44 protein-coding genes and 1 riboswitch (1 of these 45 cut by a window edge) are annotated in these 57671 nt (G+C 68.0%); of the genes, 8 read left to right on the forward strand and 36 right to left on the reverse strand.

The window, feature by feature from the left end:
- Positions 1 to 93: 93 nt before the first annotated feature.
- Positions 94 to 504 carry a hypothetical protein gene (locus AC2A1N_RS00510; protein WP_484371224.1) on the forward strand — a complete coding sequence of 137 codons (411 nt, stop codon included), beginning with the start codon at positions 94 to 96 and terminating at the stop codon, positions 502 to 504.
- Positions 505 to 693: 189 nt separating this feature from the next.
- Here the strand turns inward: AC2A1N_RS00510 and thiL are convergent, their stop codons facing one another.
- The 5 genes from thiL to AC2A1N_RS00535 form a co-directional block, all read right to left on the reverse strand.
- Positions 694 to 1656, reverse strand: coding sequence for a thiamine-phosphate kinase (thiL, locus tag AC2A1N_RS00515; RefSeq protein ID WP_061478410.1), 963 nt, complete (start codon positions 1654 to 1656; stop codon positions 694 to 696).
- A gap of 125 nt (positions 1657 to 1781) precedes the next feature.
- Positions 1782 to 2261 (reverse strand): transcription antitermination factor NusB, encoded by a 480-nt coding sequence (nusB, locus tag AC2A1N_RS00520; protein WP_005415268.1) that lies wholly within the window; start codon positions 2259 to 2261, stop codon positions 1782 to 1784.
- Positions 2258 to 2725, reverse strand: coding sequence for a 6,7-dimethyl-8-ribityllumazine synthase (gene ribH, locus AC2A1N_RS00525; protein WP_010481977.1), 468 nt, complete (start codon positions 2723 to 2725; stop codon positions 2258 to 2260). The genes nusB and ribH overlap by 4 nt, the downstream gene beginning before the upstream one ends.
- Before the next feature lie 162 nt (positions 2726 to 2887).
- Positions 2888 to 3988, reverse strand: a complete 1101-nt coding sequence (gene ribB, locus AC2A1N_RS00530; RefSeq protein WP_242891070.1) for a 3,4-dihydroxy-2-butanone-4-phosphate synthase — start codon at positions 3986 to 3988, stop codon at positions 2888 to 2890.
- Positions 3985 to 4611 carry a riboflavin synthase gene (locus tag AC2A1N_RS00535; protein ID WP_061478412.1) on the reverse strand — a complete coding sequence of 209 codons (627 nt, stop codon included), beginning with the start codon at positions 4609 to 4611 and terminating at the stop codon, positions 3985 to 3987. The genes ribB and AC2A1N_RS00535 overlap by 4 nt, the downstream gene beginning before the upstream one ends.
- Positions 4612 to 4688: 77 nt before the next feature.
- A riboswitch (FMN riboswitch) is annotated at positions 4689 to 4834 on the reverse strand.
- Positions 4835 to 5021: 187 nt separating this feature from the next.
- Between AC2A1N_RS00535 and AC2A1N_RS00540 the strand changes: the two genes are divergently transcribed.
- From AC2A1N_RS00540 to AC2A1N_RS00550, 3 genes are all read left to right on the forward strand, one after another.
- The gene (locus tag AC2A1N_RS00540; RefSeq protein WP_061478413.1) at positions 5022 to 5645 is read left to right on the forward strand and encodes an outer membrane beta-barrel protein; all 624 of its coding nucleotides are present in this window, start codon (positions 5022 to 5024) and stop codon (positions 5643 to 5645) included.
- A gap of 151 nt (positions 5646 to 5796) precedes the next feature.
- Entirely contained in the window at positions 5797 to 6696 is a 900-nt protein-coding gene (locus AC2A1N_RS00545; protein ID WP_484371228.1) for a hypothetical protein, read from the forward strand.
- Positions 6697 to 6831: 135 nt separating this feature from the next.
- Positions 6832 to 7221: a hypothetical protein gene (locus tag AC2A1N_RS00550; protein WP_484371230.1), complete on the forward strand. Its 390-nt coding sequence runs from the start codon at positions 6832 to 6834 to the stop codon at positions 7219 to 7221.
- Between the two features lie 35 nt (positions 7222 to 7256).
- On the opposite strand, the gene ribD is transcribed toward AC2A1N_RS00550, so the two are convergent.
- The 6 genes from ribD to AC2A1N_RS00580 all read right to left on the reverse strand — a co-directional run bounded on the left by ribD (position 7257) and on the right by AC2A1N_RS00580 (position 11997).
- A complete protein-coding gene (ribD, locus tag AC2A1N_RS00555) occupies positions 7257 to 8342 on the reverse strand; it encodes a bifunctional diaminohydroxyphosphoribosylaminopyrimidine deaminase/5-amino-6-(5-phosphoribosylamino)uracil reductase RibD (RefSeq protein WP_484371232.1) in 1086 nt (361 codons plus the stop codon).
- A gap of 121 nt (positions 8343 to 8463) precedes the next feature.
- Positions 8464 to 8985: a transcriptional regulator NrdR gene (gene nrdR, locus AC2A1N_RS00560; protein WP_005415256.1), complete on the reverse strand. Its 522-nt coding sequence runs from the start codon at positions 8983 to 8985 to the stop codon at positions 8464 to 8466.
- A gap of 149 nt (positions 8986 to 9134) precedes the next feature.
- Positions 9135 to 9584, reverse strand: a complete 450-nt coding sequence (locus AC2A1N_RS00565) for a hypothetical protein (RefSeq protein ID WP_061478416.1) — start codon at positions 9582 to 9584, stop codon at positions 9135 to 9137.
- A 27-nt stretch (positions 9585 to 9611) separates the two neighbouring features.
- A complete protein-coding gene (locus AC2A1N_RS00570; protein WP_484371234.1) occupies positions 9612 to 10031 on the reverse strand; it encodes a hypothetical protein in 420 nt (139 codons plus the stop codon).
- 67 nt (positions 10032 to 10098) lie between these two features.
- A complete protein-coding gene (glyA, locus tag AC2A1N_RS00575; RefSeq protein ID WP_049439806.1) occupies positions 10099 to 11352 on the reverse strand; it encodes a serine hydroxymethyltransferase in 1254 nt (417 codons plus the stop codon).
- Positions 11353 to 11538: 186 nt separating this feature from the next.
- Complete coding sequence (locus AC2A1N_RS00580; protein ID WP_484371236.1) at positions 11539 to 11997, reverse strand: RcnB family protein; 459 nt, start codon at positions 11995 to 11997, stop codon at positions 11539 to 11541.
- Between the two features lie 252 nt (positions 11998 to 12249).
- Here AC2A1N_RS00580 and ettA point away from each other — a divergent pair, with 252 nt between their 5' ends.
- The 3 genes from ettA to AC2A1N_RS00595 all read left to right on the forward strand — a co-directional run bounded on the left by ettA (position 12250) and on the right by AC2A1N_RS00595 (position 16502).
- Complete coding sequence (gene ettA / locus AC2A1N_RS00585) at positions 12250 to 13914, forward strand: energy-dependent translational throttle protein EttA (protein ID WP_005415249.1); 1665 nt, start codon at positions 12250 to 12252, stop codon at positions 13912 to 13914.
- Positions 13915 to 14097: 183 nt separating this feature from the next.
- Positions 14098 to 15414, forward strand: a complete 1317-nt coding sequence (locus AC2A1N_RS00590; protein ID WP_061478420.1) for an NCS2 family permease — start codon at positions 14098 to 14100, stop codon at positions 15412 to 15414.
- A gap of 83 nt (positions 15415 to 15497) precedes the next feature.
- On the forward strand, positions 15498 to 16502 hold the full coding sequence (locus AC2A1N_RS00595) for a DUF4434 domain-containing protein (protein WP_061478421.1): 1005 nt from the start codon (positions 15498 to 15500) through the stop codon (positions 16500 to 16502).
- Here the strand turns inward: AC2A1N_RS00595 and AC2A1N_RS00600 are convergent.
- The 8 genes from AC2A1N_RS00600 to AC2A1N_RS00635 form a co-directional block, all read right to left on the reverse strand.
- The gene (locus AC2A1N_RS00600; protein WP_484371239.1) at positions 16496 to 19330 is read right to left on the reverse strand and encodes an NfrA family protein; all 2835 of its coding nucleotides are present in this window, start codon (positions 19328 to 19330) and stop codon (positions 16496 to 16498) included. The two genes, AC2A1N_RS00595 and AC2A1N_RS00600, sit on opposite strands and share 7 nt — an antisense overlap.
- Positions 19327 to 21474: a glycosyl transferase family protein gene (locus AC2A1N_RS00605; RefSeq protein ID WP_484371241.1), complete on the reverse strand. Its 2148-nt coding sequence runs from the start codon at positions 21472 to 21474 to the stop codon at positions 19327 to 19329. Before AC2A1N_RS00605 ends, AC2A1N_RS00600 begins: the two co-directional genes overlap by 4 nt.
- A gap of 6 nt (positions 21475 to 21480) precedes the next feature.
- Positions 21481 to 23682 (reverse strand): hypothetical protein, encoded by a 2202-nt coding sequence (locus AC2A1N_RS00610; protein WP_484371243.1) that lies wholly within the window; start codon positions 23680 to 23682, stop codon positions 21481 to 21483.
- Entirely contained in the window at positions 23679 to 24863 is a 1185-nt protein-coding gene (gene wecB / locus AC2A1N_RS00615; RefSeq protein WP_061478425.1) for a non-hydrolyzing UDP-N-acetylglucosamine 2-epimerase, read from the reverse strand. The genes AC2A1N_RS00610 and wecB overlap by 4 nt, the downstream gene beginning before the upstream one ends.
- Positions 24864 to 25129: 266 nt before the next feature.
- Positions 25130 to 26164, reverse strand: coding sequence for a fimbrial protein (locus tag AC2A1N_RS00620; RefSeq protein ID WP_061478426.1), 1035 nt, complete (start codon positions 26162 to 26164; stop codon positions 25130 to 25132).
- On the reverse strand, positions 26155 to 28719 hold the full coding sequence (locus tag AC2A1N_RS00625; RefSeq protein WP_061478427.1) for a fimbria/pilus outer membrane usher protein: 2565 nt from the start codon (positions 28717 to 28719) through the stop codon (positions 26155 to 26157). The genes AC2A1N_RS00620 and AC2A1N_RS00625 overlap by 10 nt, the downstream gene beginning before the upstream one ends.
- 92 nt (positions 28720 to 28811) lie before the next feature.
- On the reverse strand, positions 28812 to 29540 hold the full coding sequence (locus AC2A1N_RS00630) for a fimbrial biogenesis chaperone (protein ID WP_061478428.1): 729 nt from the start codon (positions 29538 to 29540) through the stop codon (positions 28812 to 28814).
- Positions 29541 to 29625: 85 nt separating this feature from the next.
- Positions 29626 to 30165 carry a fimbrial protein gene (locus AC2A1N_RS00635; protein WP_005415238.1) on the reverse strand — a complete coding sequence of 180 codons (540 nt, stop codon included), beginning with the start codon at positions 30163 to 30165 and terminating at the stop codon, positions 29626 to 29628.
- Positions 30166 to 30624: 459 nt separating this feature from the next.
- On the opposite strand from AC2A1N_RS00635, the gene AC2A1N_RS00640 reads away from it, so the two are divergent.
- The gene (locus AC2A1N_RS00640) at positions 30625 to 30990 is read left to right on the forward strand and encodes a hypothetical protein (protein WP_049414538.1); all 366 of its coding nucleotides are present in this window, start codon (positions 30625 to 30627) and stop codon (positions 30988 to 30990) included.
- Positions 30991 to 31000: 10 nt separating this feature from the next.
- Here AC2A1N_RS00640 and pncB read toward each other — a convergent pair whose 3' ends face one another.
- The 17 genes from pncB to purL form a co-directional block, all read right to left on the reverse strand.
- Positions 31001 to 32179 (reverse strand): nicotinate phosphoribosyltransferase, encoded by a 1179-nt coding sequence (pncB, locus tag AC2A1N_RS00645; RefSeq protein WP_005415236.1) that lies wholly within the window; start codon positions 32177 to 32179, stop codon positions 31001 to 31003.
- A gap of 105 nt (positions 32180 to 32284) precedes the next feature.
- Entirely contained in the window at positions 32285 to 33124 is an 840-nt protein-coding gene (locus tag AC2A1N_RS00650; RefSeq protein WP_484371246.1) for a glycosyltransferase family 2 protein, read from the reverse strand.
- Positions 33121 to 33972: a glycosyltransferase family 2 protein gene (locus AC2A1N_RS00655; RefSeq protein ID WP_061478430.1), complete on the reverse strand. Its 852-nt coding sequence runs from the start codon at positions 33970 to 33972 to the stop codon at positions 33121 to 33123. The genes AC2A1N_RS00650 and AC2A1N_RS00655 overlap by 4 nt, the downstream gene beginning before the upstream one ends.
- Before the next feature lie 604 nt (positions 33973 to 34576).
- A complete protein-coding gene (gspD, locus tag AC2A1N_RS00660) occupies positions 34577 to 36778 on the reverse strand; it encodes a type II secretion system secretin GspD (RefSeq protein WP_484371249.1) in 2202 nt (733 codons plus the stop codon).
- A gap of 9 nt (positions 36779 to 36787) precedes the next feature.
- Complete coding sequence (locus tag AC2A1N_RS00665; protein WP_072168888.1) at positions 36788 to 37576, reverse strand: general secretion pathway protein GspN; 789 nt, start codon at positions 37574 to 37576, stop codon at positions 36788 to 36790.
- A complete protein-coding gene (gene gspM, locus AC2A1N_RS00670; RefSeq protein ID WP_061478433.1) occupies positions 37566 to 38279 on the reverse strand; it encodes a type II secretion system protein GspM in 714 nt (237 codons plus the stop codon). The genes AC2A1N_RS00665 and gspM overlap by 11 nt, the downstream gene beginning before the upstream one ends.
- Positions 38254 to 39399 (reverse strand): PilN domain-containing protein, encoded by a 1146-nt coding sequence (locus AC2A1N_RS00675; protein ID WP_049438311.1) that lies wholly within the window; start codon positions 39397 to 39399, stop codon positions 38254 to 38256. The genes gspM and AC2A1N_RS00675 overlap by 26 nt, the downstream gene beginning before the upstream one ends.
- Positions 39396 to 40259 (reverse strand): type II secretion system minor pseudopilin, encoded by an 864-nt coding sequence (locus AC2A1N_RS00680; protein ID WP_484371251.1) that lies wholly within the window; start codon positions 40257 to 40259, stop codon positions 39396 to 39398. The genes AC2A1N_RS00675 and AC2A1N_RS00680 overlap by 4 nt, the downstream gene beginning before the upstream one ends.
- Positions 40256 to 40888, reverse strand: a complete 633-nt coding sequence (locus tag AC2A1N_RS00685) for a type II secretion system protein J (protein WP_180866655.1) — start codon at positions 40886 to 40888, stop codon at positions 40256 to 40258. Before AC2A1N_RS00685 ends, AC2A1N_RS00680 begins: the two co-directional genes overlap by 4 nt.
- Positions 40885 to 41304: a type II secretion system protein XpsI gene (xpsI, locus tag AC2A1N_RS00690; protein ID WP_061478437.1), complete on the reverse strand. Its 420-nt coding sequence runs from the start codon at positions 41302 to 41304 to the stop codon at positions 40885 to 40887. Before xpsI ends, AC2A1N_RS00685 begins: the two co-directional genes overlap by 4 nt.
- Positions 41301 to 41795 carry a type II secretion system protein XpsH gene (xpsH, locus tag AC2A1N_RS00695; protein ID WP_049417201.1) on the reverse strand — a complete coding sequence of 165 codons (495 nt, stop codon included), beginning with the start codon at positions 41793 to 41795 and terminating at the stop codon, positions 41301 to 41303. Before xpsH ends, xpsI begins: the two co-directional genes overlap by 4 nt.
- 6 nt (positions 41796 to 41801) lie before the next feature.
- The gene (gene gspG / locus AC2A1N_RS00700; RefSeq protein WP_005415225.1) at positions 41802 to 42245 is read right to left on the reverse strand and encodes a type II secretion system major pseudopilin GspG; all 444 of its coding nucleotides are present in this window, start codon (positions 42243 to 42245) and stop codon (positions 41802 to 41804) included.
- Between the two features lie 49 nt (positions 42246 to 42294).
- The gene (gene xpsF, locus AC2A1N_RS00705) at positions 42295 to 43515 is read right to left on the reverse strand and encodes a type II secretion system protein XpsF (RefSeq protein ID WP_061478439.1); all 1221 of its coding nucleotides are present in this window, start codon (positions 43513 to 43515) and stop codon (positions 42295 to 42297) included.
- A gap of 24 nt (positions 43516 to 43539) precedes the next feature.
- Positions 43540 to 45261, reverse strand: coding sequence for a type II secretion system ATPase GspE (gene gspE, locus AC2A1N_RS00710; protein WP_242891096.1), 1722 nt, complete (start codon positions 45259 to 45261; stop codon positions 43540 to 43542).
- Between the two features lie 136 nt (positions 45262 to 45397).
- On the reverse strand, positions 45398 to 47251 hold the full coding sequence (locus tag AC2A1N_RS00715) for a S8 family peptidase (protein WP_242891106.1): 1854 nt from the start codon (positions 47249 to 47251) through the stop codon (positions 45398 to 45400).
- Positions 47252 to 47409: 158 nt separating this feature from the next.
- Positions 47410 to 55317 (reverse strand): ESPR-type extended signal peptide-containing protein, encoded by a 7908-nt coding sequence (locus tag AC2A1N_RS00720; RefSeq protein ID WP_242891098.1) that lies wholly within the window; start codon positions 55315 to 55317, stop codon positions 47410 to 47412.
- A 439-nt stretch (positions 55318 to 55756) separates the two neighbouring features.
- Positions 55757 to 57671 carry the 3' end of a phosphoribosylformylglycinamidine synthase gene (gene purL / locus AC2A1N_RS00725; RefSeq protein ID WP_242891100.1) on the reverse strand. 1970 nt of this gene lie beyond the right edge of the window, so the window shows 1915 of its 3885 coding nt (coding positions 1971-3885); its start codon lies beyond the right edge, outside the window; it ends in the stop codon at positions 55757 to 55759.

Below are 57671 nucleotides of genomic sequence, written 5' to 3' on the forward strand. Positions count from 1 at the left end.
TCTACATCGACCTCCGGTATTGGAACCATGCACCGTCCGCCACCCTCGCTGTTAAGCGGGGTGGCCCCTTGCCGCTTGCACAAGGACGCCGCCATGACCGCTTCCCCCTACCCGCACCTGTTCGCCACCCTGGGCGAGGCCGCCACGCGCCTGCCCGATGACCTGGCCCGCACGCTGGAAGACACCTTCGTTGCGCTGCAGACCGGTAACAGCCCTGGCGCCATCACCCTGCAGGCCTGCCTGCAGCATATCCGCCAGGGCGATGCCGCCGATGGCCAGCCGTGGCCCGGCAGCCACCGCACACCCGGGCAGCGCCTGGCCTTGGCGCGCATCGACCGCGCCAATGCGGGGCTGAGTTTCCTGCTGGAACTGCTGCACGCCACCGAACGCGTGCGCGTGGACGGGGATATCGACCAGCACATGGATGACGGCGCGCGCGAAGGGCTGTTGCTGGCCTGCCGTGGGCTGGCCGAGTATGTGGATGTGCAGTTGCGGGCGGTGTAATGGCATCTGTAGAGCCGAGCCCACGCTCGGCTGCAATCCGATTGAATCGTGATGAGCCAAGCGTGGGCTCGGCTCTACAAATGCCACGTCAACCAGAATAGTGCGCACTTGGGGTCAGAGCTCTTTGCGGCGCAAAGGGATCTGACCCCACACCGAAGCTTGGCACCCAGCAGTGCAGTACCGCTGCGGCTACGCGAAGTGCTGGTAACCGCCGTCGGCGGCTTCGCCGTCCACGTGCACGCCCTGCCCTTCGGCGATGCGGCCGATGCGGGTGAGCGGCACGTCCAGCGATTCGGCGAGGTAGTGCAGCGCGTCGCGCTGGTCGGCGGCGGCGGTGAAGCACAGCTCGTAGTCGTCGCCCCCGCGCAGTGCGCAGTCGCGTGCAGCGTCGCGGCCGAGCAGTTCACGCAGCGCGTGCGAGATCGGCAGCGAATCGGCATCCACATGCGCGGCCACGTTGCTGCGCGTGGCGATATGACCGAGGTCGGCCAGCAGCCCGTCGGACACATCCACCGCCGCGTGCGCGAAGGCCCGCAGGCGCAGGCCCAGAGTCACGCGCGGCGTCGGCCGCAGCAGGCGCAGGCGCAGGCTTTCGTAGTCGGCCAGCAGCGTGGCGGTGGCGATGCTCAACGCACCTTGTTGCCACAGGCGCAGCGCGCCGGCGGCATCGCCCAGCGTGCCACTGACCCAGATGTCATCGCCTGCCTGTGCGCGGTCGCGCCGCAGGGCCTGGCCGCGGCCGACCTGGCCCATCGCGGTGACCGACAGCGAGAGCGGGCCGCGCGTGGTGTCACCACCGATCAGCGCGATGTCGTGCTGGTCGGCCAGGGCGAAGAAGCCATCGGCGAAGGCCTCGATCCAGTCTTCAGAGGCCTCCGGCAATGACAGGGCCAGCGTGCACCACGCCGGGCGCGCGCCCATCGCGGCCAGGTCCGACAGGTTGACCGCCAGGGTCTTCCAGCCGATGTCGAAGGCCGGGGTTTCCACCGGGAAGTGCACGCCGCTGTTGAGCGTGTCGGCGGTGACCACCAGCTGTTCGTTGGCGCGCGGCTGCAACAGCGCGGCGTCGTCACCGATGCCGAGCAGGATGTCGTCGCGCTCGAGGGTACGGGCGCGGATGCGGTCGATGAGGGCGAATTCGGCCAGGGACATGAGGCGTTCTGCTTTCTTGTAGAGCCGAGCCATGCTCGGCTGCATTTCGATCACGCGCCGCACCGCCGGACGCAACCGTGCGCTGCACGGTGAGCCGAGCATGGCTCGGCTCTACAGGAATCGGATCAGTGTCCCGATTCGACCTTGCGCCATTCCACGGCGGCACGATCCAGCACGCCGTTGACGTAGGTGTGGCCGTGCTCGGAACCGAAGCGCTTGGCCGATTCGATGGCTTCGTTGATCACCACGCGATACGGCACGTCCAGGCGGTAGCGCAGTTCGTAGGCGGCCAGGCGCAGCACCGCGCGTTCGATCGCATCCACTTCCTCGATGCCACGGTCCAGGTACGGCCCGAGCGCTTCGTCGATGTCGCGACGGTTGTCGAGCACGCCGTGCACCAGCGCCTCGAAGTACGCCAGGTCGGCAATTTCGCGGGCCTGCTCGTGGGCGAACTGGGCGATCAGCGACTGTGCGTTGCCGCCGGAGATCTGCCAGGCGTAGATGGCCTGCACGGCACGACGGCGGGCGCGCGAGCGCAGCACCGGATCGACGCCATCGCGGCGGACGGGTTTACCGGAGGGCTTGCCCTGGGTGTTCTTGTTCATGGCAGTTGCTCCAGCAGATTGACCATTTCCAGTGCGGCGAGTGCGACTTCCTCGCCCTTGTTGCCGTGGCTGCCGCCTGCACGGGCCTCGGCGTCTTCAACGCGTTCCACCGCCAGCACGCCGTTCAGTACCGGCACGCCGAAATCCAGCTGCACGCGCATCAGGCCCTCGGCGCAGCGGTCGGCCACGTGCTCGTAATGACGGGTATCGCCACGGATCACGCAACCCAGGGTGAGGATGGCGGCGTGTTCGTGGGCGGCGGCCAGGCGTGCGGCCACCAGCGGCAGTTCCCAGGCTCCCGGCACGCGGATCACGTCGATGTTGGCTTCGGTGATGCCGTTGCCTGCCAAGCTCTGGCGGGCGCCAGCGACCAGCGTGTCGGTGATGCGGGCATTCCAACGGCTGGCCAGGATGGCGAAGCGCGCCGATTCGGGAGTGCGAAGATCGCCTTCGTAGTGGCTCATATGCGGCTTGGGGGACTCGATAAGGGGGTAATTCTAGCGTGGATGGGCCCCGGCCGTGGCTGGCGGGGCCCAGGGCTGTGCCGACCAACGGTCGGCACCCACCACGGGCAGGGCATGGTCGGCACCCACCACGGGCAGGGCATGGTCGGCACGCCAAGCGGCTTACAGAGTGACCGTCTCCACCACTTCCAGGCCGTACCCGGCCAGGCCGATCTGGCGGCGCGGGGTGCCCAGCACGCGCAGCTTGCCCAGCCCCAGGTCGGACAGGATCTGCGCGCCGGCACCGTTGCGCCGCCACTGGCCCACGTCCTTATCCTTGCCCGGCACCACCGGCGCCGGCTGCTGGCGCAGGCGGGCCAGCAGGGCTTCGCCATCGCGCGGGGCCGACAGCACCACCATCACGCCAGCGCCCTCGGCATCGATCGCCCGCAGGGCGTCGGTGGCGGCCACGCCGAAGTCGTCACGGCGCCAGTGCAGCAGATCGGCCAGCGGGTTTTCCACCTGCACGCGCACCAAAGTCGGGGTCTGCGCATCCGGGGCACCCCGGACCAGCGCGAAATGCAGGTCGTGGGCGATGCGGTCGCGGTAGGTCACCAGCTTGAACGGGCCGAATTCGGTGTCGATGTCGCGCTCGTCGACGCGCTCAACGGTCTTTTCGGTGGCCAGGCGGTAGGCGATCAGATCGGCGATGGAACCCATCTTCAGGCCGTGCTCGCGGGCGAACACTTCCAGCTCCGGGCGACGCGCCATGCTGCCATCCGGGTTCAGGATCTCCACCAGCACACCGGCCGGTTCCAATCCGGCCAGCATGGCCAGGTCCACGCCGGCTTCGGTGTGGCCGGCGCGGGTCAGCACGCCGCCCGGCTGGGCGATCAGCGGGAAGATGTGGCCCGGCTGGTGCAGGTCCGACGGCTTGGCATTGGGCTTGACCGCGGTGCGGATGGTGTGGGCGCGGTCGTGGGCCGAGATGCCGGTGGTGACGCCTTCCGCCGCTTCGATGCTGACCGTGAAATTGGTCTGGAACTGCGCGGTATTGGCCTGCACCATCGGCGCCAGGCCGAGGTCGGCGGCGCGGGTGCGGGTCAGCGGCAGGCACACCAGGCCACGGCCGTGGGTGACCATGAAGTTGATGTCCGACGGCTTGACCAGTTCGGCGGCCATGATCAGGTCACCTTCGTTCTCGCGGTCTTCGTCATCGACGATGACCACCATGCGGCCTTGGCGGATGTCTTCCAGGATCTCCGGAATCGGGGCGAAGTTCATGCTGCGTCTCCCTGTGGGTGCTGACCGTTGGTCGGCACACCCATCAATCGCTCGACGTAACGGGCGACCAGATCGATTTCAAGATTGACCGCGCTGCCCACGCCGGTGGCGGAGAAGGCGGTGTTGGCCACGGTGTGCGGAATGAGGGCGACTTCAAAGCCTTCATCGTCCACTTCGTTGACGGTGAGGCTGACGCCGTCCACGCAGATCGAACCCTTCCTGGCGATGTAGCGGCGCAGCGAGGCCGGCGCGGCGAAGCGCCAGCGCTGGGCACGTGCATCTTCGTGGATGGACAACACCTGGCCGAGGCCGTCGACGTGGCCGCTGACCAGATGGCCGCCGAGGCGGTCGGTCGGGCGCATGGCGCGCTCCAGGTTGATGACCGCACCCTCGCCCAGCTGGCCCAGCGTGGTCAGGCCCAGAGTCTCGGTGGACGCATCGGCCTGGAAGCTGCGGGCGTCGAATGCGATGACGGTGAGGCAGACGCCGTTGATGGCAATGCTCTCGCCCATCTGCACGTTGTCGAACGGCAGGTTTCCGACATTGAAGGTGAAGCGGACATCGCCGCCGATGGATTCGCGTGCGGCCAGACGGCCGACGCCTTCGATGATTCCAGTAAACAAGAAACGTTCTCCGCGAAAAGTGAGCGAAAAACGCCGCAAGGCAAACAGGCGGGCGCAGGGCCGCGAAGGCCCTGTGGCACCGTCTTCTTTCATCCGGACTATGACCGTCGGCTCCGGCATTGGACCGGATCTGCTGACCCCCGGCCGTGGGCCGGAGCGCTCGCGGGCTCGTGCTTGCGCACCTACCGCCGGTGGGGAATTGCACCCCGCCCTGAAGACGTTTGTGTACCGGCGAACCGGCGTGGCCAGTGTACCAGCCCGGGCTGAACGGGGCTGGATGCCACAGCTGTGACGGCCGTCGCTCGCAATTTGTAAAACTTTCATTAAAATTCGCAGCGGACGACATGAGGTCGCCCACGGGTAGCCGAGAGGGCTGGCCCGCCAATGGACTGAAATTCACAGGAATTCCCATGCGCAAGATGCTGATCGTGGCCGCCCTGCTGGCCGCCGCCCCGCTCTCGGCTTCGGCCGACGCCCTGAGCTACACCTACGTCGAAGGCGGTTGGACGCAGGTCAAGGTTGACGACAACGCACTGGACGACCCGAAGGTCGACGGCGGCTACCTGCGTGGTTCCGTGGCGATCGCCGAACAGGTCCATGTGTTCGGTGGTTGGACCTACGCCAGCAAGTCGTACAACTACGACTACGGCTCCTACAAGCTGAAGCTGAACCAGCCGGAGCTGGGCATCGGCTACCACATGCCGTGGACCGACCGCGTCGACTTTACCGCTGACGCCGCCTGGGTCCGCCAGCAGGCCGAAATCACCGTCAACTCCGATTTCTACGGTCGCCTGCGCAACAAGGACCACACCAACCTGGGCCGCGTCACCATGGGCATCCGTGGCAAGCCGTCGCGCATGACCGAAGGTTGGGTCAAGGCCGGTTACATGGACGGCGGCAACAACTTCAAGGGCACCTGGGTCGGCACCGTCGGCGGCCAGATCAACTTCACCAAGACCTGGGGTCTGGTGGGCGAGATCTCCGGCTACCGCGACGTCACCCAGTACTCGGCCGGCGTCCGCGCCAGCTTCTGATCCAACGATCGCTCCTCGTCGTGCGATCGAACGGGCCCCGCAAGGGGCCCGTTTTTTTTTGCCCCGCGCGCCGGCACGTGATCACAGGGCACCGTCGGGCCCGCGCAAAGATGCGCTAGGCTTGCGCGCCTCTGGAACAGGAAACACCGTCATGAAGACTCCCCTGCGTACCCTGCTGGCCAGCGCTCTGCTGGCTGCCCCGCTGCTGGCTGCCCCGCTGCTGGCCAGCGCCGCCCCGGCCACGCTGACGCCCGAACAGGCCTTCGATCTGTATGCCCGCGTCCTGCTGGAAGACGACGCCGCCGCGACCCGCACCCTCAACGATGCGCTGAAGCCCGCCTTCGACGGCCAGGACGCGGTAACCCCGAACCCGGGCGCATTGGCCAAGGCGCTGGCCGAACCGTGGCAGGTCGTGCTTGCCAGCACCGGCGCAAAGGCCGACGCGGCCGCCACCGAAGCGCTGTATGCCAAGGCGCTGCGTGATTCGAAGTGCCGCGCGACCGAGAGCGTGATCGAAGACAACGAGTACGTGGAAGACCAGAAGCTGGCGCGGATCACCTTCAGCTGCCAAATGCCCGACCTGGGCAAGGTACGTCCGCTGTTCGCCGCCAGCCTTGCCTCCGACGCCAGCCCGGCTTCGCGCAAGCAGTTCACCGACGCTTACAGCCAGGCGCTGCAGAGTGGCGCGCGCGTGCCGGTCAGCGGCACCTTCACCCTGTACCCGGCCAAGGACAACGGCTACTGGTACAGCGGCAACTTCGATGACCTGGTGGGCACCGTAGCCGGTGCACTGGCCCCGTTCGAGGACTGGATGCAGGACGCGCAGGCAGCCAACGCGCCAAAAGTGACCGGCGTACCCGGCTGCGACCTGCTGCTGCAGCAGCACCGCGCCTGCGTGGCGAAGATCGCACCCGACCAGATCAACGGCGTGGACGCGATGGCCGAGGAACTGAAGGCCAAGGCGCAGGTGAAGTCAGCCAATGAGATGACGCAGGAGTGCAAGGCGCTGCGCCCGATCGCCGAGATGATGTGGACCGACGAGTGCGCGTAAGCCACCTGTAGAGCCGAGCCCGTGCTCGGCTCTCGGTCGCGGATGGCGAATGCATCCGCACTTTCAGAACCGTTGCATGGCCCTGGGTCGCCTGCATGGTCAATGCTGTTGCCCTCTTCCACCGGGGGCAACCGCATGAAACACCGTATGACGTCGACCGCGATCATGGTGCTGGCGCTGATGGCGTCCTGGCAGGCCGAAGCGTCCAGGTTCAAAGCCACCAAGATTTTCGTCGTCCAACCCTCAGTCGCCTTCGAGTCGACCCAGCTGAGCGACAGGCATCTGGATGCGTGGATGAGCAAGGACGATGACTGCCATGCGTTCCTGATGTATCACGACCAGTGCGCCGTGCTGGTATTGCCCCATGAGTATGACGACGGGTTTACGCGTCGCCAGCTGCGGTTGAAGGCCAGGCAACTGCCGGGCGAGGCACTGGGCGCGTACTGCCGCGACCTGCATGCGCGGTGGAAGCAGCAGTGGAAGGGCCAGTGCCCCGTCGGCGAAGAAGAGGACGAATCAACCTGACGCCGAGGGCGCAGCCCCTGCTCTGCGCTGGTCCCTCACGGCCGCAGCAGCAGCCGGATGTCTTCGCCTACCTGCCGCTGATCGACCACGCGCAGGCGACGCTGCTGGTCCATCGCCTCGATGCCGAGACCGGCCAGCAGCGGACGACCGTTATCGCCCAGCAGCGTGGGCGCCTGATACAGCAGCAGTTCGTCCACCCAGCCAGCACGCAGCAGCGCACCGGCCAGTGTCGCGCCGGCTTCGGTATGCACCTCGTTGATGCCCCGCTCGGCCAGCAGCGCCAGCACTGCACCCAGATCCAACCGCCCATCAACGCTCGGCACACTGGCGAATTCGGCATCGGCCGCATCCGGTGCGCTCACCGCCGCATCGTGCAGGTACAGCGTCGGGGCCCCGCCTTCGCGCACGCGGCTGCATTCGAGCGAACGCAGGCGCGAATCGAGCACCACCCGCAGCGGTGGCATCACCTCGGTATCGGCCAGGCGCACGGTCAGCATCGGGTCGTCGGCCAGCACGGTATCGGCGCCAGTCAGGATCGCACCGGCGCGAGCGCGCCAGTGCTGCACGTCTTCGCGCGCGGCCGGACCGGTAATCCACTTGGAGCTGCCGTCGGCCATCGCGGTACGGCCATCCAGGCTGGCGGCCAGCTTCACCCGCAGCCACGGGCGGTTGCGCTCCACGCGCGACAGATAACCCTTGTTGAGCTCGCGCGCCTGTGCCGCCATCAGCCCTTCGACAACTTCGATGCCGGCATTGCGCAGCAGATCGAAGCCACCGCCATCGACCTTGGGGAACGGATCGCGCATCGCCGCGACCACGCGCGACACGCCCGCTTCGATCAGTGCCAGCGCACACGGCGGCGTGCGCCCGTAGTGCGCGCAGGGTTCCAGGGTGACGTAGGCGGTGGCGCCACGGGCGTCGCTGCCGGCCTCGCGCAGCGCGAACACTTCAGCATGCGGGCCACCGGCGCGCTGGTGCCAGCCCTGCCCGACCACGCGTTCGCCATGGGCGATCACGCAGCCGACCATCGGATTGGGGCGGGTGGTGTAGGCGGCACGCTCGGCCAGGCGCAGTGCGTTGGCCATGTGCAGGTGGTCGAGGACGGAGAACGAAGTGGTCATGCGGCCATGGTAACGCCGCCGGTGTTGATCCATGCCGTCAGTGCCAACCAACGGTTGGCACCCACCAGTGAATGCGGCCATCGGTGCCAACCAAGGTTGGCATCTACCAGGGAAAAGGCGGTCAGCCCTTCTTCTTCTTGGTCAGGGCGATCACATCGCCCAGCAGCTGCAGCTGTTCGGTGCTGGACGGCAGGTCGCGCTCGAGCTTCTCGATCTCCTCGCGGAAATCGGCCACGTCCTCGAAGCTGCGGTACACCGAAGCGAAGCGCACGTAGCCCACGTGGTCGAGCTTGCGCAGTTCGTTCATGACGAACTCGCCAACCTTGATCGAGGGCACTTCGCGCTCGCCGCTGATGCGCAGCTGGTGCACCACCGCGCGTACCGCCGCCTCGATCTTGTCTTCGGGCACCGCGCGCTTCTGCAGCGCGCGGTCGAACCCCGCGCGGACCTTGCGCTGGTCGAACGCTTCGCGGGTGCCATCGCTCTTGACGATGGCCGGCAGCTTCAGCTCGACCGTTTCCAGGGTGCTGAAGCGCTCGCCGCAGGCTTCGCATTCCCGCCGACGGCGAATCGTCGCGCCGTCTTCAGAGACGCGCGAGTCGATGACCCGGGTATCGGCATGTTGGCAGAAGGGGCAATGCATGGAACGCCTGGCTCAGGGAAGTACCTATTGCCACGGTCATGGCAGCGTCGCAAAGGTACCTGAGAAAGGGCCCCGCAGCAAATGCTGTCTGCGCGGAAGTGCCTGCATTTCGGCCGAACAGAGCCTCCAGCGCGGTCAGCGCTGTGCGCTCAACCGGGTGTCGGCGGCACCGAGGCTGCGCGTGCCCAGCGCAGCCACACCAGGTGCCCGGCCATCACCAGCAACGGTGGGCCAAAGCCGAGGAAGGCCAATGTCGAGATCTCCCCGTGCTTGAAGGTGAAGTACAGCGTGGCGGCAACCACGGCCAACGCGGCCAGCACGCCCAGCGCCAGGCCGGCCCAGGCGGCAACCGGTGATTGGCGCAGGCCGGCAACACCGCGCCACAGGAACAGTCCGCTCAGCCACAACCACGACAGCAGGCCGATGATTCCCGCCGACGACCACAGCAGCAACAGCGTGTGCTCGTCGCCCGTCAGGTACTTGCCGTCCCATACGACCATCAGCCCCAGCACGGCACCCGTACCGCCTGCTGCCACGGTGGGCAGGCCCACCAGCAGGCCGGCGATCGCCATCCAGCGTTTGTGCAGACGCTCATCCACGCGTTCGATTCCCTTCCATGGGCCACGTCATGCGCAGCGTTTGATCCACACCAGCATCGCAGTCGGCACCAGCATCGACGGGCCCAGCAGCAACAGGGTGATGCCTTCGGCGTGCACGGTGACGCCCCACCACAGCGCCAGCCCCAGCGGGGGCAAGGCGGCGAGACCGCCCGCCAGCAGCATCCACCACCAGAGACGGTGCACGTGCAGCCCGGCACGCCCCTGCATCAGAAAACCCGCACTGAGCCACAACCAGGCCAGGCAGCCGGCAATGCCGGCCAGGCCCCACAGCGGCATCACCGTCACCGAGGCCAGCGTGCCGTGACCGAACTGGCCCAGCCCCATCAGCAGCAGCATGGTCGCTGCCGCGCCGCCCATCACCAGGCTGGGCAGGCCAAGCAGCACCGCCAGGGCGGTGTACAGATACTTGAGGTGGCGCTCATCCATGCGCGGTTACTCCAATGCTGGGGTCAGAGCCCTTCCCTGCGGGAAGGGATCCGACCCCACTCCCCGATCAGCCGTAGACCGGGTACTTGCGGCACTGCGCGCTGACGGCGTCGCGCACGCGGGCGATGACCGCGTCATCGTTCGGTGCGTCGAGCACGTCGGCGATCCAATTGGCCAGGTCCACGCAGTCCTGCTCCACGTAACCACGGGTGGTCACCGCCGGGGTGCCCAGGCGCAGGCCCGAGGTCACGAACGGCGAACGCGGGTCGTTCGGTACCGAGTTCTTGTTGACGGTGATGTGGGCCTTGCCCAGCGCGGCTTCCGCGTCCTTGCCGGACACGTCCTTGCCGATCATGTCGACCAGCATCAGGTGGTTCTGGGTGCCGCCGGAGACGATCTTGTAGCCGCGCGCGATGAGCGTGTTGGCCATCGCCTGAGCGTTCTTCACCACCTGCTGCTGGTAGGTCTTGAAGGCCGGTTCCAGCGCTTCCTTGAAGGCGACGGCCTTGCCGGCGATGACGTGCATCAGCGGACCGCCCTGGATGCCCGGGAACACGATCGACTGCAGCTTCTTGACCAGGTCCTCATCGGCACCCTTGGCGATGATGATGCCGCCGCGCGGGCCGCGCAGGGTCTTGTGGGTGGTCGAGGTGACCACGTGGGCGTGGTCCAGCGGGCTCGGGTAGACGCCGGCGGCGACCAGGCCGGCGACATGGGCCATGTCCACGAACAGGTAGGCACCGACCTTGTCGGCGATGGCGCGGAAGCGCGCCCAGTCGATCACCTGCGAGTAGGCGGAGAAGCCGGCCACGACCATCTTCGGCTTGTGCTCCAGGGCCAGGCGCTCGACTTCGTCGTAATCGATCAGGCCCTGGTCGTTGACGCCGTACTGCACGGCGTTGAACAGCTTGCCCGAGGCATTGACCTTGGCACCGTGGGTGAGGTGGCCGCCGTGGGCCAGGCTCATGCCAAGAATGGTGTCGCCCGGCTGCAGCAGGGCGAAGTAAACCGCCTGGTTGGCCTGCGAGCCGCTGTGCGGCTGCACGTTGGCGTAGTCGGCCCCAAACAGCTGCTTGAGGCGGTCGATCGCCAGCTGCTCGGCGATGTCCACGTATTCGCAGCCACCGTAGTAGCGCTTGCCCGGATAGCCTTCGGCGTACTTGTTGGTCAGCTGGCTGCCCTGGGCTTCCATCACCGCCGGGCTGGTGTAGTTCTCGCTGGCGATCAGCTCGACGTGGTCTTCCTGGCGCTGGGTCTCAGCGGCGATGGCCTTGGCCAGTTCGGGATCGTAGGTTTCGATGCGGACGTCACGCGGGAACATCGGGTACTCCAGCAGGCAGGGAAAGGGGTACGGCTCAGCCCCTGATTGTAGCCCCGCACCGGCCTGCCGGGGCCGGAAAGGCCGGGGCCGGCACTCCCGAAGGAATCCGGCCCCGTATGGTTTCGAGGGACATTGTGGGATCACAGCCCTTTCCGCTGGAAAGGGATCCGACCCCGGCCGCGATCCTCAGCGACTGTTGATGATGTAGTCGGCGATGATGCCGGTCGCCACCGCCACCAGCAGCATGTTGCCGCGGTCGTCGCGGATCCAGTGGTGCCCATACGGCGGGCGGCGCAGGTGGTAGCGCGGGTAGTCGTTCACCACATAGATCGGGCCGCGGTAATAATCGCGGTAGCGGTGGCCGACCTTCCAGCCGTAGCCCGGGCCGTAGGCCGGGCGGTAGACCACGCGCGGCGGCGGCGGGGCCGGACGGTAGTAGCGGTCGTGGTCGCGGTGCCAGTCGCGGCGTGCCTCGCGGCGGTCGCGTTCCCAGTCACGGCGGTCCTGTCGCCATTCGCGGCGGTCCTGTCGCCACTCGCGGCGGTCATGGCCGCGACGGTGGTCGTTGTCGGCAAAGGCCGGGGCCACCGCGCCGAGCGCCAGCACAGAGGCCACGGCGCTGGCCATTACTCGATTGATGCGCATGTCAGACCTCTGCTTGGGTGGTGGTGAGCCCATATTGCGCACCCGATCTGAACCGTTTCCGGCTGGAAACGCTTCCCGCTGCAGGACTGTGACGGAGTATTCAGGCCACGGCCAGCCAGCGCCCCAGCCACGGGCGCGGCCCGGAACCGGTTCCGGCTATAATTGGCGGTATTCCTTTCCAGTCTGTGCCCGCTGCCACAACGGGATGTTCCCGTGATGGGCCGGGCGCAGGGCCGCGCCTACGGAGACCTCATGTCCTCGCAATACATCTACACCATGAACCGCGTGTCCAAGGTGGTCCCGCCCAAGCGGCAGATCATCAAGGACATCTCGCTGTCCTTCTTCCCGGGCGCGAAGATCGGCCTGCTGGGCCTGAACGGCGCCGGCAAGTCCACCGTGCTGAAGATCATGGCCGGCGTGGACACCGATTTCGAGGGCGAGGCCCGCCCGCAGCCGGGCATCAAGGTCGGCTACCTGGCACAGGAACCGGAACTGGACCCGAACAAGACCGTGCGCGAGTCGGTCGAGGAAGGCGTGGGCGAAGTGCTGCAGGCCCAGGCCGCGCTGGAAGCGGTGTACGCCGCCTACGCCGAAGAAGGTGCCGACTTCGACGCGCTGGCCAAGGAGCAGGAGCGCCTGGAGGCGATCCTGGCCGCCGGTGATGCCCACACCCTGGAAAACCAGCTGGACGTGGCCGCCGATGCGCTGCGCCTGCCGCCGTGGGACGCCAAGATCGCCAACCTGTCCGGTGGTGAAAAGCGCCGCGTGGCACTGTGCCGCCTGCTGCTGCAGAAGCCGGACATGCTGCTGCTGGACGAACCGACCAACCACCTCGACGCTGAGTCGGTTGAATGGCTGGAGCAGTTCCTGGCGCGCTACACCGGCACCGTGGTGGCCGTCACCCACGATCGCTACTTCCTGGACAACGCCGCCGAGTGGATCCTGGAACTGGACCGCGGCCGCGGCATTCCGTGGAAGGGCAACTACACCGAATGGCTGGTGCAGAAGGATGAACGCCTGAAGCAGGAAGAAAACCAGGAAAAGGCTCGCCAGAAGGCGATCCAGAAGGAACTGGAGTGGTCGCGCCAGAACGCCAAGGGCGGCCGTTCCAAGGGCAAGGCCCGTCTGGCCCGCCTGGAAGAACTGCAGTCGCAGGACTACCAGAAGCGCAACGAGACCAACGAAATCTTCATCCCGCCGGGCGAGCGCCTGGGCAACATGGTGATGGAGTTCAAGAACGTCTCCAAGAAGTTCGGCGACCGCCTGCTGATCGACAACCTGTCGATGCTGATTCCGCCGGGCGCGATCGTCGGCATCATCGGCCCGAACGGCGCCGGCAAGTCGACCCTGTTCAAGATGATCACCGGCCAGGAAAAGCCGGATTCGGGCGAGATCGTGATCGGCCCGACCGTGCAGCTGTCCTACGTGGACCAGAGCCGCGACAAGCTGGAAGGCAACCACAACGTCTTCCAGGAAATCGCCGGCGGCCTGGACATCCTCAACATCAACGGCATCGAGATCCAGTCGCGCGCCTACATCGGCCGCTTCAACTTCAAGGGCCAGGACCAGCAGAAGATGGTCGGTTCGCTGTCCGGTGGTGAGCGTGGCCGCCTGCACATGGCCAAGACCCTGCTGCAGGGTGGCAACGTGCTGCTGCTCGACGAACCGTCCAACGACCTGGACATCGAAACCCTGCGTGCGCTGGAAGACGCGCTGCTGGAGTTCCCGGGCAACACCTTCGTGATCTCGCACGACCGCTGGTTCCTGGACCGCATCGCCACGCACATCATCGCTTTCGAAGGCGACTCGCACGTGGAGTTCTTCCAGGGCAACTACCGCGAGTACGAGGAAGACAAGAAGCGCCGGATGGGCGATGACGCTGCGCCGAAGCGCCTGCGCTTCAAGGCGCTGAAGTAAGGCAACCGGAAAGGCCGCGCTCGCGCGGCCTTTCTCCTTTCGGTAGGTCACCACCGTTGGTGGTGACGCTTTGAAGCGTACCGACCAACGGTCGGTACCCACCACCAACGGTCGGTACCCACGTTCTGCATTCGGGTAGGTCACGACCGTTGGTCGTGACACCTTATCGTCGCGAGAATCTCCATGTCCCTGTTCGAGCGCATGTTCCAGCTGCAGCAGCACGGCACCACCGTGCGTACCGAGCTGCTGGCCGGCATCACCACCTTCCTGACGATGTCCTACATCGTCTTCGTCAACCCGGAGATTCTCGGCACCACCGGCATGGATGCGGGTGCGGTGTTCGTGGCCACCTGCCTGGCCGCCGCGCTGGGTTCGGCGGTAATGGCGCTGGCGGCCAACTTCCCGGTCGGCATGGCACCGGGCATGGGCCTGAACGCGTTCTTCGCATTCACCGTGGTCGGCGCTGCCGGCCTGCCGTGGCAGCAGGCGCTAGGGGCGGTGTTCATCTCCGGCCTGGTGTTCCTGGTGCTGTCGCTGACCGGTGTGCGGGCATGGCTGGTGTCGGGCATTCCTTCGTCGCTGCGCTCGGCGATCGTGGCCGGCATCGGCCTGTTCCTGGCGATCATCGCGCTGCAGAAATCCGGCGTGATCGTCGGCAACGAGGACACGCTGGTGGCGCTGGGCCCCTTGAACACGGCGCCGCCACTGCTGGCGCTGGCCGGTTTCCTGTTGATCGCAGTGCTGGAAGCACGCCGCATCCGCGGCGCGATCCTGTTCGGCATCCTGGCGGTGACCGGTGCGGGCTGGGCATTGGGCGACGTGCAGTACCAAGGCCTGGTCTCGCTGCCGCCGAGCCTGGCGCCCACCTTCCTGCAGCTGGACCTGCCGGGCCTGCTGCACCATGACGGCGGCGCACCGATCGCGGTGCTGCTGCAGGTGGTGCTGGTGTTCGTGCTGGTGGAAGTGTTCGATGCCACCGGCACCCTGTACGGCGTGGTCGGCCGCGCCGGCCTACTGAAGCTGCCGGGCGCGCAGAAGCGCTTCGGCCGCGCGTTGCTGGCCGACAGCACTGCCATCGTGGCCGGTTCGGTACTCGGCACCAGCAGCACCACCGCTTTCGCTGAAAGTGCCTCGGGCGTGCAGGTGGGCGGGCGCACCGGCCTGACCGCGCTGGTGGTATCGGCACTGTTCCTGGCCGCGCTGCTGTTCTCGCCGCTGGCGGCAATGGTGCCCAGCTATGCCACCGCACCGGCGCTGCTGTTCGTGGCCGGCCTGATGCTGCGCGAACTGGTGGAAGTGGACTGGAGCGACCTGACTGAATCGGTGCCGGCCGCACTGTGTGCGCTGGCGATGCCGTTCACCTACTCCATCGCGAATGGCCTGGCGTTTGGCTTCATCGCGTATGCGGCGCTGAAGGCCGGCACCGGCCGCTGGCGCGAAGTGCATCCGGCGGTATGGCTGGTGGCGGTGTTGTTCACCCTGCGGTACGCGTTGGAGTAAGCACGTGGTGGTGCCGGCCAGCGGCCGGCACTACCCGTTGCTGGGTTCACCTGCTGCGCACGGTGCTCTGGGATGATGCGGGCATGGTTGCGCCCGTCCTTCCCGCAGATCCGTCTTCGCCATTGCGCCGCCGCCTGCTGCGCGCGGCCGTGCTGGCGCCGTTGGCCGGTACGCTCGCTACCCTGCCCGGCTGCTCGCTGCCGGTGCAGGTCGACGGCACCTTCCTCCAGCCCTGGCGCAGCCACCTGCAGTGGGGACTGGCCGACTGGCAGCGCTCGTTGAAGCTTGCACATACGCTGGGCTGCCGTCAGCTGGTGCTGCAATGGACCGGCATCGTCGGCGGCAGTGACGGCGACTGGTCAGTGCCCGACGGCAGCCTGCGGCAGCTGTTCACCGCCGCCAGCCAGAACAACCTGCGCATCCGTGTCGGCCTACCCTTTCAGCAGCGCTGGTGGCAGGCGATCGGCGCCGACGACGCCGCGCTGCAGGCGTTCCTGGCCGACAGCCTGGCGCACGCACGCAGCTGGTTGGCACAGGCGCCGTGGGCCGAGCAGCCGGCCTTCGGGGGCTGGTACCTGCCCTACGAACTGGAGCAGTACCACTGGGCCGATCCGGCCCGCCAGCAATGGCTGGCGCAGTGGCTGCACGGGCTGGCAGACGCCACCGGCGCGCGCGGCGGTGACTGCGCGATCTCCTGCTACTTCAGCCGCCTGCAGTCCGATGGCGACCTGGTCACGCTATGGCAGGCGGTACTGGCCCAGGCCACGCTGCGACCGATGGTGCAGGACGGCGTGGGCGTTGCCGGCGCCGGCAACGTCCAGCAGCTCCAGCCGTTGCTCGATCATTTCCACGCGCACGACATCGGCTTCGACGCGATCGTCGAGCTGTTCCACGAACTGCCCGGCAGCGCCGCTGATGGCAGCGGGTTCAAGGGCGAGACTGCCGATGCCGCGCGGATCCAACGGCAGCTGGCGTGGGCACGCGACAGCGGCGCACAGCACGTGCTGGTCTATGCGCTGGAGCCGTGGCTGACCCAGGACACGCCGCAGGCGGCGGCGCTGCGGCGGCGGTGGGGGCTGCCTCAGTAATAGAGGATGGCGGTGGCGAACAGGCCCTTGGCGCGCTGCGTATCACCGCCACCGATCGCAAAGCGGTACTGCACGGTCAGGTCGAGGTAGGAACGCGGCGTGTTGTAGCGGTCCTCGCGGAACCAGTAGCGCACGCCCAGGCCCGGCCCCGCGCCAAGTGACCAGCCGCGCTGCGTATCGTTGAGCGCGAACGACTGTACCGGAAACAGCGGGTAGCGGATGTCGCGCACGCGCGAGCGCTGGTCCAGCCAGTCCGCCCCCACCACCGCATACGGCGTGACCACCCAGTGGGTCTGTCCGGCACCGAAACGGAAGCTGCGTCCGGCGCGCAGTTCAGCGGCCGCGAACCACTGTTCGCGATGCAGGCGCCCATTGGCATCACCGATCCGCCGCACTGGTATGCCGTTGGCATCGAGTGCATCCAGGGTGAAATGCGCGCTGTTGTCATCCCATGTGTAACCGCCCTGCGCGTAGCCGCTGACCATCCACCACTGGTTCACGTCGGTGCGCAGGTCGGTACCGTGGTAATAGCCGTAGGTCAGGTAGGACATCCAGGCACCGGAACCGCTGGCCAGGCGGTAGCGGGCCAGGGTGCTGGATTCCAGTGGCGGGTTCAGGGCCAGCTGCAGGCTGCACTGCACGGCCGCGGAGGCGGGATAGACATCGCCCGTGCGCGTGGCGCTACCGAGGAACTGGCGGCGCTCGATGCCGGCGCTCAGGCCGGTCTGGCCGAAGGCGTAGCGCATGCCGAACGAGGCGATGGTGGACGGCCAGCCGGTGGTGGAACGCGAACGGCTGAGACGGTCGGCGCGTGCACGTGCGTCGGGTGTCGATTCGCCAGTGCACGGGTCCACTGCGCGGATCGATTCGTAGGTGCCGCCCTCGTCGTACAGCGTGTTGAGCAGCCGCGTGTAGAGCTCCAGCGTGCCATGCTGGTCGTTGAACGCCGGGGGCCGCCAGAACGCTTCCAGCGTGCTGAACACCGAATCGCCCGGCGTACTGATCGCCGCGCCGCCGACATTGGTCGCGGCCTGGCGCGCGCCGCGGAAGCCGGCCGAGGCGATCACGCCCCACTCGCGCGAATAGTTGGCGATGGCATTGCGCACGTTGTAGCGCTGATGCGCATCCAGAGGCAGCTCACCGGCGTCGGCGCGATCAATGGCGCTGCGCAGCAGCGACACCGCCTGAGGATGATCGCCGTTGGCCGCACTCGCATACGCCTGGTCGATCACCACGCTTTTGGGTGCCTTGCCGGTGGCCTCGGCGGCACGGAAGTCGGCCAGTGCGCGCGCCGGTTCGTGGGCCTTCTGGCTGAGATAGCCGCGCTGCATCAGCAGCCCGGCGTCATCAGGGCGTTGCGCCAGTGCCGCGTCCAGGCGCAGCCGTGCTTCGTCCTGCTGGCTGCGGTTGCCTGCCGCCAGCGTGGTGGTCAGCAGGCCTTGCAGGTCTGCATCGTCCGGTGCGAGCTGCACGGCCTGCCGTGCTTCACCTATGGCCTCGGCAAAGTCCTGGCGCGCGTAGGCTGCATATGCGCGCTGTGCAGCGCCACCGTCGCCCTGCAGGTCAGCCGGCATCAGCTCGCAGATATTGGCGGTGTCATCCGATTGGCAATGCTGGAACGGCGCTGGATAGGCCTGCGCACTCATGCGCGGAAGCTCGCGACTGGATCCGGTCGCCCTGGCGCGCTGCTCGATGGCCTGCTGCAGCAACTGCTGCGCGCGTGCATCGCCTGCATCGGCTGGCACTACCGGCCGCAACGGCGCCAGCAGTGCAGCCGCACGTGCGCGATCCCCAGCGGCCAGGGCCGCATCCACGGCCAGCAGGCGCACGTTGCGCTGCTGCGTTGTGGACCCCGGCATGGCGAGCGCGGCGTCGAAGTCCTCATTGGCAAGCACGGTCTTGCCCTGGCGCTGGCGCAGATAGCCGCGCATCACCCGGGCATTGAGATCCCCGCCGTCGGCCTGCAGTGCCTGGTCGGCGCTGCGCTCGGCGTCGGCCAGCCGCCCCTGCTGCAGCTGCGCGGTGATCAACAGCAACCGGTACGAAGCAACATCCGGCGCAAGCTCGACGGCGGCACGCGCCTGCGCGACGGCCGCCGCATCGTTCTGCGTGGACAGCGACTGATAGGCCTGCTGGGCCTGCAGCAGCGCGCGCTGGCGGGCCAGCGCCGCGCGCCGCGCGTGCAGTTCCTCGACGTTCGGTGCGCCCAGCTGCAGCGCCGTGCCGATGGCCGCGTCGGCCAGTTCGGCCTGTTGCTGTGCCTCCAGCGCCGCCACCCACAGCAGGGCCCATGCGCCCTGTTCCGGCTGCTGCCGGAACGCCTGTTCGGCCTTGCTGGCTGCTTCCCGCATGCGCCCGGCGTCATAGGCAGCATAGGCCTCGGTGGCCAGCGTGTAGGCCTGCTGCCTGACGCGGTCTGCGCCGCTGCCGGCCGCGCGCGGTGGAGAGGGCGCGCGCCCGCCCCGGGCATCCGGGGGCGTGCTGCGCGCAGCGGTGGCAGCGGCCAGTGCCGGCAAGGCCGGATCCTTCAACCCGGCATCCAGTGCACGGCGCGCCTGCTGCTGCGCCTCCGCCGGCCGGCCCAGTTTCTGCAACGCATAGATCTGCAGCAGGCGCAGCCGCACCACGTCCGGGCGCAACCGGACAGCTTCGCTGGACTGCTGGTAGGCCGCAGCGTAATCACCGCGCTCGTAGGCGGCGAAGGCCTGCTCGGCGACGCGGTAGGCCGCACCGGACAACGGCAGCGGCGCATCGGCCTGCGCCAGCACCGGCGCGGCGGCCGTGGCCAGTGCCACGGCAATGACGGTGGACAGCAGCGTGGTCTTCATGCGGGCAAGGCTCCGGGAGGCGGCGACTGCAGCGCGGCCGCACGCCGGCGCTGCTCCTGCATGGCCTGGGCCACGGCCTCTTCGGTAGTGATGCCCTGCTTGACCAGGTAATCGCCAATGCGGCCATCGCGCTGCGGCTTGTACGCATCCAGTGCAATCTCGAAGCGCGCGTGGTCGATCAGGCGCATCTCCACCAGCAGGTCGCCCAGCAAGGGCACGTTGTCCAGCTGCCAGTGCTGGTCGCCGCCGATCAGGCGCAGGCCTGCGTTGATTTCGCTTTCGCGGGCGATGCTCTGTTCGATGTGCGCGCTGCGGGTTTCCTGCTTCAGCAACGCCAGCGCGTCTTCGGGCAATGGGCTGGCCACGGCCAGCCGCAGTGTCTGCTGCTGCCGCGGCGGTAGCGGCAGCATGCGCCACTGCACGCAGGCATCGGCGCTGACCGGGAATGAGCCCGCGCGCAGGTAATCGATGTCGATGACCGCACGCGGCAGGTCGCCCTGGAAGGCGATGGCTTCGGCCAGGGTTTCATCATCCAGCCAGCCCTGGGTGAGCAGGATGCGGCCCAGCGGCTGCCGCCGGCCGGCATGCTGCTGCGCCAGCGCCTGCTGCAGCCGCTCCGGTTCCACCGCCTGCCAGGTGGTCAACAGCTCACCGAGTTGCTTGCGGGTCTGCACCAGCTGTGCCGCATCGGGAAAGTCGTGCATGGTCTTGTCCCAGACCATGCGCTTGCCGAACAGCAGGTACGCCAGGAACACCTTCCATGCGCGGGCGGTGGCCATGAAGTTGATCATGTTGCCGACCACCATGCGCGGGATCGACATCAGCGCATGCTCCCAGCCGTACAGGCGGTTGACGAAGTAGAAGCGCTGCACGACGCGGGTCGCCAGTGCCGCCGTGGTCAGCAGCGCGACATTCATCTGCCAGGTACCGGCCTGGAACACGCTGGGGAACTGCATCGTCCACACCCCGGTCGCCTTCAACAGCCAGAACAACAGCAACTGCAGGAAGATGAGGTAGGCGATGATGCTGACGAACGAGGTGATGATGCCCTTGCGATCGCGCGCCAACAGGTACTTGGTAGCCAGCGAACCGCGCCAGCCCAGCGACTCCCAGCTCTGCAGGCCGATGCCCAGCACCCAGCGCGCCTTCTGCCGGTACGAGGCGCGGAAGTTGTCGGGGAAGTACTCACGCACGCACAGCGCCATCTGCTGGGTGCGCTCGCGCACCGGCCCCCAGCCGAACCATGACGGCCGACGCACGCGGAACTGCACCGGGAAGCGGGCGAAGATCGACTGCATGCCCATGGCTGCCAGCCGTGCACCGACGTCGTAATCTTCGGTGAGGCTGTCGGTATTGAAGGGCTGGTTGTCGGTCTGCGCGCTCAGCGCCAGCAGCGCACGCCGCGAAAAGCAGGTGCCGACGCCGGCCGACGGCACCATGCCGGACACGCTCTCGCGCACCACCAGGTCCTTGGCGTGCCATTCGGCGAACTCGTCCATGTAGACACCGGCCACCAGTTCGTACCATTCGCGGTCCAGCGAGGTGACCGGCAGCTGGATCATGTCCTTGCGCGGCAGCAGGTAGTTGTAGAAGCGCAGTTCCATCGGGTGCAGCACGTCTTCGCTGTCGTGCAGGATCACCCCGGCGAACTCGATGTCGTGGCGCTTCTCGTAGTCGAAGATCGCCAGGATCAGCCAGTTCAGGCAGTCGGCCTTGCTGGTCGGTCCGTCATGCGGCACCTCCACGCGGCGCAGGCGCTTGTAGCGACGGCGCATGCGCTCGACTTCGTCGATGGTCTGCTGGTCGTTGGGATAGGTGCCGACGAACACGACGTACTCGCGGTAGTCGAGCACGTTGATCATGTTCTCGACCATCTGCGCGATGACGTCGTACTCCATCCACGCCGGCACCATGATCGCCAGCGGCTGTTCCGGCCGCTGCAGCAGGTCTTCCTGGGTCAGCGGCCGGTACGCGTCGCGACGCTTGATGGTGAGCGCGCGCCAGCTCTCGCGCACCCAGTACCAGACATCGATGAACAGGTCATCGAGGCTGGAGATCAGGATCAGCACGGCCACCGCCGCCGCCGTGGTTTCCAGGGCGGCGTAGTAGTTGGCCAGCTGGATGTTCCAGAACAGACCGTCCACGGTGGATCAATGTCCTGCGTTGGCGGACTTGCGGCGGCGCACCTGGGTGACGCGGGCGGCCAGCAGCGCGAATACGATCACGCCGACCAGCAGCAGCAACCAGACCATGTGCCGTTCCCACTTCGATTGCGGATTGCCGTCGTGCGCGAGGCGAGTGCCATAAGGATCCTGGCGGTCGAATTCGCGCACGACATCAGTGCCGTCAAGCACGGCCAGATCGCCGCGCAGCAACCGGAACGGTGCGCTGAACGACGGTGCCTGTGCGCCGAGGTCGCTGTAAAGAACGCCCAGCTGGCCTCCGTACGAACCCACCTGCACCACCGCGGCGTGATCCAGGCCGCTGACATCCAGCAGCGGTTGCGACGTGCCACCGACGCGCAGGTGGCCATCCTTCAGGCCGGCCACATCGACACCGGCCGGTGCAACGCCGAAGGCCAGCCATGGCGCGCCCGGGCTGACCGCGGCACCGGCGTCGACCACCTTCAGTTCCGACGCCTCCGGCGAAGCGCCCACTGCACTGGCCACCGCGATGACCTTGCCCAGCGAGGCCGGTGCATCCTGCAGCCAGGCGCCGGGCACGAACACCTGGTTGCCGCGTGACAGCTGGCTGCTGGCACCGACGAAATCACTGCCCAGCGAGCGCCTGGCCAGGGTCAGGTGGCTGCTGGGCAGGATCGAGACTGGATAGCCGGTCGCCGGATCGTGGCAGTAGGGGCGTACCGGTTGGCGCAGGAAGCTGACACGGATCTCGTTGCGGGCCGACAGCGCGTAGGCCGGTACCTTGGCCACCAGCCGTTGCGGTTGGCCGTTGGCCGACAGCACCTTGCCGCCCAGCAGGTAGTCGTTGAGGTAGATCGTGGCCACCGCGCCCTGACCCGCCGCATTGGGGGCCGCCGAGACATCGATCACCACTTGCTCGGGCAGGCGGCCATCGGCCGACAGCGTGCCCAGATCGAAGCTGGCGCTGCGGTCGGCGCGGGTCACCACATCCATGGTTCCGGCGATGTTTCCGAGCCGGCTCAGCAGTACCTGGTCACCGTCCAGTTTGGGCGTTCCTGCTGCGCTGACCTGCAGGCTGCGGCCCAGCGCATAGCTGCGCCACTGTTCGGCGAACAGTCCGGCAACCTTGCCCGCTGCCGCCGGGTCGACCACCAGCGTCGGACGGCCTGCAACGGCCACCACGCTGACCGACGCGTTGGCGGCGGGCTTCTCCAGGCCGCCCATGTCAGTACCGCGCCACGTGGCAAACGCTGCGCCCGCATCGGTGCCCGCCGCGCCGACCTGTGCGGCCAGCGCATCCAGCGCCGCGCGTACGCCGACGCGCAATGCATCGCTGCCGATCATCACATCGGCGGCCAACGGCCCGCTGTCACGCAACGACAGCAGCGCTCCCACTTCGGCCAGGTCCTTGATCGCGTGCACGCGCTCGCCCGCGGCCAGCGCGGCGTACGCCGGCACGCCCTGCAGGCTGGCCGGGATGCTGATGCCGGCCAGGTCGACGCTGTCGCCGACCTTGGGCAGCGCCACCACCTGCACCTGCTTGCCGCCGGCCTGCAACGCGGTACCAATGCGCCAGGCGGCATCATAGGTGGGCGCCTGCAGCGCCTTGCCCTCCACCAGCAGGCGCACCCGCGGTGGCAGCGCGCCCCAGGCCTTGGCGACGGTATCCACGGCACGCCCATCGAAGCGGTAGCTGAAGCGCGAATCCGGCGACAACCGCAGCACATTGGCCGGCGCGCTCTGGTCGGCACATTGATAGTCGGACACGATCGACCACCAGCCGACACCGACCCGCACGAAGCCGTTCTGGCGGGGTTCGCCATCGATGGCCAGCAGCTGGCTGGCATCGCCCTGGGCATCGGTGATCGAACGCGCGGCGACCGGATCGCCATCCACCGACCACAGGCCTGAAGTTCGCCCGGCGTGGCCACGCACATAGCGGCCATCGAGCTGCAGCTGCGCATCGCGGGTGGCAACGCCAGCCGGCACCGGCAGGTAGACCTCGCGCTGGCTCTCCTGCCCGCTGAGCACCAACGGTTGGCGGAAACCGAGTTCGCGCAGGGTCATCTGCCGGCTCACCGTGCTGTCACCGCTCCATTCGGCGAACTGGCCGGCGACGCTGTCGGCGGCATGGGCACTGCCAACCACGCCCGACAGGACGAACGCGGCGGCGGATGCAAACAGGGGATAGCGGCCGGTCTGGCTCATGGCGTCACTTCATGGAGAGGGTGGTGGGCGGCACCGCCGCTGCGGAGACCGGGCGAGAACTCGGGAAGGGAGGCGCCACGCAGGGCGGCGACGATGCGGGCGCTGGCGCGGCCGTCGCCATAGGGACTGCCATCGGGGTCGAAACGGGTCGGCTGCGGTGGCTGTGCCAAGGCCGCATTGACCCCCTCGACGATGCGCGAGGGCGTGGTCCCGACCAGCGTCACCACACCGGCCTCGACCGCCTCCGGGCGCTCGGTGACGTCGCGCATCACCAGCACCGGCTTGGCCAATGCCGGCGCTTCTTCCTGCACGCCACCGGAGTCAGTGAGGATGACGTCGGCGCGCTGCATCAGGCGCACGAAGCGCAGGTAGTCCTGCGGCGGCACCAGGTGCACGTTGTCGAGGTTGCCCAGGTGTGCGTTGACCGGTGCCTGCACGTTCGGATTGAGGTGCACCGGGTACAGCACCTGCAGGTCCGGCCGCTGGGCCAGTTCGGCCAGCGCACGGCAGATGTCCTCGAAGCCCTGGCCGAAGCTCTCGCGGCGATGGCCGGTGACCAGCAGCAGGCGGCGCCCGGGGTCGAGCATGTGGAAGGGTTCGTCGGCCTGGGCACGCAGTGCCGGATCGGCATCCAGGCGCTGCACGGTCTGCTGCAGGGCATCGATGACCGTGTTGCCGGTGACCAGGATCTGCCCGCCCAGATGCTCACGGGCCAGGTTGGCGCGCGAGCCGGGAGTAGGTGCGTACAACTGATGACCGACCACGTCGATCACCCGCCGGTTCATCTCCTCCGGCCATGGCCGGTTGATGTCGCCGGTGCGCAGGCCGGCCTCGACATGGCCGATCGGAATGCGGTGGTGGAACGCGGCCAGGGCGGCGGTCATCGCCGTGGTGGTATCGCCGTGCACCAGCACGCGATCCGGGCGGACCTGCGTGTAGAGCGCGTCAAGCCGCTCGAACAGCCTGGAACACAGGCCATTGAGGGTCTGGTTGGGCACCATGACATCCAGGTCATGGTCGGCGGTGATCTCGAACAGCGACATCACCTGGTCGAGCATCGCCCGGTGCTGGCCGGTGATGCAGACCACCGATTCGACGTCCGCAGCCTGGGCCAGGGCGCGCACCAGCGGCCCCATCTTGATCGCTTCCGGCCGGGTGCCGAACACCGACAGGACCTTCACCGGGGTGCTCCGGAAGGACAGTGCTGGAAAATGCCAGGAGCTGTAGCCACGTCTGGATCCTTGCGGCGTTACCGTCCAATGCCCGCAGGCAGGAGACGGTCACCTCATGAGGAAACTCCAAATTCGCGACGTCCATCACAATCGATTGATGGCACGTGCGTCGTGGCAGTGATCTTCATCGTTGGAAGATCAAGACGCAGTCAACGCCGCCCGTGAGCCGGGCGACGTTGCGGCGGAACGCAGCAGGGGCAGCCGCCCGGGCGGCCTTACTCGTACTGGATGGTGAACGTGGCCTGGCCGTTCGCGACACCCGCACCCACCGTGCCAGCCTGGGTCTGCACATAGCGCGCGCGCAGCGGCAGCGCCATGACGCTGGTCCCCGGCGCGGTGGTGCCGACGTTGATGGTCTGGCCGAAGCGCACTTCGCGCTCGGTGGTGCCAACGCGCTGGACCATCTGGATGCCGATGCGGGTGGCGCTGTTGGTGGCCGCGCTGAGCTTCAGCACGCCCGGCATGTTCGAGCTGTCCTGGTCGGCATCGAGACGGATGCCGATCTTGCTCTGGTAGGCGGCAACATTGCTGCCCTGGCAGTTCAGGCGGATCTCGAAATCACGATCGACCGCGCGCGAACCGACACCGGTGAAGGTGGTGTTGGGCACGCTGCCGAAGTCGACGGCGATGTTGCGGCTGCCGGCCTGCACTTCGCAGGTCGGGCTGACCACGGTGGTGCCCGAGCCCTTGAATGTCGAGGTCAGCACCGGGCGACCGGGGCCATCACCGTCGAAGTAGTAGGTGGTGAAGCGGCCGTTCGGCGCGATCACGCCCGAGCCGGTCTGGGCAGCGGTCTTGATCAGCTGGATGCGGAAGGTGCCTCCCACCAGCGAGATGGTGCTGCTGCTGCCGAAATTGATGGTGTGCGGATAGTAGGTCTGGATCGCACCGGAGTCCCGGTACAGGCGGATACCCACGCCCGCCACATCGGTTTCATAGACGTTCGAGAAGCCGGCCACCGGACGCTTCTGCGCGGCGTTGACGTACTCGCCAATGGAACGGCCACCGGACCAGTCGCAACGTGCCACGCTGTTCTGCTGGTTGATCGGCTCGCTGATCTCCTTGATCACGCCACCGACCGGCGTGCTGGGCAGGATCACGATCTGGCCCATGTCCATGGTCACGTCCTGCGCGGTGAACCAGCTGGACTGGATGCGGCACGACGCGCTGGCCTGCTGTGCCAGCAGTGCGCCACCCAGCAGTACAAGGGCCGTCAGCGCCTTGCGGCCACGGGAAGAAATCATCGGCATGCTGCCTCCAGCGGGATGAAGCCGGTCTTGGACGCATCGGCGCCCGCCGGAACCTGGTAATCGATGGTGCAGCGCTGGTCGGCACCGACGCCCCACTCCACCAGCAGGCGACCCTGGTTCTTTTCACTGCGCACGTACAGGCGGCCGCCCTGGCTGACCATGCCGACCGGCTGGCCCTGCTCATCCTTGACCTGTGCGCCGAACGGCATGCTGCGGCCATCCGGATTGCGTACCTGGATCAGCAACGCGTTGCCCTTGCGGGTATCGAAGCGCAGGTAGCTGATGGCACCGGCGAACGGTGCGATCGACTGGCTGGTGCTTTCCAGCTCGACGTCGTGGGCCATGCCCTGCGGATCGAGGGTGACGGTGTTGAGGCGGTACGGCGACACGTACGGCACCACGGCGTAGCCGCGGCCATCGACGCGCAGGCCCGGGGCGTTGCTGACGATCGCATCGCGCGCGCCCGGGGCCTCGACCAGCACCATGGTGTCGCCACGCTGCGGGGTGAACGTGAAGCCGCCCGGATGCACCACCACGCTGCCGTTGGCACCGACCGAGGCCTGGCGGAAATCACGCGAGTGGCTGTAGGTGGCATTCAACGCGGAGTAGCGGCTGCGATATTCGGCATTGCCGACCGCCGTGGTGCCACCCTCGCGGGAATCGGACAGGGCCACGCCGTAGCTGAAGTTGTTGTCGACGCCGGCCGAACCGGTGATGCCGACGCGGCTGTTGTCGTAGCCACCGCGGTCGCGCACGCCGAGATCGGCACTGAACGACACCGGGTGGGTACCCCGGCCCAGCGGCACGCTCATCGACAGCAGGTACTGGGTGTCGGAACGGCCGAGCACGCCTTCTTCGGTGCGCAGCGCCGAGAAGCCGTAGTTCACCGAACGCCAGGCGTTGTTGTAGCCCACCTGGTACTGCTTGGAGGTGCCGGAGCGGTCATAGAAGTCACGCACCGAACCGGTCACGTACAGCGCACCGCCACGACGGCCCAGCGGCTGGTTCAAGGTCACCTGGAACTGGCTGCGCTGGCGACCACGGGTGGTCGGATCGATGCCGCGCTTGTCCGAGTCACGGCCATACAGCGCGTCCTGCAGGCTGTAGAAGCCTTCGGTCGAGTAGCGGTAGGCGGCCAGGGTCAGGTTGGTGCCGGTCTCGCCGATCATGTTGCTGTAGCTCAAGCGCACGCTGGCGCCAGTGTGGCTGCCGTAGTGGTCGAACGAGGTGCGTGCATGGGTGACGTCTGCCGCGAAGGCACCGACCCGCGTGGACAGGCCGACACCGTACAGCAGCGACAGGTAGCCATCGCTCAGCGCGCTGCCGCCGTACAGGGTCAGCTGGTTGCCGATGCCGCGCTGGTAGGTGCCCTGCACCAGCCAGGGTTCGTCGGCCAGCAGCTTGTTGCGCACCTGGCCGGCGGTCAGCGAGTAACGCGACACGCCTTCGCGCAGCATCTGCGGCACCGAGCCGAACGGCACCTTGAATTCGCGGCGGCGGCCATCGGCCTCGATAACGCTCACTTCCAGGTCGCCGCCGTAGCCGGTCGGGTACAGGTCATCGATGACGAAGTTGCCCGGCGAAACGGTGGAGGAGTAGATCAGCTGCTGGTTCTGGCGCACTTCGATGCGCGCATTGGTCTCGGCGATGCCGCGCACCACCGGCGCGTAGCCGCGCAGCGAATCGGGCAGCATGCGGTCGTCGCTGGCCAGGCTGGCACCGCGGTAGCCGATCGAGTCGAACAGCTCGCCCGTGGTGTAGGCCTCACCGATGGTGAGCATGCCGCGCACCTGCGGGATGCCGCGCTGTGCGTAGGTGGCGATGCTCTGCCAATGGCGGCCGTCACCCTCGGACCAGGTCAGGTTGGAATCGTGGCGGAACTGCCAGCCGCCCAGGTTCAGGCCGGCATTGAGGCCGAGATAGGCACTGCGGTTGCGCTGGCCACCTTCGACACGGCTGTTGCTGTCGATGGCATTGAAGCTGTAGCCGACGAAACCGGCATTGATGCCGCGGTCCCACAGCGCCGGGTTGACGTAGCCGCGCGCCTCGCGGCGCAGGAACACCTGCGGAATGCTGAGGTCGTAGCGCAGGTTGCCGCTGTCGTAGACACCGTAGGCGTTGGCCATGCGCTGCTGCACCGGCACGCAGCTGGTGGTGTCGGTCGGCAGCGTCGGGTCCTGCTGCAGCAGCACGGCCTCGCTGTCCACGCCCATTTCCTCCAGCATCGGCAGCGGCAGGCAGGCGTCGACACGGCCCTGTGCATCGGCCTTGAACTGCAGGTCACGACGGCCCTGCCAGGCACCGTTGACGTAGACATCGACACGGTAACTGCCGGCAACCATCGGGTTGCCATTGCTGAAGGCCGCCAGGTCGACCTGCTTGGCCTGGCCGGACAGGAAGCTGGAATTGAACTGGGCCGATTCCGGTGCACGCGCATTGGCCGCACCACTCTGCGCCATCAGCGCCTGTTCGCCGAGATTGGCCGGCGCAGCCAGCGCCCATCCTGGGCAGGCCGTGCCAACAACCAGCAGGCAAAGCGCCTGATGGATCGACAATGTCAATCTGTTTCCGATCACACTGACATTCCTTCAATTCGCCGCACGGCGGCGGTGGCGGGATGCGCAGGCCCATGGCCGGCGCGGCGCGTTCAGCCCCCGGTGCTGTCGAGGCGGACGGTGTGCTCGACCCGGCCGCCGTAATCATTGATGGTGATGAAGCGCACCTGCTGCGTGCCCGCCGGTGCGGCGAACTCCAGGCTCTGCTTCGGCGCGACCATCGCGCCCTTGTCCTCGACGGCCTTTTCGCTGCTGCCGGTCACGGCATGCACTTCGGCCAGAGTGACGTGGAAGGGGCTCGGGTTTTCCACCCGCAGGCGGTCGCCATTGCGGGTCCAGCGCAGCGCTGCCGGTGCGTCGTTGGCGACGCCCTTCAGGCCCTGCGGCCGGTAGAAAAGCTTCAGGCGCGAACGGAACGCGACCTGCAGGTAATTCTGGTCACCACTGTCGGCGTTGTCCGGCGACGGCGGTACGTCCAGCACATTGAGCCAGAACACCGTCTCGCGATCGGTCGGCAGCTGTGCGCCGGAGAAGATCAGGCGCAGCGCCTGGCTGCGGCCCGGCTCGACGCGCGCGATCGGCGGCGTCAGCACGAACGGAGCATCACTGGTATCGGCGGTCTGGTTGGCGTCGCCACTGTCGATCCAGGCCTGGACCAGTGCGGGCGAGTCGCCCACGTTGTCGACCTGCACGGTGACTTCGCGCGCCTGTGCCGGGTAGATCACCCGCGTGCCATTGACCACCACGCCGGCCAGTGCGTTCTGGCAGAGGGGCAGCGTGAACGCTGCCAGCAGCAGCGCCCGGGGAAAGAGTGCTTTCATCGGAAGTACTACGCTCGAGGGGTGTGGCCAGGGGCCGCGGAGCACTGGCCGGCGCGTACGCCGGCCAATGCGGGTACGGCTACGATCAGTTGTAGATGATCGTGTACTTGACGCTGCTGGTGACGTCGCCCGGGGTGGCGGCGGCAGTGGCGTAGTACTCAGCGTAGTAGTTCAGGTCGGCCGAGCCGTCGGTGCCGACGGTGACCCACTGCGAGTTGGTCTGGGCCAGGCCAGCGCCGGCAGCCTTGATCGGCAGGAACTGGTTGTTCGAGCCCAGCAGCTGCAGCTGCACGTTGGTGGCAGCGTTGGCCGAGGCCTGGTTGACCAGGCGGCCGCTGTTGAAGTCGACGGTCGAACCCGGCTCGAAGTAGGTGGCGACGTTGCCGGCGCTGCACTTGGTCAGGTTGATGGCGAACGGGGTACGGCCCGCAACGGCACCGGCGGTAGCCAGGGTGTTCTTCGACACGGTCGGCAGGGTCACGGCGAAGTCCTTGCCGCCCGGGGTCGAGATGGTGCAGGTCTTGTCGGTCACCTTGCCATTGAAGGTGATGGTGCCGTCGGCGGCGTTGGCGGCCAGCGGAGCGGCGGCCAGCATCAGAGCGGCAATGAGGTTGATCTTGTGCATTCGCTTTTACCTAACCCTACTGAAGAGATGAGAAGTAGAGGAGGAAGCAAGGAGCACTGCCGGGCTAACAAGACCCATCCTTGCGTCTCACCTGTGGCCGGACTCGGACATACCTTCCCCTGAATCCGTGACGCAAGTATATGCACAACTGTGATGAAAGTCTCATTATTTTTCTGAACGCCAATTCATTGACGCCCTAAATGTGACGTGATAAGCGGAATCAGCGCCTGGGACGCGTGGAAGATTTGACGACGGGGCCGCCAGGTCGCGGACAACCGTGGATGACGCGTTGAGAGGCGCGTTCGGCAGGCGCGGAAACAGGCATTTTTCAGGCGGAAATCACCTTATTTGATGCGCATCACTCTTTCTTGGTGATGGCCCTAGCAGATTCGGATTTGTCCTATTAAAGGCGGATCGAACCTGTCGCTAACTAGGACACACCGAACCAGAGAACGTGTCATGAGGAATTCCATTCTGCTGTGTGTGGCCCTGATGTCCGTCAGTGCGCTGGCCCAGGCCAGCAGCGGCAGCATCCGTTTCAGCGGCCGCATCGCCGAGCCGGGCTGCACGACGAACCTGTCCCAGGGTGAGCTGAGCCTGGCGGCCTGCCCGCCGTCGGCCAAGGGCTCGACGGTGGAAGTGACGGCACTGGCCGATGGCCAGGCCGCGACGCTGCGCGATGGCAAGCGCCAGGGCCAGAAGCTGTCGGTGTCGGCCAGCGCGATGCGCGCCGGCGATATCGCCTTCTCCGAGCGTTACAGCGTGCAGGCTTCGAAGCAGCAGCCGCTGCAGGGCGCCTACCTGGTGGTGGTCGACTACCTGTAAGCCGACGTATTTACGCCGGCGGCAGCTCGAAGACCTGGCGCAGGTAGGCCAGGTAGCCCGGGTCGTCGCACATGCTCTTGCCCGGCGAATCGCTGAGCTTGGCCACCGGCTGGCCGTTGCAGCGGACCATCTTGATGACGATGTTGAGCGGCGTCGGGCCCAGGTCATTGGTCAGGTGGGTGCCGACGCCGAACGCGACCTGGCAGCGGCCACGGAAGTAGTCGTACAGACGCATCACCTTGGCGATGTCGAGCCCATCGCTGAACACCAGCACCTTGCTGCGCGGATCGACGCGACGCTGCTGGAAGTGCGCCAGCATGCGGTCACCCCAGTCGAACGGATCGCCGGAGTCATGGCGCACACCGTCGAACAGCTTGCAGAAGTACATGTCGAAGTCGCGCAGGAACGCATCCAGGCCGACCACGTCGGACAGCGCGATACCGAGGTCACCGCGGTACTCGCGCGCCCACGATTCCAGTGCCGCCACCTGCGAATCACGCAGGCGCGGGCCGAGCGCCTGGAACGCCTGCAGGTACTCGTGGGCCATGGTGCCGTGCGGGGTCATGCCGTACAGGCGCGCGAAGTGGACGTTGCTGGTGCCGACCAGCTGCGGGCCGAGCGCGTCGCGCAGCAGCGGCAGCAGCCGGGCATGCCAGTCGCGCGAGTAGCGGCGGCGGCTGCCATAGTCGGCGATGCGGCATTGCTCGAAACCGGGGGTATCGCGCAGCAGCGCGGCCTTGGCCTGCAACCGGCGCTCGCCTTCGGCGAAGTCGGCCGTGGTGGTGTTGCGGAACCAGACTTCGTTGATGATCGCCAGCAGCGGCACTTCAAACAGGATGGTGTGCAGCCACGGGCCGGTAATGTCCAGTTCGATCTCGCCGGGCACGGCCGTCGACGCGCGCAGCTGGATGTACTTGCGGTCGAGGTGGAACAGGCCGAGGAAATCGGCGAAATCCGGCTTCACGAAGCGCAGGCCACGCATGTAGTCCAGCTCCGCGTCGCTGAAGCGAAGGCTGCACAGGTGGTCGATTTCTTCGTCGATCTGGTCGATGTAGCGGGCCAGGTCAATGCCGGGCGTACGGCACTTGAACCGGTACTGCACCTGGGCGCCGGGGTGCTGGTGCAGCACCGCCTGCATCATGGTGAACTTGTACAGGTCGGTGTCGAGCAGGGACTGGATGATAGGCATGGAGCGGATTATGCGCCCGGCGGCGTGAACCGTGGTCGCGCCCGCCTTCCGTAGAGCCGGGCCACGCCCGGCTGGATTGTTGCCTGAGCCGAGCGTGGCCCGGCTCTACAACGACCTGCGCAGCAGGCGCGGCACCAGCATCGCCGCATGCGCCCAGATCGCGGCCCACACCGCAATGCGTACCGGCAGCGTGCGCTGCCTGGCCTCGAACTTCTGGAAGTAACGCCACAGCCCCCTGTGCTTGTGCCATTCCACGAAGAATGGCCGCGAGCGGCTGGAGACGCCGCGCACATGGGTAACCTGCAGGTCGTTGGCGATCGCCACCACCGCGCCGGCCTCGCGTGCGCGGCGGCACAGATCCAGGTCCTCGGCATGCAAGCGGTAACCCGCATCCCAGCCACCGATGCGCTCGAACAGGGTACGCGGCATCATCAGCAGCGCGCCGGACAGCGCCGGCACCGGCTGCACGGCCTGGTGTGGATCGCGCGGAACCGCCAGCTTCGAACCCTTGCCCGGCGAGCGCAGCATCAGCAGGAAATCCGGATCGCGACGGCGCACCGCTTCATCGGCGTGGCCGTGCTCGTCCACCTGCTCCACGCCCAGCAGGCAATCGCCCAGCACCTCGCCACGGCTGCGCAGTTCGGTCAGGGTGTCCGGCTCAACCATCAGGTCCGGGTTGATGAAGGCCAGCCACGGGCTGTGCGAGTCGGCCACGCCCTGGTTGTTGGCGGCGGCAAAGCCGGGATTGTCCGGATTGCCGACGAAGCGCACGCGCGGGTCATGACTGGCATGCCGCTGCACGATGTCCAGCGTGCCATCCAGCGAACCATTGTCGATCACCCGGATCTCGGCGATGTCCTGCGCCTGGCGCAGGCGCGACAGGCAGGCATCGATGGTGCTGCCACTCTGGTAGGTGACGACGATGGCGGCAATGGCTGCATTCAAACGGGAGGCTCCGGCGCGGGCGGGACGAACAGGTCGCCCTGTTCCTTCGGCATTATCGCCTGCCGCATGCGCTGCTGCAGGTCGGCACGCAGACCGTGCAGTGGATCGTGCATCAGGAAATCGGCCAGCCGCGGCACCCAGGCCGGCCAGCGTGCCGCCAGGGCCTCCAGGTCGCCATCGCGGCTGACCGCCTCTCCTGCCCGGCCGACGAACGCGGTCTCGCACAACACGTTGCGCCAGCCCAGGCCCGCCATGCGCAGGCTGAGGTCGATCAGCGCGGCATTCCAGCCGGCATAGCTGTCCACGTCCAGGCCACCGGCACGGCGGCGCGCGTTGCCACGTACCAGCACCGCGTGGGTGACTGCCGATGGCAGCTCCGGGTGAAGCGTGGGCAACGTGGCGCAGGTATGCGCCAGCAAGGCCGGGTCATGGGGTTCGGGATTGATCTCGCCCAGCCGTGGCCACGCCGCGGTCTCGCCGGCGTTGCACCAGGGCGTCGCGGTGGCGATGGCGGCATCGCGGGCGAAGGCATCCTGCAACTGCTGCAACCAACCGGGCGACGGCACGCTGTCCGGCGCCAGCACGGCCACGTCCAGGCCATCGCAGGCGCGGAGCATTTCGTCCAGATGGGCAACCTCGCCCAGCGGGCGCGCGCGCCGGGTGTATTCGGCCTGCAACGGCGTATGCGCCAACCAGTGCTCGACCACGGCCTGCGCACGCGGCCCTGCCTGCGCGTCATCGGCCAGCCAGACCGCAGTGCCCGGCGCGGTGCCGGCATCCAGTGCGGCCAGGCAGCGGTCCAGCGCGGCATCGTCCACGCACAGCGGCAACAACACGATCGCCCCCATCCCGCCTCCGTGGTTGTCGGTGGTCACAGCGTAGCACTGGGAGGGTATCGGCCGGGTTGCACCCGGCACCCGCAGAGGCCAGAGCCAGAGCCAGAGCCGAAGCAACAGCCGGAGCAAAAGCTGGGTTCCTGGGGGGATGGCGGGGTGGGTCCGGTTGCGGGGGACGCCGTAAATACGTCCCTGTAGGCTCGGTCGCCGCATCCATGCGGCTCACGCCCCCACAACCGGACCCACCCCGCCTTCGACAGTTTTCCGCGATCTGTCGGCCCTACCTTCTGTAGAGCCGAGCCATGCTCGGCTCAGATGTTTCGGATCTCGAAATATTCGATTTCGATGGAGAGTCATCCACGCATGGCGTGGATCGTGTCGACCAAGGTCGACACCTACCAACAGCAGCAGGAAACTGTCGAAGGCGGGGCACTGTGGGTTTGCGGGGTGTGAGCCGCATGGATGCGGCGACCAAGCCTACATGGACGTATTCACGGCGTCCCCGCAAACCCACAGTGCCCCGCCATCCCTCAGTAAACCCGCTGTTGCTGTTGCTGTTGCCGTTGCTCCAGCTTCAGCCTCTGCGGGTGCCGGGCGCAGCCCGGCCGTAACCCCCTTACTTCTTCGCGCGCGGCTGGTTCAGCGGCTCCATCGCGCGGAAGCGCTGGCTGTACTCATCGGTCAGGTTGCGCGATTCCTGGTTGTTGCGGACGATGGTCGGGGTCAGCAGCACGATCACCTCCGAACGACGGCTGGTGCGGGTCTTCTGCCCGAACAACGCACCGACCACCGGGATCCTGCTCAGGCCCGGAATGCCGCTGCTGCCATCGGTGGCCGAGTCGGTGATCAGGCCCGCCAGCATGATGGTGTCGCCGCTCTGTACCGCCGCTTCGGTGGACAGCTTCTTGGTCGAGATGCGCGGATTGCAGTTGCGCTCATTCGGGTTGCAGGCGTCCGGCACGTCGGAGGCGCTGCTGACCTCCTGCACGATATCCAGGAACACCGTGCCATCGCGGGTCACGCGCGGGCGCACCTTGAGGATCACGCCCGTGTCGATGTACTGCACCGAGCTGTAGGTGCTGGTGCCCACGCCGGTGTTCACCGTGGTGGTGTTGATCGGCACCTTGTCGCCAACGTTGAGTGTGGCCTCGGCGTTGTTGCGCACGAACACCGACGGTGTCTGCAGCAGGCGCAGGTCGGTGACCTTGTCCAGCGCGCTGACCACGGCGGCCGCGTTGTGGCCGGTGAACGCCCAGCCCACGCCGTCGTTGCCGGTGACACCGCCGGCGAAGGTATTCCACGAACCGCCCGCTGCCGGCGGCAGGGTCAGGCCCGCCAGTGCGCCGGTCAGCGCGCGACCGGCCACGGCGTTGTCGAAGAACCAGTTCACGCCGTACTTCAGGTCACCGGTCAGCGCGACTTCGGCCACCTGTGCCTCGATGTGCACCTGCAGCGGCATCACGTCCAGCTTCTCGATCACCTCGCGGATCGAGCGCCAGGCCTGCGGGGTCGAGCGCACCAGCAGGGTGTTGGTCTCCTCCACCGCCGACACGCCGACGCGGTCGCCCTCCACTTCCAGGCTGACACTGACGTTGCCGGGCTGGCGCTGCGGCAGGTTCAGGCTGCCGTTGCTGCTGCCACTGCCACTGCTCCCGCCCAGCGTCGAGCCAAGGGTGCTGCTGTTGTTGTCCATGCCACGATCGCCGTCACTGCCCAGCTGCGACGGGATGGCGCCCGGCGCCAGCGAGGCCGGGCTGGAGGCGCCGCGGTTGCCACTGCTGGCGAAGGCCTCGCTGAGGCGCTCGGCCAGGTCGCGTGCCTTGATGTAGCGCAGCTCGTAGGAGAACAGGCGGGCGCTGCCACCTGCGGTGTCGATGCGATCCAGCCACTGCTGGATCTGGTCCAGGTAACGTACCTGCGGCGTGATCACCAGCACGGCGTTGGCGTTCTCCAGCGGCAGGAAACGGAACATGCCAGCACTGGGCGTCTTGCTCTCTTCGCCGAATACCTTTTCCAGGTCGGCCGCGACCTGCTCAGCCTTGCCCGACTGGATCGGGAACACGCCCACCGACATGCCCGACAACCAGTCGACGTCGAAGATCTCGACGGTGCGCAGGTAGTTTTCCAGTTCTGCGCGCGTACCACCGAGGGTGATCACGTTGCGGCCGCTGTCCACATTGACGATGGCGTTGGGACGCGCATACGGCTCCAGCACCTTCTTCATCTCGGTGGCGGAGATGAACTGCAGCGGGACCACGCGGACCTCGAAGCCGCGTGCGCTGGCCGCCGGCGCGGTGCTCGGCGCGACCGTGCCGGCCAGCGCCTGGTCGGCGGCGACGATGTTGTAGCGGCCGCCGCTGTAGACCATGCGCGCGTTGTTCCAGCCCAGCACCATCTCCAGCAGGTTCAGCGCCTGCGCCGGCGAGACCGGCTTGGGCGTGGCCAGGGTCACCGTGCCCTGCACGCCCGGTGCAATCACGTAGTTCTGGCCAAGCATGTCGCCAAGGATGGCCTTGACCACCGCATGCAGCGATTCGCCTTCGAAGTTGAAGGTGGCCTCGCCGGTGCTGGCGCCATGCAGCGCCGGTGCCGGTGCGCGCGCGGCCTCACGGTTGATCATGGTGCCGGTGCCGCGACGGATCACCGCCTGCGGTGCGCCCTGGCTCTCGCGGGCGGCATCAGCGGCGACGTCGGCCGCTTGGCCGGCAGCGGCGCTGGGCGACAGGTTGCCGTTGCGCTGCACGTGCGGCGCGGACACCGTACTGCAGCCGACCAGCAGCGCGAGGGCAAAGGACCAGGGAAGAAAACGCAGGTTCATGCATTCACTCTATCGGTTGGTGCCATCGCCCGGGGGCGGCGACGGTTGTTGCTGCTGTTGCTGCAGCTGGCGGCGGCGGGCCTGGATGCGTTCGCGGATGGCCTGCATCTGCGCTTCGCTGGGACCGTTGTTGTTGGCCGGTGGTGTTTTTGCAGCTGACGCCGCAGGTGTGGGGGCATTGCCGGCGGGCGGCGTCGGTGGGGTGGCCGCGACCGGGGACGGCGCCGGCGGAGCACCCGCCGAAGGCGGCACAACGATCGCACCTGCAGGCGGTACACCGTTGGCACCGCGCAGCACCGTCGGCGGCTCGCCGCCCTGGCCGTTGAACACGGCCAGTTCCAGGACCTGGTTGCCACCGGGGCCGATCACCGTCGCCTGGCGCGGCTGCAGCGCGACCAGCTGCCAGCCATCCACGGCTTCGCCGTTGAGACGCAGGCGCAGCGAGCGGTTCTGTTCGGTGGTGAAGGTGGCCATGCCGAAATCGCCGGTCAGCAGCACGCCGGTCAGGCGCAACGCGGCACTGGCCGCCGGTTCGCTGCCCCCCAGCAGATAGGGCCGCGGCCTGCGGTCTTCGGCGAACAGCGGGCGCTCTCCGATCGCGCTGTAGCTGTCGGCGCTGGCCATGCGCTCTGCAGCCAGCGGCGGCAACGATGGCAGCGATGGCGCGGCGTCGGCATCACCGTCGGCGCCCGGCAGCTGGCTGCCCAGCCCGAAGACGGTTGCCAGCCAGACCGCCGCCGCCCAGCCGGCCAGTGCCAGCAGGAAGCCGGTACGCAGGCTGATCTGCTCAAGCTTCATCGGCCACCTCCTGCCCTTCGGACGGGGGCGCCGGCTGGGGCGCCGGCGTGGCCTCGGCCGGCGAAGCAGCCGGCGTCGGCGCTGCAGCGGGCGCTGGTACCGTGCCATCGGCGGCGGCGCCTGGCAGCAGATAGCCGGCCAGCTCGAAGGACACATCCAGGCCCAGCCCCGATTCGTTCGGCGATTGCTGGAAGCGCTGCGCGATCAGGTTGAGGTTGTCGACGAACAGGCGGGGGCTGCCGGTTTCGAGGCTGTGCAGCACGGTGGCCAGTTCGGCCACGCCGCAGCGCAGGCGCACCTGCATGGCGACGCGCACGAACTCGGCATCGCGCCGGTTGTCGGTCAGCGGCGTGCGGTTGCTGATGGTGCAGCTGCGGTTGCCCGGGCTGGCCATCGCTACCGCATCCTGCAGCCGGGCGCCCAATGCAGCGGCGGCAGCTTCGGCGGTGGCTTCGCGCAGGAAGCCTGGCCGCTGCTGCAGTGCCTCGCGGGTAGCGCGAAGGCGCTGTTCGATCTGCGGCTGCTGCTGCAGCTGCGCCTGCACGCGCGACTCGCGTTCGCGCAGGGCGGCGACATCGGCGTCGATCGCACGCAGCGGCTGGGTAAACCAGGGGTGCACCAACAGCAGATAGGCCAGGCCCAGCACTGCCAGCAGCAGTGCCAGCGCCAACCAGCGATCACGGCGTGCGCTTGGCATCGGCATCGGCCGCCTCCGGGGTCGGTGCTGCGGCCGGCAACGGCTGCAGTTCGGCAGTCATGGTGAAGCGATCGCGGCCACTGGCCGCGCCATCGGCCTGCAGCACCCCGGTCAGGTTGACCTTGCGCCACTGCGGTGCATCCTGCAGCAGCTGCACCAGCTGCGATGCCTCGCGGCTCAGGCCGATCAGCTGCAGGTTGTTGTTCTCGATCGCCAGCTTTTCCAGGTAGGTACCTTCCGGCAGGCGCCGGGTCAGTTCGTTCCAGATCTCCACCGTACCGGCGCGCTGGCTGCGCTGCTTCTCAAGGAATGCAGCACCATCGATCAGCGCCTGCAGCTGCGCGCGTTCGCTGGCCACGCCACGCGCGCTGCGCGCGCTGCGCTCGACCTGCGCACGCAGTTCGTCGGCGGCGGCCTGGCGGTTGTCCAGCAGCTGCACCGCGGCCAGTACCAGCATCACGACGGATGCCACTGCCAGCAGCAGGTTCCAGCGCCGCATCGGGTCTGGCCGCAATTGGCGCTGCGCGGGCGGCAGCAGGTTCACCTGCAACACGTTGCCCTGCGCATCGATGGCATCGACGCCGGCCAGCGCATCGGCCCATTGGCCCACCCGCGTGCGCCATGCTTCCAGCTGCCGCAGTGGCCACGCTACCAGTTCGACCTGCAACTGCCCTTCGCCGCCCGCGCCGAGTTCACGCACGTCATAGCTGACCTGGGACGCTTCGAACGGGGTCTGCCGGTCGATTTCGAAACCGACCACGGCACGCAGGCGGTCGGCCGCCGCGGCGGGCAGGCGCAGCGTGCGCCGCAACACATCCGCCGCGGGCAGCAGCCACACCCGGGGCAGGCTGCGCAGGCGCGGCTCGAGTACGCGGTCCAGTTCCACCGGCGACAGCGGCCACGGCAGGCGCGCCACCACTTCGCGGCGTTCACCGGCCTCACGCCAGACCTGCAGCTGGTCGCTCTCAGGCTGCAGCAACAGGCGGGCCTGGCCCCAGCCCAACGCCCATTGCCAGCGCACCGGTACCCAGGCCAGCAGCGACTGCCGCCACCAGCGCAGGAAACGGCCAGCGCCCGGGCCGATCCGGCCCTGCACCTGCCGCAGACTGTCCTGCCACGCCGTCATCTTGCTGTCATTCCCTGCTCCCAGCGAAGCACTGTGTAGGTCCGCCCGGGAACGCCGCCCGAGCCACTGCGTATCACTGCCTGCAACACCGACCTGCGTCCACTGCTGTCGATGGCAGCGGACTCGATACTATAGGTGCCGCTGCTGCTGGCAAGCGTTGTCGTACCGCCAGCGGAATCTGCATCACGCTCCTGCTGGGCGCGCTGCGCCAGCACGGTATCCGCATCCAGGCCCAGTGCGGTCAGCACCGGTGCGCTGGCGAACTGGGGATCCGGCCGCGCCTGGCGGCTGTACAGGGTCAGGTGCGGCAACATCGCCCGGTACAGCGTGCCGCGCATGCCCAGCACGCGCTGCAGCTCGCCCAGGGTCTCGAACCGCTTGTTGCGTGGGCCATAGGGCAACCCGGCTGCGGCGTAGTCCTGCGCTTCGGCACCACCGCCCGGCTGCAGCAGGCTGTCCTCGTCACGCCAGTCGATGATGGCCCCGGCCAGCTGCCGGGCCTGTGCATCGTCTTCACCCAGTGCCTTGAGGAAGGCGGCCAGCAGCGCGACATCGGCCAGGTTCAGGTTGATCTTGCCGTTCTCGTCCAGCACCTTGATCTCGATGCTGGCGTCGTCGAACTGCCAGCGATAGGTCCGGCCATCGGCACGCCAGGGCGCGCGCTGCGGATCGGCCGACAGGCGCAGCAGTGCATACTCGAGGCCGGCACGCGCACGTTCCTGCCCGCGTGCATCGTCATCCAGCACGCGCTGCTGCAGGTGTTCGACCCGTGCGCTCAGCGCGAATGCGCCGACCAGCGCGGTCATCAACGCGATCAGCCACAGCACCAGCACCAGTGCCGCCCCACCCTGACGCCTCATCGCGCGCCTCCGCTGCCACCGGCGCGCAGCGCCACCACCAGCGGCGGCCACGGCGCACCCCGGGCCGGCGCGATCTGGATCTCCACCAGCATCGGCAGGCGGCGGGTGTCGTCCCAGCGCGGCATCCAGTCAGTCACCTGCCCGGTGCTGGCATCGATACCCCGATAGCGCAGCTGCACCGACTTCAGGTTTTCCACCAGCACCTCGGGCGGGCGCGGCGGGTTCTCGGCGATGCGCTCGCCTTCCTGCAACAGCACCAGCTCCAGCAGCAGGCGCTGTCGGCCATCGCGTCCGTCGACCTGCAGCGCGTGCAGGTAGGGTCCGCCACGGCCGAGGTAGCCGGGCAGATCGGCGGCGAACAGCATGCGCTGCTCTTCGCCCTGGAAGAAGACCGGCTCGCGGGTGGGATCCGGAACTTCCAGCGGCGTGCGCAGCGCAGCCGCCAGCTGCCTGCGCAGCAACGATTCCACCGCGCGCATGCGTTCGCTTTCGGCGGCGATCTGCTCGCCGCGCTGGCTGACCGCCATCGCCGAGCGCACGCTGGCAAAGGCCAACGCCAGGCCGCCGGCCAGCAGCACGGTGGCCAGCATCACTTCGACCAGGGTGAACCCTGCGGCGCGGCGCCTCACCGGGCATTCTCCAGGTCGGGCGGCAACAGACGCAGGCTGCGCCAGCGCAGCTGCTCGCGTTCGCTGTCGCCCCAGCGCACCTGCAACTGCAGCTCCGCCAGCCATGCAGTACCCGGTGACGTCGCCTGCCCGACAGTGCCGGCGCGGGGCTCCACCCACGGCTGAACCTGCAGTTCCCAGTGATAGCGCCCCTGTTCCCAGTCACCCTGTTGGCTGCCCACCTGCAGCGGTGTGTCGACACCGGCTTCGGCCAGCAACGACTGGGCGTGCAGCACCGCGCGCGTGCGCAACTCGGCATCGCGCACCTGTTTTGCGCCGCCGGACAGGCTGCCCAGCAGCAGGGTCAACGCCAGGCCCAGCAGGGCGAAGGCGATGATCACTTCCAGCAGGGTGAAGCCACGCGCGCGCCGCTTCATTGCGCCCGCCAGGGGCCGGAGCGGACCTCGCCAGTGAGCCAGCCGACGTCGACGCGCCATTCGGCGCCGTCGCGCTGCAACCGGATGCGGCCACCGCTGGAGCCACCATCGGGATGAAATTCGATCACACCCTGCCCCGGCGCGGTGGCCAGCTGTGCGGCACCTTCGAACTGCACCTGCAGCTGTGCGGGCACCTCACCGTGGCGCTGGTTGGCGCCTTCCCAGCGCCGCCGCGCCGGCTCGATGACGAAGCGCTGCGGTTCACCGCGGGCGATCGCCTGCGCGCGCACCATGCGCAGCTGGCTGGCGATGTCCTTGCCTGCGCTGCGTAGCTGCATGCCGGCGAAGCCGCGCGACAGACCGGCGGCAGTGATCAGGCCGATCGCCGCGATCAGTGCGATCACCAGCAGCATTTCCAGCAGCGACAGTCCCGCCGCGCGCCTGCCGTGCAGGCGCGGGTGGGGCAACCGGCGCGGCAGGAAATACGTCATGCGCGGTTACGGCTGGTAGCGGATGTCAGCGTCGACGCTGCTGCCGCCGGCCTTGCCATCCTTGCCCAGGCTGACCAGCTCATACGGCTGGCCTTCGCCCGGTGCGCGGTATTCCAGGGCGTGGCCCCACGGGTCGTTCAGGTCGGCCGGCTTGGCGTACGGGCCGAGCCAGCCGCCAACACCTGCCGGTGCGGTCACCAGGTCATTGAGCGAGCCGGGCAGCTTGCCGGTGTCGATCTGGTAGTTGTCGATCTTGGACGCCACGGTCTGCACCTGCGCCTTGGCGATGTTGGCCTTGCCACGGTCGGCACCGCCCAGCACACGGCTGGCGACCAGGGTCAGCACCGCGCCGATCAGCACGATGACGATGATGATTTCCAGCAGGCTCATGCCCGACTGGTTGCGCGCGGCAGTGAAGGAAAGGCGGATCGGTCGGCGACGGGCAATCATGGACGGTCCTTTCAGTTGCGGAGTGTCGGGGTTGCAGGGAGTGCCATCGTCAACCGATGGCATTGGTCAGGTCGTACAGCGGCACCAGCACGGCGACGATCACCGCGCCCACCACCGAGGCCAGCACCAGGGTGATCGCCGGCACCATCGCCGCCAGCAGGCGGTCGATGCGCCGGGCACTATCCTGTTCGAAGGTGTCGGCGGCCTTCAGCAGCATGGTATCGAGGGCGCCGGATTCCTCGCCGACCTGGATCATCTGCAGGGCGAGGCGCGGGAAGCGCTTGCCGCGCGACAGTGCCAGCGACAGGCCGGCACCATTTTTCACTTCATCGGCGGCCGCTTCCACGTCGGCGGCCAGCGCGCGGTTGCCCAGTACGTTGCGGGCGATGCCCAGCGCGCCCAGCAGCGGCACCCCATTGCGCAGCAGGGTGCCCAGCGTGCGCGCCAGGCGCGCGGTTTCCAGTTCACCGACGAGACGGCCGATGCCACGGCGCTGCAGCAGCCAGCCATCCAGCGCCAGCCGGAACGCGGGTTGCCGCGCCTTGCGCTCGAAGAACAGCGCCACCAGCGCCGGCACCACCAGCAGCAGCACCCACCAGTCGCGCACGAACAGGCCCAGCTGCAGCACCGCATTGGTGAACCACGGCAGCGCCACGTCCAGGCTCTCGTACATCTGCGCGAACTGTGGCACCACATAGCCAAGCAGGAACAGCAGCGCGCCGCCCACCACCACCAGCAGGATGGCCGGGTAGACCAGTGCGTTGATGACCTTGCCCTGCAGCGCGCGGCTGCGCTCGAGGTAGTCGGCCAGGCGTTGCAGGGTTTCATGCAGGCTGCCACCGGCTTCGCCGGCGCGCACCATGTTCACGTACAGCCGCGAGAACAGCCCATGCTGGCGTTCCAGCGCGGTGGACAGCGGTGCACCGCCGCGCACCACGTCGCGGATGTCGGTGATCGCGCGGCGCGATCGTTCGTCCTCGGGCAACCCCAGCAGGATCGACAGCGCGCGGTCCAGCGGCTGGCCGGCACCGAGCAGGGTCGCCAGCTGCTGGGTGAACTGCAGCAATGCAGCGCCCTGCAACGGGCGCTGCTGCAGCAGGTTGCGCCAGCTGCTGCCGCCGATCGCGCCGGCGTCGGCCAGCTGCGTCTCCATCGGCAGGTGGCCCTGGTCCTGCAGGCGCGCGATCAGCTCGGCCTCGCTGGCCGCCTCCATCTGCCCGTCGAAGACCTCACCGTGCGGATTGAGCGCCTTGTAGCGGTAGTTCGGCATGTCAGCCCCGGCGTCCTGCACGCATCAGCTTTCCTCGGTCACGCGCAGCACTTCCTCGATGGTGGTCTGTCCGCTCAACGCCTTGGACAGGCCATCCTCGTACATGGTGCGCATGCCGGCTTCGCGGGCGATGCGCTCGATCTCGCCCATGCCATCGCGACGCATCACCGCACGCCGCAGCGCATCGTTCATCACCAGGAATTCCATGATGGTGGTACGCCCCAGGTAGCCGGTCGGCGCCAGCGCCGAGGGCTTCGGACGGTAAAGGTGGATCGGTCCCTCCGGCTGCAGGCGGCGCAGCTCGAAGCGTTCGATCTCCTCTGGCGAGGCTGCGTAGCGTTCGGCATGGGTCGGCTCCAGCCGGCGCACCAGGCGCTGGGCGAGGATGCCGTTGATGGTCGAGGTGAGCAGGTAATCCTCCACGCCCATGTCGAGCAGGCGGGTGATGCCACCGGCCGCATTGTTGGTGTGCAGGGTGGACAGCACCAGGTGGCCGGTCAATGCCGACTGGATGGCGATGCGCGCGGTTTCCAGGTCGCGCATTTCACCGATCATGATGATGTCCGGATCCTGGCGGACGATGCTGCGCAGCGCGTTGGCGAAATCCAGGCCGATCTGCGGCTTGGCCTGGATCTGGTTGATGCCCTCGATCTGGTATTCGACCGGATCTTCCACCGTGATGATCTTGACGTCGGCGGTGTTGAGCTGGCTCAGCGCGGTGTACAGCGTGGTGGTCTTGCCCGAGCCGGTCGGGCCGGTCACCAGCAGGATGCCGTGCGGCTGTTCCAGTACCTTGCGGAACTGCGGCAGGAAGGCGTCGGTGAAGCCGAGCCGGTGGAAATCGAAGACCACCGTTTCACGGTCCAGCAGGCGCATCACCACGCTTTCGCCATGCGCGGTGGGCACGGTACTCACGCGAAGGTCCAGCTCCTTGCCCTGCACGCGCAGCATGATGCGGCCGTCCTGCGGCAGGCGGCGCTCGGCGATGTTGAGCCGGGCCATGATCTTGATGCGGCTGATCACCGCGGCGGTGAGGTTGGCCGGCGGGCTTTCGCCCTCCACCAGCACGCCATCGACCCGGTAGCGGACCTTCAACCGGCTCTCGAACGGTTCTACATGGATATCCGAAGCGCGCAGTTCCACCGCACGCTGGATCACCAGGTTGACCAGACGGATCACCGGCGCTTCCGAAGCGAGGTCGCGCAGGTGCTCGATATCGTCGACCGCGCCGCCCTCGCCATCGGCGGTTTCCACGATCGCGCCCATCGCGCTGCGGCCCTGGCCGAACCAGCGCTCGACCAGGTCATCGATCTCCGCGCGCATGCCCAGCACTGGTGTCACCGGAACCCCCAGCGCCAACTGCACGGCCTGCTGCGGATAGGCATCGTGGGCATCGGCCAGCCACAGACGCACCCCGTGTTCATTCAGCTCCAGCGGGCACACATGGAACTGCTTCAGGAAACGCAGCGACAGCGGCAGTCCCTCGGCCAGCGCCTGCGGCGGGGCCTCCGGCACCTGTTTGCCCTCCAGCAGCGGCAGGCCCAGCACCTCGGCGCTGGCCTGTGCCTGGTCGCGTTCAGACACCAGGCCCAGGCGCACCAGCAGGCCCAGCAGGCTGCCGCCGGCCTCGGCGTGCAGCGGCCACGCGCGCGCCAGGTCTCCTTCCTTGAGCCGGCCGCGTGCCAGCAGCGCATCCAGGATGCGGCCTTCGGCATCGTCGGTAACGGTTGCAGCGAGCGCGTTCACGTGACTCTCCTGTCAATCGGACCGACTTTAGCAGTTAAGCCATGATTTCCGCCGCCCTGCGGCCAGCTTTCGTAAAAAGACGAAGCCCGTCACACAGGATGACGGGCCTCGGCCGTTCAACTACGACACGTCAGGCTTACTGCGTGGCGAGGATGCTCACGCCGTTGTAGGCCGCTTCGCCCACCACCTTGATGTAGTAGGTGCCTGCCACCGGCTTGTTCACCCGTACCGTTTCGGACGTGCCGGGACGGGTCGACTTGCCATCGTTGTCGCTGGCGCTCGGCTCGCGTCCCTGGGCGATGTAGACCGACACGTTGCCGGTGCCACCGTAGGTGATCACACTGAGCTGCTTGCCAGCGGCTGCCTCGAAGCTGTACAGGCGGCTGCTGCCGGCCGTACCGTTCAGGCCCCCCACGGCGGCCTTGTTGGTCAGCGGCGTCGCCACCGGCCCGCAGTTCTCGGTGCACGGCTCTTCCAGTGCCTTGGCCAGCGCCGCCTTGGCATCGACGATGCCGGTGCCGATCGGGGTGGCGGTCGGGATGCTGACCGGGAACGGGCGCGCGGTTTCCTTCAGCAGTGCGCGCATCGCGGCGGGGGCCAGCGGGTCCTTGCCCTTGGCGATCAGCGCGCTCTGCACCAGTGCAGCGACGGCAGCCACGTGCGGCGAGGCCATCGACGTGCCGCCCATGCCCATGTAGCTGTAGCTGCCCGACTCCGGCGTGGTGGCCGCATCGGAACCGGACTGCCAGACGTAGCCGCCGGGATTGCCATCGACGCTGCCGCCCCCCCCCGGACCGGACAGGTCCACGCGGGTGCCGTAGTTGGAGTAGTAGGTGATGCCGCCGGTGATGCGGGTGGCACCGACGGTCACCACGCCATCGCAACTGGCCGGACGGTACTTGGAAGCGTTGTCGGTCTCGTTGCCGGCCGCCACGACCACGGTGGTGCCACGCGAGATCGCGCCATTGATCGCATCCTGGTAGGTTCCGTCACAGCTGCCGCTTCCACCCAGGCTCATGTTGATGATCTCGGCCGGGTTGGCATTGGCGGGCACGCCCGCCACGGTGCCGCCGGAGGCCCAGGTGATGGCGTCGGCGATATCGGAAAGGTAGCCACCGCACTTGCCGAGCACGCGGACCGGCAGCACCTTGGCCTTGTGCGCGACACCGGCCATGCCGACGCCGTTGTTGGTCTGCTCGGCCACTGTGCCGGCCACATGGGTACCGTGCCAGGAGCTGTCCTCCGCGACGGAGCCGGTGTAGCACTCGTTGTCGTTCTCGACCCAGTCGCCATAGTCCTGCGCGCCCGGCACGCGATCGTTGGTGGCACGGCGCGACGTCTCGGCATCGCTGATGAAGTCGTAGCCTTCCAGCAGGTTGCCGACCAGGTCCGGGTGCTGCGGCAGGATGCCGGTGTCGAGCACGGCTACCACCACGCCCTCGCCCTGCGATACATCCCACGCCGACGGTGCGTTGATGCCACCGGTGGCGTTGTGCAGGTGCCACTGGTACTGCTGGTAGTACGGATCGTTCGGCGCCAGCGCCGGCTGCACGTCACCGGCGCGCAGCTCGGTGCGGCGCAGCTTCACGTCGGCTTCGGCGTACTGCACGGCCGGGTCGGCCTTCAGTTCCTTCAGCACGCGCTGCAGTTCCGCAGGCGCCAGGCGCCCCTGCAGGCGGATCACATCGGCGCCGACGCCGAGCCGGCGCACGACCTGCGGGCCCAGCGTGCTGGCGCGGGCGGTGCCACCGGACAGGCTGGCGCGGGTCAGCGCGGACTGCACGGTGGACAGCTTGGCCGAACGGTCGCCCGCCGCAGCGGTGCCGGCACGATACTTGACGATGATGCGCTCGGCGCCCGGCTCGGCGGTGCTGGCCTGGCGCACCGGTTCACGGGTCGGCAACCCGGCGGCGTGGACGGCACCCACCGCGGTCATCGACAGCACGGCGGCGGCAAGCACATTGATGCGAAGGTTCTGCTTCTTGATCACGTCGAAATTCCTCTTCTGGGTCATGGATCAAACCAACACTGCGGCCATCATTCCTTGACGACTCCCGGCCGGCCCAGCCGGGATTGCCGTGACCTCCCCCCAGGCCCTGATTGCAGGTTTGGCGCCGGCGTGGGTGGCCGCCGGCGCAGTGGTTTGGCTTACCAGCCGAAGCCGGCACCGACGCCAACCGAGCTGTCGTCGCTGCTGAAGGCACCGCCGAAGGTGACCGTGGCGCGATCGCTGATCGCACGCTGATAGCCCAGCGACAACGCCGACTCGCCGCCCTGGAAACCGATGCCGACGCCGACCCGGTTCTGGGTGCGGATACCGGCGGCACTGGTGGCCATGTTGAGCATCGCCGCACTCATCGCACCCTGGCGGTCGATGCGACGATCCATGTGGCGCAGGCGCCCGTCGATCTCGCCCTTGAACACATCGAAGCTGTCGGCGACGGCCTGGACACGGCTGTCGGTGTAGCTGTTGGCGGTGGCCATGCCACGATCCAGCTGGCCCTTGTTGACGGCGTCGGTGGCGGTGGTGCCGGCGGCGACGTTGGTGACCTGGCGTTCGTTGCCTTCGCTACCGACCGACACGGTGTTGGCACGATCGGCAACCGAGCCCTGGCCCAAAGCCACCGCGTTGGCAGCCGTGGCACTGGCGCCCTGCCCGATGGCGGTGGACGAGGCGCCACTGGCCACTGCGCCTTCACCCATGGCGACGGCGTTGAAGCCCGTGGCCGGGGTGCCAACCGGAATCCCGGCACCGGCGGCGGCAGCCGTCGGCGTGCCCTGCACGCGTGCGGTGCTGGCCGGTGCCGCGTCGGCGGTGGCCGGTGCGTCGGCGACGCTGGCCAGTGCGCTTTCATCCAGCGAGGCACTCATCGAACGCAGGCTGGCCGTTCCCGAACGCGTGCCTCCGGCGGTGCGGCGATCGATCTCGCTGACCTTGCGGTCCAGCGCACCGAGCGCATCGCCGACGTTGCTGTACGTCGCGCCCTGGATCACGTAGTTCGGCGCCACGAACACACCCTGCATGCCAACGCTGGCGCCACCGCCGAGGAAGCTGGCGGCATCACTGAGCGACTGGAACAACTGCCCGCCATTGATCGCCTGGCGGCTGCCGGCGGCGATGCTGCCGGCACCGACGTTGTCGATGGTGGTGCCCTGGAAGCCGGACAGGGTCAGGCGATCACGGCTGGCGTCGTCATAGCCGACTGCACTGGCCGCCGTGGTCTCGACCGTAGCGATGCGCGAATCGAAATCACCCACGCGGGTTTCCACTGCGCCCACGCGCTGGTTGGTGACGTTGAGCTGTGACCCGGTGACCGCATCGGTGCTGCCGGCAGCGATGCGGCCGTCGGCCACATTGACGATGCGCCGCGTGGCCGGGCCGTCGGTGCCATTGCCGCCGCCGACCGACACCACGTTGGCATCGAGCGCACGCGAGCCCGCACCCAGCGCCACCGAGTTCGCACCGGATGCGCCGGCACTGTTGCCCAGCGCAAGCGCACCGTTGCCGATGGCCATGGCGTTGGCACCCAGCGCATTGCTGCGTGCACCACTGGCAGTGGCGGCCGAACCGACCGCAGCGGCATCGCTGCCGCTGGCACTGGCGGTACCCGCACCAGTGGCCTTGACGTAGCGTGCGGTGCCATCGGCGGTCGCCGCGACCGCATCGAGCTGGCCGCGATTGACTGCGTCGGTGCGCTCGGTACCGGCGGCGACACGGGTGATCTGACGATCACTGGTGCTGCTGCCCACTGACACGGTATTGGCACGATCAGCCACCGAGCCGGCACCCAGTGCGATGCTGCCGGCCGCCGACGCATTGGCGCTGACACCCACCGCGGTGGCATTCGCACCGGTGGCCTTGCTGCCGTAGCCGACCGCCGTACCAAGCCGGCCACTGGCTTCGGCATAGCTGCCCAGCGCGGAGGCACCGTCAGCCGAGGCGTTGGCGCGGAAGCCGCTGGCCTGCGACTGCGTGCCGCTGGCCGTGGCCTGCGCACCACTGGCGGTGCTGTAGGCACCCTTGGCCTGGGCACCGGCGCCGCTGGCGCTGGCACCGAGTTCGCTGGCGCTGGCACCGCTACCCACCGCCACGCTATCGACACCACTGGCCTGCGCGTTGTTGCCCAGTGCCGCCGCGTTGCTGCCGGTCGCCAGGGCATCGAAGCCTACCGCCGTGGCGTTGACGGCCATGGCGTTGGCTCCGCTGCCCAGCGCGGTGGCGCCGTTGCCGACGGCGTTGGCCGCGTTGCCGGCGGCCAGTGCGTTGTCGCCGTCGACCAGGGCACCGGCTTCGCCATCGGCGTTGCCGCTGGCCTGGAACTGCCGGGCAGTCCTGTCGGCAACGCTGGCAACCGCGTCCAGCTGGCCCTTGTTCACCGCGTCGGTGGCCTCGGTGCCCGCCGCCACATGCGTCACCTGGCGCTCACCGCCCGCGGTGCCCACGGCCACGGTATTGTCGCGCTCGGCCTTGGAGCCGGCGCCCAGCGCCACGCTGTTCAACCCACTGGCGGTGGCACTGGCGCCCAGTGCCGTGGCATCTGCCGCATCCGCCCACGAATTCCAGCCGATCGCGGTGGCGTAATCTTCGGTCGCCCAGGCGCCGGCACCGAAGGCCGCCGCGCCGGTGCCGCTGGCGCGCGACGGGATCAGGCCGAAGAAGGTGCTGCCACCGATGGCCACGCTCTCAGCGCCACTGGCTTCGCTGGACTGGCCGACCGCAACGGCACCGCTGCCGGCCGCGGCGGCGCCGAAGCCCACTGCCGTGGTGTTGGCACCGCTGGCCGCCGAGCCGTAGCCCAACGCGGTCCCGAGGCGACCGCTGGCTTCAGCATAGCCACCGACCGCGGTGGTGCCATCGGCGGAGGCGGCACTGCGGAAGCCACTGGCCAGTGCCTGCGTGCCGCTGGCGTTGGATTCGGTGCCGGTCGCGGTGCTGTACGCACCACTGGCCTGTGCACGCGCACCCGCGGCGCTGGCACCCAGCTCGCTGGCACTGGCGCCGGTACCGAGCGCAAGGCTGTCTTCGCCGGTGGCCTGTGCGGTACTGCCCAGTGCTGCGGCGTTGTTGCCGGTGGCCAGCGCATCGATGCCGACCGCCGTGGCGTTGGCCGCCAGTGCATTGGCGCCGCTGCCGAGTGCAGTGGCACCGTTGCCGATGGCGTTGGCAGCATCACCGGCCGCCAGCGCGTTGTCGCCCTCGACCAGGGCGCCGGTTTCACCATCGGCGTTGCCACTGGCCTGGAACTGCCTGCTGGTCTTTTCCGCTGCAGCCGCTACTGCGTCGAGCTGGTTCTTGTTGACCGCATCAGTGCCCTGCGTGCCAGCGGCCACGTTGGTGATCTGGCGGGTATTGCCACCACCGCCCACCGACACGGTGTTGTCGCGGTCCGCGATCGAATCGGCGCCCAGCGCCACGCTGTTGGCCGCGCGCGATTCGGCGGCGTTGCCCAGTGCGGTGCTGTTGATGCCACCGGACCAGGCGCCACCACCGACGGCGGTGGAGTAATTGCCCGATGCTTCGGTGGCCAGCACGCCGAACAGCGAACCGCCGACGGCGACGCTGTTGGTGCCGGTGGCCAGGCTGCCCTGGCCGGTGGCGGTGCTGTAGGCACCCGACGCCTCGGAGTCGCCGCCCAGCGCCACGCTGTTGGAACCGGAGGCATTGGCGAAGTTGCCGAAGGCGGTGGCATTGAACGCCGAGGCCTGCGCATAGCCACCGATGGCGGTGCTGTAGCCACCGGTCGCTTCTGCGCCGATGCCGAACGCTGCCGACGCGGTGCCGCTGGCGACGCTCTCGCTGCCGACCGCGGTGGAGCCGCTACCGCTGGCGTTGCTGAAGTAGCCCACCGCCACGGCTTCCTCGCCGGAGGCTTCGGACAACACACCGTTGGCGGTACTGCCGGCACCACTGGCGATGCTGGCGGCACCGAACGCCGCGCTCTGCTCGCCGCTGGCTTCGCTTTCCGCACCCTGCGCGGTGGCGTACTCACCGGTCGCCTGGGCGTTGGCACCGACAGCGCTGGCGTTGGCGGCGCTGGCCAGCGCGTTGAAACCGATCGCCTGCGCGTTGTTGGCCAGCGCGTTGGCACCACTGCCGAGCGCGGTGGCGCCGTTGCCGATGGCGTTGGCCGCATCACCGGCGGCCAGCGCGTTGTCACCCTCCACCAGCGCACCGGCTACGTCGTCGCCGCTGCCACTGGCTTGGAAGAAGCGGCTGGTGGTGGTGGCGGTACTCGCGACCGCATCCAGCTGTGCCTTGTTCACCGCGTCCGTGGCTTGGGTACCGGCAGCGACGTTGGTGATCTGCCGCTCGTTGCCGCTGCTGCCCACCGACACCGTGCGTGCACGGCTGGCAACCGAACCGGCACCGAGCGCGACAGCATTGCTGGCGCTGGCGTTGCTGCCGGCGCCCAACGCAATCGCACTTTCACCACCGGCCACCGTGTTGGTGCCGATGGCAATGCTGTTGAGGCTGTTGCCCAGCGCCTGGAAGCCCAGTGCCACGCTGTTGTCGCCATAACCGAATGCGCCGCGACCGACGGCGGTGGAGCTGGCACCATTGGCCCAGCTGTTGTAACCGATGGAGGTCGCACCACTGCCGCTGGCCCAGGCCGCGTTGCCGAATGCCGAGGCATTGGTGGCGGTGGCCCACGCACCCGAACCGAACGCTGCTGCGCCACTGGCCGTCGCCCAGCTGTAACCACCGACAGCGGTGCTGTCATCGCTGCTGGCGAAGGCGCTGTCACCGACCGCGACCGCATAGCTGCCGGTGGCGCGCGACTTTCCGCCTGCCGCGAAGCTGTTGTCGCCACTGGCCTTGGCGGCATTGCCGAAGGCGCTGCTGGCAGCCCCGGTGGCCTGTGCACCGCTGCCGACCGCCGTGGCATCGGCAGCCGCCGTGGTGCCCACCTGCTGCGCCTTGCCGTCGGCGCCGATGATCGGCTGGTTGTACTCATCGTAGGCCTGCCCGAGGCCACCGATGGCAACACCGCCGTTGCCGGTGGCGCTGCTGTTGCGACCCACCGCCACGCTGTCATCACCGATCGCCGACGCGGCAGCGCCATGTGCAACCGCGCCGGCGCCAATCGCATTGCTCGACGAACCGGCCGCGACCGCGCCTTCGCCCTCGGCGAACGCACCGGCATCACTGCCCGCTTCGGGCTGTGCCTGGAAGAAGCGCGCGGTGCCGTCGGCGGTGCTTGCCACAGCGTCCAGCTGCGCCTTGTTCACTGCATCCGTCGCCTGCGTACCCGCGGCCACGCTGACGATCTGGCGTTCATTGCCATTGGTGCCCACGGCCACCGTATTGGCCCGATTGGAGCCCGAATAGGCGCCCAGCGCGACACTGTTTTCGGCGCCAGCGGTGGCGTAGTAACCGATGGCCGTGCTGTCCTTGCCGATGGCCCAGGTCTGCGCGCCCAGTGCACTGGCGTTGTCGCCTGCGGCATAAGCGAAGTAACCCAGCGCGGTGGATTCCGCGCCCACCGCTTCGGTGAAGCTGCCGTTGGCCAACGAGCGGTCACCACTGGCGACCGCACCGCCGCCTACCGCGGTGGAGGACACACCGCTGGCCCGCGTCTGCACATACAGGCCCATGCCCGGCACGATGTCGGCCGGGCCACCAATGGCGACGCTGCCGGCGCCGGTGGCGCTGCTCTGCGTTCCCAGGGCGGTAGCGTTGCTGCCACTGGCGGTGGCCGCCGCGCCGAAGGCCGCGCTGCCCTGCCCCGAAGCCAGTGCATTGCTGCCGACGGCAGTGGCGCTCTGCGCGATGGCAACGGCGCCCGCTCCCAGTGCACTGCTGCCATTGCCGATCGCGTTGGCCGCCTCGCCGGCGGCCAGCGCGTCTTCGCCTTCGGCCAGCGCACCGGCCTCGCTGTTGCTGCTGCCGGTGGCCTGGAAGTGCTTGGCGGTGGCATCGGCCACGGCAGAGACGCCCTTCAACTGGGCCAGATTGACCGCATCGGTGGCTTCACTGCCCGCGGCAACGCTGGTGATCTGCCGTTCGTTGCCGGCGCTGCCGACCGCTACGCTGTTGGCACGGACAGCTTCGGAGTTCGCGCCCAGTGCAACGCTGTTGGCACCGCGAGCGGTGGCGTAATAACCGACGGCGGTACTCTGCGCGCCGCTGGCCCAGGTCTGCGCACCGAGCGCGCTGGCATTCTCACCCGGGGCGTAAGCGAAGTAGCCGACGGCGGTGGATTCCGCACCGGACGCTTCGGTCAGGCTGCCGTTGGCCAGCGCACGATCACCGCTGGCGATGGCACCGGCGCCGACGGCCGTCGCCGCTTCGCCGCTGGCCTGGGTCTGCACGAAGAAGCCCAGGCCCGGAATCAGGTCGGCCGGGCCACCGATGGCGACGCTGCTGGTACCGGTGGCGGTGCTCTGCGTACCCAGTGCGGTGGAGTAGTCACCGATGGCATTGGCGACCGCACCGAAGGCGGACGACTGCGCACCGGCGGCATACGCGCCAACGCCGTAGGACGACGCCGCAAATCCACTGGCTTCGGCACTGGCACCGACTGCAGTGCCACCGACGCCTGCGCTGGTGGCGCCGGTTTCGACCGGCACGCCACCACTGGTGATCAGCGGATTGCCATCGGCATCCACCGCAGCACCACCGACGGCGACGCTGCCCGGGCCGTTCGCCTGTGCGTTGTTGCCGAACGCGGCGCTGTTCTGGCCCGACGCCAGCGCGTTGTTGCCGACGGCGGTGGCGTTCTGCGCAACGGCCGTGGCACCGGCACCCACGGCGGTGGTGCCATTGCCGATGGCGTTGGCCGCCTCGCCGGCCGCCAGTGCCTCGTCACCTTCGGCCAGCGCGCCCGCATCGCTGTTGCGGCTGCCCGTGGCCTGGAAGTGCTTGGCGGTGGCATCGGCCACGGCAGCCACGTCCTTCAACTGGCCGACATTGACCGCGTCGGTATCTTCAGTACCCGCCGCGACGCTGGTGATCTGCCGGGTCAGGCCATATTCGGCGGCGCCGACCGACACGGTGTCGATACGGTCGGCCAGCGAGCCGGCGCCGAGCGCCACGCTGCCGGTGGCAACCGCCGCCGAGTTTGACCCCAGCGCGGCGCTGTACTCACCCACGGCGGTGCTGAACGCACCCACCGCGATCGATGCTTCATTGGCGGCGGTGGCGCCGCGGCCCAGTGCGGTACTGCCCGGGCCCATCGCCACGGCACCGCCACCCACGGCAGTGGCGCCATCGGCAGTGGCTTCGGACAACGCGCCCAGGGCGGTGGCCGCGCCATTCTCGCTTGCGGCATAGGCACTGGCGCCGACGGCGGTGTCACCAAGACCGAACGCGGCAGCACTCTGCCCGACCACCACGCTGGCGTCACCGATTGCCAATGCGCCCTGGCCGAACGCGCTGGCGCCCAGGCCGGCGGCAATCGCCTGGGTACCGATGGCGGTGGTGGCATTGGCCAACGACTGCGCACCGGCGCCCGCTGCAACCGCGCCCTGCCCGTCGATCTTCGCCGCGTCGCTGTCATCACCTGCGCCATCGGCCTTGAAATAGCGGCTTCCATCTGCGGCGACGTCCGCCAGCGCGGCCTGCGTGGCGCGCGCCTGCGCATCCAGCTGTGACTTGTTCACCGCATCGGTGGCCTGGGTGCCTGCAGCCACGTTGGTGATCTGCCGTTCCTTGCCGGCATCGCCAACGGACACCGTGTTGGCGCGGGTGGCCCTGGAGCCTGCGCCCAGCGCCACGCTGTTGGCGGCAGTGGCGCTGCTGTTGCTGCCGATCGCCACCGCGTTGCTGCCCTTGGCACTGGCGGAGCCTTCCACCAGGCATTTTTCCAGCAGCTTGCCGCTGAATGCCACGCAGGTGGCGCTGCCGCCGATCTGCACCGACTGTGCAATGGCGGAACCGCTCATGCCCAATCCCAATACCAGGCCCAGTGCCACCGCCAACAGCGCGGGCGTGGCCGATGTCGTATCGCGGCGCTGGTCGACAACACCACCGCTGCTGTCGGAGGAGGCCAGTTCCGAGGCCACCACCAACTGACCCAATGCTTTGTTCCAGACCTTGCGATAAATCCGATTCATCGGTACGGCTCCTGATTGGACTGGTTTTGGGCAAAGCAACGCCACCGCCGGGCCTTCTGGCCCAACGTCCCCTGGGGGCGTTTTTTCGCGTGATTTACTGCGGGGTATTGCCGAACGGCGCGCAGCGACAGAAAACCGAGCACGTACGCCGAGCGGTTACTGCGGAATGAATGGTTCTGAAACGGGGTTCAAGTGTTAACGGCAACTTTGCAGATCGTCAAGACTTTGACACGACAAATGCTATTGCCGTGAAGCAGTTCACCATTTCGCGTGTTTATAAAAGTATTTTGTTAGGTACACGTGACGGACCGCTGGCGCATGAAAACCGATGTAACTAGCGGGCGCGACAAGGGTTTCACGCGTGCAAAGAAAAACCCGCCGACGAAGCGGCGGGTTTTTCCATACGCGGTGGCATTGCGGCCTGCGCGGAACGATGCGATCAGCCGCACCACACCCGCGCGTTGCGGAACATGCGCATCCACGGCGAATCACCCTGCCATTCCGCCGGTGCCCAGCTCAGGTTGAGCGCGCGCGGGGTACGTTCCGGGTGCGGCATCATGATGGTGACGCGGCCGTCGCTGCTGGTCAGGCCGGTGATGCCGTCCGGCGAACCGTTCGGGTTCAGCGGGTACTGGCTGGCCACCTTGCCATTGCCATCGATGTAGCGCAGCGAGACACGTGCAGCAGCCTGGTCGACGGCATTGTCGAACACGGCCTGGCCCTCACCATGCGCCACCGCCACCGGCAGGCGCGAGCCGGCCATGCCACGCAGCAGGATCGACGGCGATTCCACCACTTCCAGCAGCGCGGTACGGGCTTCGAACTGCTCGCTGGCATTGCGGCGGAACTGCGGCCAGTGCTCGGCACCCGGAATGATGTTCTTCAGCTGGCTCATCATCTGGCAGCCGTTGCATACGCCCAGCGCGAAGCTGTCTTCGCGCGCGAAGAACGCGGCGAAGGCATCACGCAGTGCGCTGCGCTCCAGGATCGAGGTGGCCCAGCCACGGCCGGCACCGAGCACGTCGCCATAGCTGAAGCCACCACAGGCCACCAGGCCGGTGAAATCCTGCAGGGCCACGCGGCCTTCAATCAGGTCGCTCATGTGCACGTCGAAGGCGCGGAAGCCGGCGCGTTCGAAGGCATTGGCCATTTCGATCTGGCCGTTGACGCCCTGCTCGCGCAGCACCGCCACGCGCGGACGCGCTCCGGTGCTGATGAACGGTGCGGCCACGTCTTCGTTGAGGTCGAAGCTGAGCTTCGGCTTCAGGCCCGGTGCGTTGAAGGCACGCGCGACCTCGCGCTCGGCATCGGCGTTGACCGGGTTGTCGCGGCGCTTCTGCATCGCGTGGGTGACCGACCACCAGGCGTCGAACAAGGCCTCCCAGCGCCACTCGGCCAGGTTCTCGCCGCCCAGCGACACGCGCACCACCGGTGCGGTGGTCGGCTTGGCGATGCGCTGCGCGCATTCGGTCAGTGCATGGCGTTCGACCAGGTCGGCAAACGCGGCGCGGTCTTCGCGTGCGATCTGAACCACCGCACCCAGTTCTTCGTTGAACAGGCTGCGGAACGGATCATCGCCCCAGGCATCGAGGGTGATGTCCAGGCCCAGGCGCGAGGTAAACGCCATTTCGCACAGCGCGGCGAAGGCACCACCGTCGCTGCGGTCGTGGTAGGCCAGCAGCAGGCCGGACTGGCGTGCATCGCGGATCAGTTCGAAGAAACCTCGCAGGCGCTGCGGATCATCCAGGTCCGGGGCGGCGCCGGCGAAGGCCGGCAGGTCGCCGTGGTCGGCATGCACCTGGGCCAGGATCGAACCCCCCAGGCGCTGCTTGCCGGCGCCGAGGCCGATCAGCCACAGCTCGCTGTCCACCTCCCGGTCGAGCAGCGGGGTCAACTGCTGGCGTACGTCGGCGACCGGCGCGAACGCCGAGATCACCAGCGACACCGGCGACACGCTCTTGTGCGCTTCGCCCTGGTCGTGCCACTGCGCCTGCATCGACAGCGAGTCCTTGCCCACCGGGATGCTGATGTCCAGCTGCGGGCAGAGTTCCATGCCCACCGCCTTCACCGCGTCGTACAGCAGCGCGTCTTCGCCCGGGTGACCGGCCGCGGCCATCCAGTTCGCCGACAGCTTGATCTCATCCAGCGCATCGACCGGGGCCGCGCACAGGTTGGTCAGCGCTTCGCCCACCGCCATGCGTGCCGAAGCAGCGGCATCGAGCAGGGCCAGCGGGGTGCGCTCGCCGATCGACATCGCCTCGCCGGCCACGCCGTCGAAGTCGGCCAGGGTTATGGCCACGTCGGCCACCGGCAGCTGCCACGGGCCGACCATCTGTTCGCGCGCGGTCAGGCCG

The organism is Stenotrophomonas maltophilia group sp. SKK55, assembly GCF_057179845.1.

Bases quoted from the DNA above. Each gene is read 5' to 3' on its own strand.
- AC2A1N_RS00510 (WP_484371224.1), top strand. From the start codon at position 94: ATGACCGCTTCCCCCTACCCGCACCTGTTCGCCACCCTGGGCGAGGCC.
- thiL (WP_061478410.1), bottom strand. From the start codon at position 1,656: ATGTCCCTGGCCGAATTCGCCCTCATCGACCGCATCCGCGCCCGTACC.
- nusB (WP_005415268.1), bottom strand. From the start codon at position 2,261: ATGAACAAGAACACCCAGGGCAAGCCCTCCGGTAAACCCGTCCGCCGC.
- ribH (WP_010481977.1), bottom strand. From the start codon at position 2,725: ATGAGCCACTACGAAGGCGATCTTCGCACTCCCGAATCGGCGCGCTTC.
- ribB (WP_242891070.1), bottom strand. From the start codon at position 3,988: ATGAACTTCGCCCCGATTCCGGAGATCCTGGAAGACATCCGCCAAGGC.
- AC2A1N_RS00540 (WP_061478413.1), top strand. From the start codon at position 5,022: ATGCGCAAGATGCTGATCGTGGCCGCCCTGCTGGCCGCCGCCCCGCTC.
- AC2A1N_RS00545 (WP_484371228.1), top strand. From the start codon at position 5,797: ATGAAGACTCCCCTGCGTACCCTGCTGGCCAGCGCTCTGCTGGCTGCC.
- AC2A1N_RS00550 (WP_484371230.1), top strand. From the start codon at position 6,832: ATGAAACACCGTATGACGTCGACCGCGATCATGGTGCTGGCGCTGATG.
- ribD (WP_484371232.1), bottom strand. From the start codon at position 8,342: ATGACCACTTCGTTCTCCGTCCTCGACCACCTGCACATGGCCAACGCA.
- nrdR (WP_005415256.1), bottom strand. From the start codon at position 8,985: ATGCATTGCCCCTTCTGCCAACATGCCGATACCCGGGTCATCGACTCG.
- AC2A1N_RS00570 (WP_484371234.1), bottom strand. From the start codon at position 10,031: ATGGATGAGCGCCACCTCAAGTATCTGTACACCGCCCTGGCGGTGCTG.
- glyA (WP_049439806.1), bottom strand. From the start codon at position 11,352: ATGTTCCCGCGTGACGTCCGCATCGAAACCTACGATCCCGAACTGGCC.
- AC2A1N_RS00580 (WP_484371236.1), bottom strand. From the start codon at position 11,997: ATGCGCATCAATCGAGTAATGGCCAGCGCCGTGGCCTCTGTGCTGGCG.
- ettA (WP_005415249.1), top strand. From the start codon at position 12,250: ATGTCCTCGCAATACATCTACACCATGAACCGCGTGTCCAAGGTGGTC.
- AC2A1N_RS00590 (WP_061478420.1), top strand. From the start codon at position 14,098: ATGTCCCTGTTCGAGCGCATGTTCCAGCTGCAGCAGCACGGCACCACC.
- AC2A1N_RS00595 (WP_061478421.1), top strand. From the start codon at position 15,498: ATGGTTGCGCCCGTCCTTCCCGCAGATCCGTCTTCGCCATTGCGCCGC.
- AC2A1N_RS00600 (WP_484371239.1), bottom strand. From the start codon at position 19,330: ATGAAGACCACGCTGCTGTCCACCGTCATTGCCGTGGCACTGGCCACG.
- AC2A1N_RS00610 (WP_484371243.1), bottom strand. From the start codon at position 23,682: ATGAGCCAGACCGGCCGCTATCCCCTGTTTGCATCCGCCGCCGCGTTC.
- AC2A1N_RS00620 (WP_061478426.1), bottom strand. From the start codon at position 26,164: ATGCCGATGATTTCTTCCCGTGGCCGCAAGGCGCTGACGGCCCTTGTA.
- AC2A1N_RS00630 (WP_061478428.1), bottom strand. From the start codon at position 29,540: ATGAAAGCACTCTTTCCCCGGGCGCTGCTGCTGGCAGCGTTCACGCTG.
- AC2A1N_RS00635 (WP_005415238.1), bottom strand. From the start codon at position 30,165: ATGCACAAGATCAACCTCATTGCCGCTCTGATGCTGGCCGCCGCTCCG.
- AC2A1N_RS00640 (WP_049414538.1), top strand. From the start codon at position 30,625: ATGAGGAATTCCATTCTGCTGTGTGTGGCCCTGATGTCCGTCAGTGCG.
- pncB (WP_005415236.1), bottom strand. From the start codon at position 32,179: ATGCCTATCATCCAGTCCCTGCTCGACACCGACCTGTACAAGTTCACC.
- AC2A1N_RS00655 (WP_061478430.1), bottom strand. From the start codon at position 33,972: ATGGGGGCGATCGTGTTGTTGCCGCTGTGCGTGGACGATGCCGCGCTG.
- gspD (WP_484371249.1), bottom strand. From the start codon at position 36,778: ATGAACCTGCGTTTTCTTCCCTGGTCCTTTGCCCTCGCGCTGCTGGTC.
- AC2A1N_RS00665 (WP_072168888.1), bottom strand. From the start codon at position 37,576: ATGAAGCTTGAGCAGATCAGCCTGCGTACCGGCTTCCTGCTGGCACTG.
- gspM (WP_061478433.1), bottom strand. From the start codon at position 38,279: ATGCCGATGCCAAGCGCACGCCGTGATCGCTGGTTGGCGCTGGCACTG.
- AC2A1N_RS00675 (WP_049438311.1), bottom strand. From the start codon at position 39,399: ATGACGGCGTGGCAGGACAGTCTGCGGCAGGTGCAGGGCCGGATCGGC.
- AC2A1N_RS00680 (WP_484371251.1), bottom strand. From the start codon at position 40,259: ATGAGGCGTCAGGGTGGGGCGGCACTGGTGCTGGTGCTGTGGCTGATC.
- xpsI (WP_061478437.1), bottom strand. From the start codon at position 41,304: ATGAAGCGGCGCGCGCGTGGCTTCACCCTGCTGGAAGTGATCATCGCC.
- xpsH (WP_049417201.1), bottom strand. From the start codon at position 41,795: ATGACGTATTTCCTGCCGCGCCGGTTGCCCCACCCGCGCCTGCACGGC.
- gspG (WP_005415225.1), bottom strand. From the start codon at position 42,245: ATGATTGCCCGTCGCCGACCGATCCGCCTTTCCTTCACTGCCGCGCGC.
- xpsF (WP_061478439.1), bottom strand. From the start codon at position 43,515: ATGCCGAACTACCGCTACAAGGCGCTCAATCCGCACGGTGAGGTCTTC.
- AC2A1N_RS00720 (WP_242891098.1), bottom strand. From the start codon at position 55,317: ATGAATCGGATTTATCGCAAGGTCTGGAACAAAGCATTGGGTCAGTTG.